Here is a 56,222-nt window from a genome sequence, read left to right as displayed (position 1 = left end):
TTATCGCTTCGAGCATTTCGTGGTGGACAGTCCCGACCAGCAACGCCGCTGGCGGGTGAACCTGGCGATTCCGGCCAAGGCCGGCAAGACGCCATCGCCGGTACTGTATGCGCTGGATGGCAATGCCGTGGCCATGGTGCTGGACCAGTCGTTGCTGGCCGAACTGGCCGCACGCAAGGCGCCACCGGTACTGGTGCTGATCGGCTACGACAACGACCTGCGCATCGATTCCAAGGCGCGCACCCGCGACTACACCGCGTGGATTGATCGCGCCGACGACGAGAGCGGTACGACCCAGGCGGTTGGCGGTGGTGCTGCCGCGTTCCTGGATGTGATCGAACGCCGCATCAAGCCGGAAGTCGAGCGCCGCGCACGCATTGATACGCAGCAGCAAGCACTCTGGGGCCACTCACTGGGTGGGTTGTTCGTGCTCAATGCGCTGTACACCCGTCCCGCCGCCTTCCAGTCCTATCTGGCGGCCAGTCCGTCGCTGTGGTGGAGCCAGGGCGCGGCGCTGGGTGATCCGGAACAGCAGTTCGTGCAGAACGTGCATGGCCAGCCAGCGAAGCTGTGGCTGATGCTGGGCGGTGCCGAGCGTGTCGGTGATCGCGGCAAGCGCGACATGAACAATCCGCGCGTGGTCGCGCACCTGCGCCGCATCGGTGGCGCCACCCCGGATGCGGCGATGCAGCTGTCCGAGCGGTTGGCCAAGGTGCCGGGCATGCGCGTGCAGTACCGCGAGTTCGACGGCCTCGGTCACGGCCCGATGCTGCCTGCGTCGTTCCATGCCGCGCTTCATGAACTGTACGGCGTGACCGACCGCAGTGCCGGTGACGGCGCGCCCAATAGCGGTGACAACGCCGCCGAATGAATCCCTTCGCATGCCAAGGCGTGCGACCCCACTACCCAGGCGAGGCTGCCGATGTGCAGCGGCCCAGGCAACCGATGAATCCCGCGTCACGTGGCGCGGCCTACGTGTGCAAGGAGCCTTCCATGTCGTTCCGTCCGTCTTTCCGTCTCACCTCTCTCGCCGCTGGCCTGTTGCTGGCCGTAACCGCCACCGCACAGCCGGTGTTCGATCAGCCGGCCAACGCCACCTTCAAGGGCGAGGTCGTCTCGCGCGGTGAGAACGTGGTTCCCGGCAGCACTGCCGACGTGGTCGGTCGCGGTTTCGTACCGGGCCAGAAAGTCAGCCTGCTGCGTGGCGACAGCGTGCTCAACACGCAGCCGCTGGTGGTCGATGCCGATGGCAACTTCAAGACCCAGTTGAGCATTCCGACCGACGCGGTGCCGGGCACCCACCCGGTGGTGGTGCGCGCCAGCCAGCCGGCTGCAGCCACCGTGCTGAAGCTGCGCGTCTCGCCGCAGTTGCCGCTGTCCGGCCAGGCGCAGTTCGCCACCCAGTCCAACAAGCTGGTGCCGGGCCTGTACCAGTCCGCCTACAGCGCCGCCAGCAACGCGGTATTCGTGACCTCGGCCGTGGGCCGCCCGCCGGTGACCCAGTCGCAGCTGTTGAAGCTTGACCCGAAGTCGCTGAAGGTGACCAAGGCGATCACCCCGGCGCAGGTGCCGGGCAGCACCAATGGTGCGGTGTACGCGGTCTACGGCGTCGGCGTGGATGACACCAACGGCAACGTGTGGGTCACCAACACCCGCCAGAACTCCATCGCGGTCTACCGCCAGAAGGACCTGTCGCTGGTCCATCAGTTCCCGGTCGATGCCGTGCCGCACGCGCGCGACGTGGTGGTTGATGGCACCCACGGCAAGGTGTTTGCCTCGGCCACGGGTGAGGACCACCTGTCGGTGTTCGACGCCAAGACCCTCAAGGAACTGCCGGCGGTGACGCTGGAGTCCGGCGTGGACGACGGCAAGTTCACCCCGATGAGCCTGGTGCTGGACGAGAAGGGCGGCAAGCTGTTCACCGTCAGCATCGGCACCCCGGAAGCGGCAGTGATCGACGTGGCCAGCGGCAAGGTCGAGAAGGTCATCGACCTGGGCAACTCGATCAGCGCCTCGGGCGTGGCCTTCGACGCAGCGCGCAACCGCCTGTACGTGGCCTCGCAGGGCACCGACAACCTGCTGATCGTCGATGTGGCCGCCGGCAAGGTGCTGCACGATGTGCCGGTCGGCGCCGGTGCGCTGAACGTCGCCTTCGATGATGCCTCCGGCCTGGCCTACGTCAGCAACCGTGGCGCTGGCACGGTCACCGTGGTGAACGGTGACGGCAAGGTGGTCGCCAACCTCGACGGCGGCACGTTGCCGAACCACGTCCGTGCCGATGGCAAGGGCAACGTGTTCGCGGTGAACAAGTCGCGCGGCGCCGAAGACCCGAAGGGTGACCGCATCACCCGCATCACCCCGAAGCAGTAAGTCACACGGCGGGGCGGCGCGCACGTCGCCCCGCCAGCAAGGAGAACGAGCATGAACATCGCGTCCCGTCTGCGCCTGTGTGCGCTTCCGTTGGCTGTCTCGCTGGCACTGGCTGCCTGTGGCGGTTCATCGACGCCCTCGGACACCGGCAAGCCGGTTGAGCCCGCCGCCGCCGCAACCGCGGCTGGCGAAGCCGCGTTGCCTGCAGGCTGGCAGCGCGTGGCCGGCACCGACATGCCGGCCGTGCGCGACCAGAAGGCAGTGCTGCCAGCCAAGGTGCATTCCGATGACGGCGCCGACGTCGAGGTGGCCGATACCAGCCGCATCATCGCCGGTGGTGACGACGTGATCGCGGTGATCGAGGCGCTGGGACTGGACAAGCAGGTGTTCGCCGCGCCGACCAATACCACCACCCAGGCCGGCCTGGCTGCCCCGCACCAGTTCCTGTTCAACCGCACCACGGGCGTGGAGGGCGTGCTGAGCCTGCAGGGCTCGCTGTTCCTCGGCAACAGCCTGCGCCGCCACACCGAACTGGCGAAGAAGCTGCGTGAGGTGGGTGAACCGGCGGTGGTCATCGATGACCTGCAGCCTGCGCCGGACAAGGTGCGCAAGGTCGCCGCCGCACTAGGGCTGGCCGAAGCAGGGCAGGCACTTGCCACGCAGGTGCAGCGCCAGCTCGATGAGGCTGCAGCGATTGGCAAGGGCCTGGGCCATGCGCCACGACTGATCCACGTGTCGGCCACCGGCGCCGGTGGCTCACCCACCGTTGCGGGTGCCGACAGTGCGTCGGCGCAGCTGATCGCACTGGCCGGTGGCGTCAACATCGGCACCGAGGCGGGTGTGAAGAACTACTCGCAGCTGAGCAATGAGGGCGTGGTCGCGGCGGCACCGGAAGTGATCCTGGTGACCGAGCATGACCTGCAGCTGTTCGGCGGTGCCGAGGGCCTGTGGAAGGCGTACCCGACGCTGAAGCAGACCCCGGCCGGGCAGGCCAATCGGGTCTGGGTGATGCCGGATGTGCAGCTGAAGTACACCAGTGTCGGTTCCGGTGCTGGCGCGCTGGCGCTGGCCAAGGCCCTGGCGGCGTTGCCGAAGGCATGAGTCCGGCGGATCGGCGCCGCCGTCGCGGGCGGACGATGTTGCTGGTGGCGTTGCTGGCACTGCTGGGGGCAGTGCTGGCCTCGTTCGCCGTGGGCCCGCTGCGGCTGCCGCCGATGGAGGTGATGCAGGCGTTGGCGGTGAAGCTGGGTCTGCTCGATCCACACGCGGTCAGCAGCCGCGACCTCGCTGTGGTCTGGCAGCTGCGTATTCCGCGTGCCCTGTTGGGCGCGATGGTCGGTGCGTCGCTGGCGATGGCCGGTGCCAGTCTGCAGGGTCTGTTCGGCAATCCGCTGGCCGATCCCGGCATTGTCGGTGTCAGCCAAGGCGCCGCACTGGGTGCAGTTGCCGCCATCGTGCTGGGTGCTGCGGGCGCGGCCGGTTGGCTGGTGCCGGTGGCCGCGTTCGCTGGCGGCGCACTGGCCATCGGCCTGACCTACGCATTGGCCCGGCCCGGCAAGGGTACGGGCAACGCCACGCTGCTGCTGGTCGGCATCGCGATGGCGGCGTTCTGCTCGGCGTTGATCGGTTTCCTTACATATATCGCCAGCGAGAGCGAGCTGCAGTCGCTGGTGTTCTGGCAGATGGGCTCGCTGGCGCGCGCCAACTGGGCCGATGTGGCGGCCGTGGTGCCGCTGTTCGCCATCGGCGTGTTTGCGTTGCAGCGATTGGCTACGCCGCTGGACATGCTGGCGTTGGGCGAACGCCAGGCACAGCACCTCGGGCTGGATGTCACCCGCACGCGTCGCCGCCTGGTGGCGTTCAGTGCGCTGCTGGTGGGCTCGGCGGTGGCCTTTGCCGGTTCGATCAGTTTCGTGGGCCTGGTGGTGCCGCACGTGGCACGCCTGCTGGTCGGCCCCGGGCATCGCTGGCTGCTGCCGTTGTCCGGCCTGCTGGGTGCGCTGCTGATCGTAGTGGCCGACACCGCGGCCCGCACGCTCGATCCGCCGGCGGAGATTCCGCTGGGCTTGTTCTCGGCCGCGCTGGGCGCACCGTTCTTCCTCTGGCTGGTGCTGCAGCAGCGCCGCAAGGCCGCACCATGAGCGTGTTGTTGAAGCTGCACGAGGTGGTGGTCCGTCGTCAGCAGCGCGAGATCCTGCACGGCATCTCGCTGGCGTTCGAACCGGGTACGGTCACCGCACTGGTTGGCCCGAATGGCGCGGGCAAGTCCACGTTGTTGGCGGTCGCCGCCGGTGACCTGCGCGCTGACGCGGGCGAAGTCAGTCTGCTGGGCCGGCCGCTGACCAGCTACAAGGCCGGGCCACTGGCGCGCGAGCGCGCGGTGATGCCGCAGGAGCACGGCGTGCGCTTCGCGTTCAGTGTGGAAGAAGTGGTGGCGATGGGGCGGCTGCCGCATCCGCCGGATCCAGCCGTGGACGACGCCCAGGTGGAAGCGGCAATCGATGCCGCCGAGCTGCAGGCGCTGCGCCTGCGCGAGGTGCAGCAGCTGTCCGGTGGCGAGTCCGCCCGGACGACGTTCGCGCGCGTGCTGACGCAGGACACGCCGCTGCTGCTGCTGGATGAGCCGACCGCAGCGCTGGATCTGCGTCACCAGGAACGCACGCTGCGCAGTGTGCGCGCCTGTGCCGAAGCCGGTGCGTGCGTGATCGTGGTGCTGCACGACCTCAATCTGGCCGCGGGCTATGCCGACCGCATCGTGCTGCTGGAGCAGGGCAGGGTGGCAGCCGATGGCACGCCGCTGCAGGTGCTGACCGAAGACAACCTGCAGCGGGTCTACCAGCAGGATGTGGTGGTGCTGGAGCACCCGCGGCGCGGGGTGCCGCTGGTGGTGGTGACGTAGTCCGGAACTGCCTGCGAAGGTGGAGGGCGCACGTAGTTGCGCCTCTCAATTTTGACGCAAATGGACCGGCGTTAGTGGCTTGCTGCTTTGGCAGCTACATTGCGCCCAACGGGCGATGCTCCGGCGGGCGGCGGTACTCTGCGTGGCAATGGGGCTCTCATTTCCGACTCAAGCGCAGCAGGATGTATCGTCGACCCTGTCCCGCTTGTTGCAGTGCCAGCTGACTCACCAGGAATTGGACAACTTCACTGATCGGATTGCAGCGGGCGACCTGACGGATTTCAGTCAGAGCAAGAAAGGTAATGGCGCGGCACTGATGCTCTGGGAGGCTCGGGCTCCTGTCATGGCGTGGGGAGAATCCTCGACGCTTGTGCATGTTTCGGGTGTTCAGGAGATGCTTCTTGCAATTCCGGTGCCCGTTGGAGAAGAGATGGAGCGGGGGAGATCCATTGCGAACCATATCGGGGGTATGTCATCGCGCTGGGATGCCGAGGCCATGGAAAGAGTGTATGGCTGGAAAGGACTCAATCTGTACAAAACGCTCCCTGGTGATCGACATGTACGGATGATTGTTGATCTTTCGTATTCACCGGGATGGGTGACGGTAGGCTGCACCTACGGGGAAATGAGCTGATCAGGGCCGCACGGGCGCATCGTGCCTTGCTCGACTTATCATGGTGCATCTGAATTTCTCAATGGACTGATGCAATGATCTGTAATGTTTCGCGTGGCGTGCTGCTGGCCGTGATGGCCGCCTCCGCAGGCGCCGCCAATGCGGCATCGACTTCGCCGGTGTCGCTGATGAGCGCGGGCGAGCAGGCCTCGCTGATCGAGAGCCGGTATTCCGCCGGCGGGGGCGCTCCGGTGGTTCCGGTGACGACCCGCTATTTCGCCAGTGATGAAGTGCTCATCAGCTGGGATGACCAGCAGGTGCTGATGCTGTGCAGGGAGGCGGTGTACCTGCAGATTCCTGCCGGCAAGGCAGGTGACGTTGCGCTGGCCGCTGAGCAGCGGCAGATGATTGCCTATCAGGCAATGATGTCCGGCCTGGGTTCGCTTGCGACCGTGGCCGAAGCGGCGGGGGATTCGGTGGTGGTGGCAGACGACGGTAGCGAGACCCGTCGCGCAGGTGAAAGCAGCTGGGCCTACGGGGTGGAACGCCATGACGTCACTACCCAGCGCATGGCCGATGGCGCGCTGCGGATCCGGGCGCGCAAGACCGAGACCGTGAACAAGGCCAAGCCTGCGGAGCCGGACGACATGTTCAGTACCGAAGACGACCAGGCGGCGCGACTGTCGGAGCTGGCGCCGGTCGGCAGCTGGACCGAGGTGGTGGTCCACGGCGGCCCGCGCCAGGCGCAGGTGGATCCGGCGATGTCGTTGAAGGGATGGATCTCGATGGGGGACGACCAGGCTGCGACCGTGGCTGAGGCGCGCAAGCTGCATGAGTGCAAGTGAGCTGAGCTGGGGTCAGAGCCCTTTGCCCGTGGCAAAGGGATCCGACCCCGAGACCCGTCGGCCTCATTGTTCTATTAATGTGTGCAATATTCACTTGCGCGCCAGATTGGCAGGTCTAGAATGCGCCCCATGAACCGGATGCCGCTCCTGAAGTTTTTCACCCTGACCCGCGCAAGCGCGGAACGGGCGTGTCTGCCTGGAGCCCCACGAGGCCGTTGAATCGGCCATCGCTGGACCTTCGACAGAGCGCCCTCCGGGGCGCTCTTTTCGTTTTCGTTTCTTGTGAGTCGACTAACAGTCGACTCTACCCAGTCGACCCTACCCAGTACCCAAGGAGAACGTGCCATGCACCAGATCGCCGAGACCGAACGCTAGCCGCGCACCCTGTCGCCAACCGGGGTGCGCGGCCCCCGAAGTTGGCTTTGCAGGAACCTTTCTCATGAACACCCAAGTCCTTTCCCGCCGTCGCAACCTCGGCATCATTGCCCACATCGACGCCGGCAAGACCACGCTGACCGAACGCCTGCTATGGAAAAGCGGCGAAATCCATCGCGTCGGCGAAGTGCACGACGGCAATGCGACCACCGATTTCTCGGCGATCGAGCGCGAACGTGGCATCACCATCGGCGCCGCCGCCGTGCAGGCGCAGTGGGCGCCGCGCGACCTGCCGCCGCATCGGCTGACCCTGATCGACACTCCCGGCCACATCGACTTCGCCATTGAAGTCGAGCGTTCGCTGCGCGTGCTCGACGGAGCCGTGGCTGTGTTTTCGGCCGTGGATGGCGTGCAGCCGCAGTCGGAAACCGTGTGGCGCCAGGCGCGTCGCCATCGCGTGCCGCTGATCGCGTTCGTCAACAAGATGGATCGCGTCGGCGCCTCGTTCGAGCGCGTGCTGGAGCAGCTGCAGGACAAGCTGAGGGCGCGGCCGTGGGCGCTCGGTGTGCCACTGGGCAGCGAAAGCGACTTCAACGGCTGGGTCGACCTTGTCGATGAGCGCGTGCTGCACTGGCAGGATGGTGCCGTAACCACGGTGACCCCGTGGGACGACGCGGCGCGCACCCTGTGGCAGCCGCAGCGCGACGCAATGGTCGAGGCCGTGGCCGACCACGACGAACTGCTGGCTGATGCCTGGCTGGAGGGTCGCGTGATCGATGCGGAACTGCTGCGCGCGGCGATCCGACGCGCGACGCTGGCCGGTGCAGGCGTGCCGGTGCTGGCCGGTGCCGCGTTCAAGGACAAGGGCATCGAGACGCTGCTGGATGCGGTGGTCGATTACCTGCCGTCGCCGCTGGATCGGCCTGCAGTCACCGCTGAAAGCGAGAGCGGCGAGGTGGTGCTGCCGCCGGATCCAGACGGTCCGCTGGCGGGCCTGCTGTTCAAGATCACTCACCAGCAGCACGGCGCATTGAGCTTCGTGCGGCTGTACTCGGGCACCTTGAAGGTCGGTGATGCCGTGGCCAGTTCGCAGCATCCGCAGGGTCGACGTGTCAGTCGCCTGGTGCGGGTGCAGGCCGACCAGACCCACGACATCGAACAGGCCGTGGCCGGTGACATCGTCGCGGTGCTGGGCTGGAAGGACGCGGTCAGCGGTGAAACGCTGAGTGGCCGTGCGCAGCCGCTGCGCCTGGAGAACATCCAGGCACAGGCGCCAGTGCTGGCCTGGCGGTTGGAGCCGGCGCGTGCGGCCGACCTGATCCGGATGGCGCAGGGCCTGGCCAGTCTGGCCCAGGAAGATCCCTCGTTCCGCGTCGAAACCGATCGCGACACGGCGGAAACCCTGGTCTGGGGCATGGGCGAGCTGCACCTGGAGGTGATGGTCGAGCGCCTGCGCAGCGAGTGGAAGGTCGAGGTGGGCGTAGGTTCGCCGCGCGTGGCCTACCAGGAGACACCGCTGCGAGCGATGACCGGCGTGGTGGGGCGGCTGGTCAAGCAGACCGGTGGTCAAGGCCAGTTCGCGCACGTGGTGCTGGATGTGTCGCCGCGCGAGGATGACCAGGTGGTGTTCAACGACCGCATCGTCGGTGGCGTGGTGCCGCGCAGCTTCATCGCCGCGGTGGAAAAGGGCGTGCGTGCCGCGCTGTCGGAAGGTCCGCAGGGCCATCCGGTGGTCGGTATCGAGGTCAGTCTTGTCGATGGCCAGACCCATGCCAAGGACTCGTCGGAGATGGCGTTCCACCGTGCCGGTGCCGAGGCGGTCAAGGCGGCACTGGCCGAAGGTGGCACGCAACTGCTGGAGCCGGTGATGGCGGTGACGGTGCATTCCCCGTCAGCGTCGGTGGGTGATGTGGTTGGCGACCTCAACCGCCGCCACGGCCGTATTGCCCGCATCGAGGACCAGGACGGTCGCGCCGAGGTCAGCGGCTTTGCGCCGCTGGCGCAGCTGGTGGGTTACACCACGTCGCTGCGGTCTCTCAGCCAGGGGCGGGCCAGCAGTGAGGCGCACCTGCATGGTTACGAGCCGGTACACGCTGCGTAAGGAAAGGCGAGGGGAGCCCGTGAGCGGGCTCCCTTTTTTTGTCGTCGGGAACGCCCATCCACGCATGGCGTGGATCTACCGGGTGATTGGGTTGCAGGCCCTGCAGTAGATCCACGCCATGCGTGGATGAATTCGCATCGACACAGGGATAATGCACTGCATCGCAACAAAACTGCAGAAAAAGCTGGATTAAAGTGATGCCTCACGATAAATTGCGCACCCCCCGTTGCTCGCCGCCGCCCGCACCCCTCTCATGCGTGATGACAAAGACCCCGGAACCCTGGAGCTGACCCTGCCGCGAAAGCGCGGTCGTCCGCCCAAGTTCGGGTACGCAATGAGTGACGCGCAGCGCGCAGCGCGCTACCGCGCGCGCCGGGCGGGGCAGGCCAACCACGCCGATGTGCGCTCCTGCTCGGACATGGTGCTGCTGGACAAGATCCGCGCTGCGGTGAGCGCGCGCGACACCGAGCTGGCCGGGTTCCTGGTCCACGTCCTCTGGCAGCGCTACCCCCTGCAGTTGAAATAGGCCGTCGGTGGGGTGGCCGTTGTCATCGAGCTTGTTGATAATGCGGGATTCAGGTTGTTCCCGCTGGCGCGCCCGGGATGGCAGGCGCGCATGATCGAACGGTTCCCAAGATGACGACCACCAGCGACACCACCACCGAAGCGGCGCCGAGCAGCGCCCCCCTGTTCTACACCCGTCCGGTGCCGCTGCAGGCCGATGTGCATGCCGATCTGCGCATCCTGCCGGGCAGGCTCGAGTTTGCCGCCGGCAACAACGCCATTCCGCTGGTGCTGGGCGAGTTCTCGCTGGCCCTGCACCACTTCCCGATCCTGTTCGCCGGCCCGACCGCCGTGCCGATGGCAGCCGTGGGCGTGTCCGACCAGAACCTGTTCATCAAGGACGGCCTGTGGGAAGACGAGGCCTATATCCCGGCCTACCTGCGTCGCCACCCCTTCATCTTCATCGACACCGGTGCAGACAACGACTTCCTGCTGGGCATCGACGAAGAGAGCGCGCGCGTGGTCAAGGGTGGTGACGAAGGCCAGCCGCTGTTCGTTGATGGCAAGGCCACCGACATGGTGCAGCAGGCGTTGGAGTTCTGCGGCCAGTACACCCGCGAGCACGAACAGACCCAGGCCTTCTCCAAGGCGCTGATCGACAACGGCCTGCTGGTCGAGCGCAACGCCACCGTCCGCACTCCGGATGGCCGCGAGTTCAATCTCAACGGCTTCCTGGTGGTGGACGTCGAGAAGTTCGTAGCGCTGCCGGAAGCGACCGTGGTCGAGTGGCACCGCAGCGGCTGGCTGGCGCTGATCCATCAGCACCTGATGTCGCTGGGTCGCTTCAATGACCTGACCCGTCGCCAGGTCGAGCGCCTGGCGGCCTGATCAGGCCGATGGTGCGGCTTCCGCCTTGCGGGAGCCGTGCCACTGCTGCAATCCCCGCAGCAGTCGCCGCGCCTCGACCCAGTCAGGCGCGGCCTCATGCCCCAGTTCCCACAGGTCGGCCGCCGTGCCGGCCTGATCCGTTGCCCGGCACATCTGCAGCGTTCCCTGCAGCCGGTGTGCATGATGGCGCAGTGTCGAGGTATTGGCGTCCTGCACGGCCTGTTCAATCCTGGCCAGTTCATGGGCAATGTCCGCAGCGTAATCCGGCGCGGCGCCAGGGGTGTCATCGGGCGCAGTGCCGTGCGCCGAGGGCGGCAGGTCCAGCGCCTGCAGCAGGCTCGCAACCTGCAGCGGCTTGATCAGGATGGCGTCGAAGCCGGCCCTTCGGCAGCGTGCCGCGTGCCGGCGCCCCATGCGGGCGGACAGGGCAATCACTCGCAGAGGTGCCTGTGCCTGCGCGCGCAGCTGCTGCGCCAGTGCATAGCCATCCGAGCCGCGAAGCCCGATATCCAGTACGACCGTGCCGCGCGGTCGTAGCGCATGCTCGGCCAATGCGGCGTCGGCATCGGCAACCGCGCGTACGTCGGCGCCCAGCCGACGCAGTTGCTCTGCAACGACATGCCGGCTGAGTGCATGATCTTCGACAAGGAGCAGGTCGATGCCGGTCAGTGGCGTCTGCTGCAGCGGCTCGATGGGCGGCTGATCGCCGTGAACGGCGCGGACCGGCAATCGCAGGGTGAAGCGGCTGCCGCGCCCATGCACGCTGTGTGCGGTCAGGTTGCCGCCCATGGCAACGGCCAGTTCGTGCGCAATCGTCAGACCCAGTCCGCTGCCGCCACGTCTCGGGCCCTCCTCGTTCTGCTGGAATGGTCGGAACAGAAGCGCCAGTTGAGCGGGTGCGATGCCGATGCCGCTGTCGATCACATCCAGCAACAGCTCCCGGGGAGACAGGGCGGGTTGTAGTTGCAGGCGCACCTCGATACCGCCGACATCGGTGAATTTCAATGCATTGCCCAGCAGGTTGTCGATAATCTGGCGCAGTCCATCAGCATCGAGCACAACCACCGGCGCTGGATCGGGCGCGCGATCCAACTGGAGTGACAGCCCTCTCCGCAGTGCCTCCGGCCGGATTGCTTCCAGTGCGCGGGCACAGAGTTGGCCGACGTCGCAGGGCGTGGGATGCGGCCTGAAGCTGCCGCTGGCAAGGCGCGAGAACGCCAGCGAGCGATCGAGCAGCCTGCGCAGCGAGTGGCCGGCGGCAAGGGCAGCCGCGAGCAGTTCACGCTGCCCCTTGGGCAGGTGTGACTGGCTCAGCAGGTCGATCGAAGCCAGTACTGTCTGCGCGGAATTGCGCACTTCATGGCTGATCATTCCCACCGCGCGCCCGAGGCGTTGTTCCGCGCGGCCGATTCGCCAGCGTAATGCCTGCCAGAGCACGGGCAGGCCGATGAGTGCCGCGGCCAGACACAGCAACCAGAGCAGGAGCGGGGAACGCACCCGATCCAGCGCGCTCTCGATGGATGTGGGCAGCATCTGCTGCGCCCACAACTCCAGCAGGCCTGCGTGCTCTTCGAGGGTGATGGCGCGCAGCGCCTGATCGATGCGCGCCAGCAGCTGCTGGTCCTCCCGGCGGACAAGCAGGTGCAGATCGGTGGAGAATCCGCTGTCGAACGGGTGCAATTGCAGGCTTCCCGTGAAGTGCTGCCGGATCATCGAGTGCAGCGTTGCTTCCAGGCCGATCGCAGCATCGGCGTTGCCGCTTTCAACAGCGGCCAGGGCCGCATGGCGGTCCGGGAGATGCAGGAGGCGGATCCGGGGGTGGTGGATCGTCAGCCAGTCGGCATAGGGGCCGCCGTCAACCACGGCCAGCAGCTGCGCCCTCACGCCGGTAATGTTACGGGGCGGGTGCTCGCCTTTACGCACAGCCAATACCGTCTTGCCGCCATGGAAGGCGCCGGAGGCCCTCAGGTCGGGACAGGGAAGCGGGTGATGCGAGGGGCTGCCCATGACCAGCACCAGGTCGGCCTCGTCCCGGCAGACGGCAGCGACCGCTGCGCTCGTGCTAGGGTAGTTGAGATCGCGGAAGCGCAGGCCGGAATGCCGAGCCACAAGCCTGGCATAGCCATGGGCGAGGGTGGGCAGTGCGCTTGAATCCGCCAGCGTTGGGGGGAGCGGTCGCAATGATGGCGCGGTGGCAACCCGCACTTCGCGGCCGGCGGACCATCTCCGCAACTGTGCATCCTCGGCCGATGCAGCCGGCAGCAGGATCAGGGCCAGCAACAACGTGCACGACGTGCGCAGACGGAGGCGAACGCGCCGCCTCATTGGAGCTCCAGCTGCTGCCGCAGTGCATAGATCTCCACGTCATTGCGCAACCCGAGCTTGCGCAGGGCGGCGACCTTCTGGGTGCTGACCGTCTTGACGCTGCGGTGGCGGCGCAGCGCGATCTCCGAGACAGTCAGGCCGGCCAGGAGCAGGTCCAGCACTTCGCGTTCATTGCGGCTGAGTTCCTCGCGGCACGCCGGGAACAGGCAATCAGCAGGGAGGCGGCACAGCCCCTGCGAGATGCGCACGATGGCATCAGACAGCATCTCCAGGGGCTCGGACTTGCTGACTACGCCGGAGATGCCGCTCGCCAGCAGGTGGTCGATGCGGGTGGTTGGCGTCAGCGTGGCGAAGGCGAGCAGGGGGATATGTGGAAAACACTTGCGCAGCAGGGGAACCAGCTCATCACTGCTGCGGTCGCCAGGCGCCAGGGTGAGATCGATGATGGCGACATCCACTGCCAACTGGCGCAGGCTGCCGATGAGCTCATCGCTGCGGGTGTGGCTGGCGACAATGCTGAAGCGGACGTCGCGGGACAGGTGCAGGGCGGTGCCGCGGCGGACGATTTCGTGATCGTCGAGGAGTGCCAGCCGCAGTCGGCGCGGTGCAGGATATCCATTCATGCGCAGGGAGGTGATCGGCGCCCGCAGGGCGTGGCGATCATTCTGGCGCCGCTGTCGCGTCGAGCATCGAACTTGTTGGAATTTTGCGATTATTCCTAAGAATCGATGCGTAAAGCCCATCAATTCAATGCCGCCGATTGATGAGGTGGATCGTCAGTACCCAATCAAGCGCTTCGGGGTACTTCGCTCGCGCTGCGCAGGTCGCGGGCCATTTCGCTGGTCGCAGCCCATCCGAGATCCGCATACAGTGGTTTCCCTTGGGTGGTAGCGTGCAGCACCGCGTAGGCCACCGCTCGTCCGGCGAATGCATGGTCGGCCAGTTTCATCAGTTGGCGGGCGATGCCGCGACGCCGATAGCCGGGCTCCACGTAGACATTGAGTACGTAGCCGCGCGTGTCCTGCTCTGGATGGGCGGGGTGGGGCGGCCAGTCGATCAGCATCAGGCCAATGCCTGCGATGGGTTGTCCATTGTCGGAAAGGACATGGCCGAAGTAGTCGCCTGACACCAGGCGCGGTTCGAGCCAGGTACGGAACGGGGCCGCCATCTGCTGAAGGATCTCTTCGCTCCGGCCGCTTTCACGGAACATCGCTTCTCGGTGAGCGCAGATGAGGTCGAGGTCGCACGGAAGGATCTGCCGGACTTCGAATCCATTCCAGGAGGTTGTGATGGCATCGTCCGCGGGGCTGTTCATCGATCGTGTATCCGTTCCGGCCTTGCTGGCCTGCCCAGCATCGTATCTGCAGGGCGCGTCGCGAGTGCACCACGTTGCAATGATTGATGATCGACTGATGCTCCAGGATGATCGACCCGGGCAGAAGGTGCCGCGTCATCGCACCGATTGCGGCACCCGCCTCAGCTTGCGGGTGTCGTAACCCATGGCCGCAATCCGCTCGACCGCCTGCTGGTAGTCACTGTCCGACACCTGCGGGGTGCGGGCCATGTACCAGACGTAATCGCGCTTGCTTCGTGCCACGATGGTCTGGCGGTAGCTTTCATCGAGCCAGGCGATCACGTACTCAGCCTGGATCGGCCAGATGAACTGCATGCCCCAGACCGCGCCGTTGCCTTCCTTCTCGACACGGCCGATGGGGTGCATGGACTTCTGTGGCGCTTCGAAGCTGCCTTTGCGGTACGTGAAGGTGGTCTGGATGCGTCCATCGGGGCGCAGGGCATAGCTCTCCACGGCGTCGAAGGCCTCGCGCTCAGGGCGCGACGGGATATGCGCGATTACGTACCAGTCGCCCATGAAGCGCGGTACATCCACCGACGGCGGACGCGGCAACGGGCGGGTGTCGCTGGAGTTGCAGCCGGAACCGAACAGGCCCACCGCGATCAGGGGGAGCAGCGGAAACATGCGCATCGGGCACCTCAGCGGGGTCGGAACAGATAGTGGGCCACCAGCCACTGCTGGCCGTCGTCGTAGCCGAACAGCTCGGCGCATGCCATCCAGAACATCCGCCAGCGCTGCCACCAGACCTTCGCTGCAGCCTGGCCATAGGTGGCGATCAATACCGGCATCACCCGCTCGCGGGCTGCATCCTGGTTGGCCAGCCAGTGGTCGGCCGTGCGCTGGTAATGGGTGCCGTCCAGCAACCACCGTTGCTCCAGGCGCAGGTCGCGCTGGAAATGCAGCAGTGTGTCGGCCGCCGGCATCAGTCCGCCGGTAAAGAAGTGGCGACCCATCCAGTTGTCGCCGCCGTCTGTCTCGAACGGATACATCAGTGTGCGATGGGCGAAGATGTGCACGAACAGTGCACCGTCCGGTTTCAGCCACCGTGCGATGCCTGCCAGCAGGCGCTGGTAGTTGCGTACGTGCTCGAACATCTCCACCGAGACACAGCGGTCGAACCGGGCCGTCGGCAGGTCAAGCTGGTTGACGTCGCGGGTCATCACCTCGACGTTGCCCAGGCCGCGCGTCTGGCACTGCGCCATGATGTACTGGCGTTGGCTGTGCGAGTTGGAGACGGCGGTGATATGCGCCTGCGGGTAACGTTCGGCCATCCACAGGGTCAATGAGCCCCAGCCGCAGCCCAGCTCAAGTATCTGCTGGCCATCGGCCAGTCCGGCGCGCTGGCCGTACAGTTCCAACATGGCGTCCTCGGCCTGGTCCAGCGTTTCGCGCCCGGTGGCGTAGTAGCAGCTGCTGTACTTCAGCCGCTCGCCCAGGCAGGCCTGGAAGAATGCCGCGGGAACTTCGTAGTGCTGGCGGTTGGCCGCTTCGGTATGCAGCGCGAGTGGGCTGTCGGCCAGCTCGGCGATGCGCCGGCTGAAGCGTGCCGATTGGCCTTCGATGCCGCCTTCGCTTTCCTCATGCAGGCGTTGCGCGCACAAGCGGCGGATGCCCGCACGCAGCGCCGCATCGGGCACCAGCCCGCGTTCGGCCCAGGCGATCAGCCCGGTTTCCGCATCTTCGGCCGGATTCAGTGAAGGGATCGCGCTCATGCGGAATGCTCCTTGGAAGAACGGGGGAACCAGGGAAAGAACATCGATGTGGTGCGCTGGTAGGCGCGGTAGTCGTTGCCTCGGCTGCGCAGCGCTTGCTTTTCAGTGAAGGGAATGCCTCTGAGATAGCGCAGGAACACGTACATCAGCAGCGGGCCGGCCCAGGCCAGCCACCACAGTGGCGAGCCGACCGCGAGCAGGACATAGCTGAACCAGTGCAGCCACTCGAAGAAGTAGTTGGGGTGGCGGGAGTAGCGCCACAGCCCCTCGCGGCAGGTGCGACCCTTGTTCGCTGGATTCGCGCGGAACCGGGCCAGTTGATGGTCGGCCAGGCTCTCGCCGCCGACGCTCAGCAGCCAGACGAGTGCGGCGGCCACGATCCACAACGTCGTGCTTGTCTGCGGATTGTCAGCCACCGCGACGAAGGGCAGGGCGAACAGCACGACCAGCAGCGCCTGGGCCATGAAGAAGCCGAAGATCTTGCCTTGATGCCCTTGCCAGTGCTCGCGCAGATAGCGGTAGCGGCCGTCTTCCTGTTCGTGGCGGACCCGGTGCCACAGGTGCAAGGCGAGTCGACTGCCCCACAGGCCACCGAGCACGCCGAGCGCCATCCGTGGCGCCGCCGCACCATCGCCGAGCCATGCCAGCAACAGGGCTGATGCGCCCACGCCCTTGGCCCAGAGCACATCGACCACGCCGATGTTGTGATGGCGGCGCTGCCAGGCCCAGCCCCAGCTCATCACAAGTACGGCATACAGCAGAACCCACAACAGATTGATCATGACGGTGCTCCTGCCAAGGGCGGCGGGAGGGTGCGGGAGCCGCGACGAGCGGCCATGCACAGCAGCGAAAGCGCGATGCTCCAGCCCACACCCAGCACCAGCAGGCCCTGCCACAGCGGCGCAGTGAAACGGACCGCCTCGAAACCGCGCGCTGCGGAGAGATACGCCAGCGGGGCCAGCAACAGGCCAAACAGGGCTGGCAGGGCAGGGTGGCGCAGCAGGAAGCGCATCGAATTGGTCAGCGTCATCGCAAACGCGGCCCACAACGCCATGATCCAAAGGGGCGGAGTCCAGCCCAGCGGGGCAGCAGCGTAGCGCACGGCGCCGCTGGCGGCGGCACTGGCGTCGACCAGCCACGCGCAGGCCAGCGCCAGCAGCATCAGCCGAAGGTCCAGCCGAGGGTGCGGTGAAGTCAGCAGCTGGCTGCCGATATAGATCGTTGCGGCCAGCAGCGCCGGCCACTGCCAGCCTCGCCCGGCGCCGGCCACGGCGCACAGCCAGACCAGCTGGTTGCCAAGCAGATTGGTCCAGAACCGGCGCATGTCAGCGGCTGTCGCCTGCAGCGAGGACGGGCCGGTGGTCCGGACGGGCCAGCAGCAGATGCGAGACGCCGATCGAACGTTCCAGGAAGCCGCCCTCGCAATAGGCCAGATAGAACTCCCACAACCGGCAGAAGTGCGCATCAAAGCCCTGCGCCTGCACCGCAGGCAGCTGGGCCAGGAAGCGCTGGCGCCAGGCGCGCAGGGTCAGTGCGTAGGAGTGGCCGAAGTCCTGCTGGGCGATCAGCTGCAGGTCGCTGGATCGGGTCTTGGCGGCCATGATCGCGTTGATCGATGGGATGAAGCTGCCCGGAAATACATAGCGCTTGATGTAGTCGACGCTGCGCCGGGCCTGTTCGTAGCGATGGTCCTCGATGGTGATGGCCTGCAGCAGGGCAACGCCATCCGGCTTGAGCAGGCGTTGCAGTGTAGCCATGTAGGTGTCCAGGTACTCGGCGCCGATCGCTTCGATCATCTCGATCGATACCAGCTTGTCGAACTGGCCCTGCAGGTCGCGGTAGTCCTGCATCAGCAGCGTGATCTGATCCTGCAGGCCCGCCGCCTCTACGCGCTGGGCGGCCAGCGCATGCTGTTCCGCGGAGATGGTGGTGGTGGTCACATGGCAGCCATAGTGCTGGGCGGCGTGTACCGCGAAACCGCCCCAGCCGGTGCCGATCTCCACCACGCGGTCGCCTGGCTTGAGTTGCAGCTGCTGGCAGATGCGGTCCAGCTTGCGCCGCGAGGCGGATTCCAATGGCTCGGATTCGCTGGCGAACATCGCCGACGAGTACATCAGGTCCGGCGACAGGAACAGGGCAAAGAAGTCGTTGCCCAGGTCATAGTGCGCGGCGATATTGCGGCGACTGCCTTCGCGGCTGTTGCGGCGCAGGCGGTTCCAGACCCGCAGCATCCCCCCACCCAAGCGGGCCGGGCCACGCTCCATGCCGTCGAGCAGATCGCGATTGCGCACCAGCAGCCGGATCAGTGCCACCAGATCATCGCAGTGCCACTCGCCCTGGATGTAGCTTTCACCTGCGCCCACGCTGCCTTGCGCAGCAACCTTGCGATAGAACGCCGGGTCTTCGATGGTGACGGTGACATGCAGTTCGCCGCGGGCATCGCCCAGCCAGACCTCGCCCAGTGCGTCGCGCACGCACAGGCGGCCGTCGCGCATCGGGGCCAGCTGGGCCAGCAGGCGGCGGCGCAGGAAGGCATCCAATGCGCCGGGGCGCGGCAGCGCGACCGAAGGAGTCATCGAGTTCATCGCGGTTTCTCGGCAAGGGTGGGGTGGTCGTGCAGGGGATTGCGTTTCAGCCACAGCCGCAACGCGTGCCAGTGGATGGCGGCCACCACCTGGGTGGTCATCAGTGGATAGCAGGCCAGGACGCGGGCCAACCCGCGGCCATCCAGGGTGTGCCGTTGCATGACCTGGGTGGCATCAAACTGGCGCGCGCCGTCGCGCCAGACCTGCATGTGCACGCGCAGATCCTCATCAGGGCGGTTGAACCGCCAGTCGTAATGGCAATCCATCGGCATGAACGGCGAGACATGGAAGCACTTGTCGAACCGCCAGCGCAGTGAGCTGCCTTCGTGCGTGGCGGTAGCGACCGGCAGCACATAGGCGTGCCGTTCCTTCCAGGGCGTGTTGGTGATCTCGGCGACAATGCAGTCCAGCGTGCTGCCGTCGGCCTGGTAGCAGTAGTAGAAACTGACCGGGTTGAACACGTGCCCGGCAAAGCGAAGATGGGTGAGCAGGCGCACCGGGCCGGTCGGCCGGTAGCCAAGCGTGTGGGCAGCGTGATCGCGGATGGCATCGGCCAGTGGCCGTGCGGGATCGCCGAAGTAGTCGCTGCGGCGGAACTCGGCCAGGTTGCGGCGATTGACCGACCACAACCAGCGCCCGGCGAACACCGTATCGAGTTCGTCCAGATCGAGCAGCAGCTGGGCGATGGGGTAACGGAAGGCATGCGGGCGCGGATGATGCCGGCGATGCATCACCTGCCCGATGTAGAGCGCGCTGGCACTCATGCCGCCACCTCATCCGAGGCGGATGCCAGCCGATGTGGAGCGCAGGCCTGCAGGGCATCGACCACGCGGCGGGCGCTGCGGATGCCATCCTCATGGAAGCCCCAGCCCCAATAGGCGCCTGCGAACCACGTATGGCGACGGCCCTGCAGTTCCGCCCAGCGCTGCTGTGCCCGCACCGCGGCGTGGTCGTGCACCGGGTGGGCATAGCGCAGCGTACGCAGTACTTTGGCTGGGTCGATTGCCTCGCTGCGGTTGAGGGTAACCACCAGGGGCGTATCGCCGGGCAGGCCCTGCAGCAGGTTCATGCAGTAGCTGACCGTGCAGGGCGCGGCGCGATCCTCTGGCACGTGCGCGTTCCATGCCGCCCATGCCTTGCGGTTGCGCGGCAGCAATGACGCATCGGTGTGAAGCACCGCTTCATTGGTTTGATAGCGGATGGCGCCGAGCACGCCGCGCTCGATGGGGTCGGCGTCGAGTAGCAGCGCCAGCGCCTGGTCGCTGTGGCAGGCCAGGATGACCTCATCGAAGCCTTCCACGCCGGCCGCGCTGTGCACGCGCGCGCCCCAGGGCATGCGCTCGACCGACTGCACCGGGCACTCCAGCCGCTCATGCACCCGCCAGCGGGCGCGCAGGGCATCGACATAGCGTGCCGATCCGCCGCTCACCACCCGCCAAGGCGCGCGCCCGCTCATCTGCAGCATCTGGTGGTTGGCCATGAACTGGGCCAGGTAGCGCGCCGGGAAGTCCTGCACGGTGGCGGTCGGTGAGGACCACAGTGCCGAGGCCATCGGCAGCAGGTGCTCGTCGATGAAGGCCTCGCCATAGCGCTGGCTGCGCAGGTACTCGCCGAGCGTGGGGCCGTCTTCCTCGGCCAGCAGCAACGGCGCATCCCGATAGAACCGGCGCAGGTCGGCCAGCATGCCCCAGAATCGAGGTGACACCAGGTTGCGGCGCTGGCAGAACAGGCCATCCAGCGAGGTGGCGTTGTACTCCACGCCGCTGCGCTCGCTGTGCATCGAGAAGCTCATCGTGGTCGGCTGCGAAGCCACACCCAGCTCGTCGAAGAGCGCGGTCAGCAGCGGATAGTGCTGGGGATTGAACACGATGAACCCGGTATCCACCGCCATGCGTGTCCCATCCACCTGCACGTCGTGCGTGTGGGTATGACCACCGAGGTAGTCGTTGGCCTCGAACAGCGTGACGTCGTGCTGGCCATCGAGCCACCAGGCACTGGCCAGCCCCGCGATACCCGAGCCGATGACGGCGATGCGCATGTCAGTACCTCGCCTTGGCCAGGACCCACTCGGGGATGGGCTTGAGACCTTTGACCAGGCCCAGGGCGGCCATCGCGCGCAGTCCGTACCAGGTCAAATCCACTTCCCACCAGCGGAAGCCCTGGCGGACAGTGCCGGGGAAGAAGTGGTGGTTGTTGTGCCAGCCTTCGCCGAAGGTGAGCAGCGCCAGCCAGAGGTTGTTGCGGCTGTCATCGCGTGTGTCGAAGCGGCGGCGGCCGAATCGATGCGCCAGCGAATTGATGGTGACCGTGGCATGGAACAGCACGATGGTGGAGATGAAGAAGCCCCACACAAGCAGCTGTGGGCCGGAGGTGTGCAGGCCCGGTGCCCAGCGCTCCAGCCCGGCGCCCAATGCATACAGCGCTGCGGCCAGCAGTACCGGTACGGCCGTATCGAAACGGTCCAGCCAGCGCAGTTCGGGGAAGCGCGCCAGGTCCGGTACCCGTGACAGATCGGTGGCGAACGCCTCGCGGGTCAGGAACCAACCCATGTGGCTGCGCCAGAAGCCGCCCTCGCGTGGCGAGTGCGGATCCAGCGGCTGGTCGGCATGCCGATGGTGATGGCGATGATGGGCGGCCCACCAAAGCGGCCCACGCTGCACGCTGGAGGCGCCGATGACAGCGAACACGAACTGCACCGGCCGCGATGCCTGGAAGGTCCGGTGCGAGAAATAGCGGTGATAGAACGCCGTGATGGCGAACATGCGCACCGCATAGAGCACTGCGGCGACGATCACCGCTGTCCATGAGATTCCGACCCAGAGCACAGCGATGCAGGCCAGGTGCATCAGTGCAAATGGCACGGCGCGCAACCAGTCGATGCGGCCGGGCTGTTCGCCGGTGGTCTCTGCGACGTTGCCGGTGTCGATCCAGCGCTGCAGCGTACGCAGCAGGCGCGAGCGTCGACGGGGGAGGGGCGCTACAGAGGCCATTGGGGGATCTCGGCGGGTGTCGTGTCTACCTGTACGCAGCAGCGCGTGCAATGGATGCGCTGCGACGCGAAGAATCTCGACTTCACCTGGGCGTCACGGCGCAGCGGTCGACCAGAGGACGCGTCCAGGCCTGCTGCCATTCCGCGGCAGTTTGCTCGGCAGCTGGCGAGCTGAAGCGCACCGTCACCTGCGGGTAGCTGCCGCGGGCATCGCGCAGGTTGCTGGTGCCGCGGAATTCCAGCAGGCGGCGGTCGGTGCTGGCATAGACCAGTGACAGACGCGGGGCGATGCCGCCGTACCAGGTGTCCAGACTGACGTCGATCGACTGCCCATCGATACCCTGCCACCGTACCGGACCGATGCGCCGCACCTGCACCGGGAAGTAGCGCTGCCGCCCCGGCACCAGAAAGGGCAGACTGATGCGTTCGCCGCGCAGCAGCGCCGGCCAGTGCAGGCGCACTGCGGCGTCGAACCCTGCATCGATCACCGCGTCCGGTGGCAGTTCAAGCCGGCGCTGACGCGGCTGGCTGGCGGCATCCTCCTTCCAGGCAATCGACACCGAGTCGCCAGTCGCGTCGACTTCGGCGGTCTGGCCGCTGCGGCGGTCCTGCAGCGAATAGCTCCGTGCCTGCGGGCGGGCGCTGGCGGGCAGATGCTTGCGGGCGAAGGGCCGGCCATCCGGGCACTGGTACAGCACCCAGCGTTCGGCACCCTCCGTTGCCTCGCGCCGCCAGTGCACTTCACGGTAGAGGATGTCGCCCTGCGCGGAGGTGGCCACACCCTCACTTCGCAGCCAGGGTGCCGCCAGCGCGGCATGGGGCAGGCACAGCAGCAGCCAGGCAGTGCGCATGGTGTTCATCCGGAAGGGTAGGTCTCTCAGGTCATACGGCGGGGGCGCCCGGTTGGATGCGCAGTGCCGACTGCATCCAATGGCTGCCCCTGCACGTACAGAGGACAGACCTTCACCCGCCCGCCGCGAACGCAGATGTACCCTGACGCCGCCAGCACACTCCTCAACTTCGATACCGCACGTACCGTGTCCAGTTCCCAGCAGCCGAGCAGCGAGCCGACGAACTGGGCCGGTGACATGGACGGCGTGGCGCGGCTGCGCGACCGCGAGTGTTTCATGCGGATCTACGACTACTTCATGCCGCGGCTGTGCGTGTACCTGCGCGGCCTGGGCGCACCCGATGCCGTAGCCGAGGAGCTGGCGCAGGAATGCCTGTTGCGCCTATGGCTGCGGGCCGCCGATTTCGATCCGGCACAGGGGGCGCTGAGTACGTGGCTGTATCGCATCGCCCGCAACCTGCATATCGATCGAGTGCGCCGCGAGCGCAGCTGGATGCAGGTGCAGGCAGCGGTGGAGGACGCGGCGACGCTGGATGTGATCGAGCGCAGCAGTGCCGAACAGTTCGCCGACCAGGCGCGTCTGCGCCAGCGCATCAACGAGCTGCCTGCGGTGCAGGCGCGGCTGGTGCGGATGTCCTATTTCGAGGCCAAGAGCCACAGCGAGATCGCCGAAGCGCTGCGCATGCCGCTGGGGACGGTCAAATCGCACCTGCGCCGTGCCTTCCTGCAACTGCAGGCGAAAGTGGGAGGTGTGCTGTGAATCCGCACCACCACCTGCACGAATCCACGCTGATGAGCTATGCCGCGGGTGCGCTGCCGGCGCCGTTGAGCATCGTGGCCGGTGCCCATCTGGAGCAGTGCTCGCATTGCCGTCAGCGCCTGCGCGATGCTGAGGCGATCGGTTCGGTGCTGCTGGAGCAGACCCAGCCGCCTGCAACCGACACGCGGCGCGAACAGTTGCGCGAGGCCATGCTGATGCAGCTGGCCACGGAAACGCCGATGGCCATGGCGGAATCCATGCGCCCTATGCCGAAGGAGCGGCCCGAGGCCGATCCCGATCATCTGCCGGCGTCACTGCATCCCTACTTTGGCACCTCGCTGGGTGACCTGCGCTGGCGCTGGATGGCGCCGGGGGTGCACTGCATCCGGGCCGAACAGATGCCCTCGCTGATCATGCTGAAGATCGCCCCCGGCAAGTGCCTGCCCATGCACAGCCATGGCCGCAGCGAGCTGACTCAGATCCTGCGCGGTTCCTACAACGACGCGCTGGGGCTGTTCGCGCCGGGTGACGTTGCGGATCTGGACGAGGAGGTGGAGCACCAGCCGGTGACCGCGCCGGGTGTGCCGTGCATCTGCGTGTCTGCGTTGGATGCGCCGTTGGTGTTCAGCGGTTGGCTGGCGCGGAAGATCCAGCGTTTCGTGAAACTGTGAGGCGGGTGCGCTGATGGTCGGGACGGGTGCATTGCGGATTCTGTTGACCGGTGCCGCAGGCCTGGTCGGGCAGGGCGTGGTGCTGGCCTGCCAGCGCTCACCGCAGGTCTCCCGCCTGACCGCGCTGGTCCGCCACCCGGGTAGTCTGCGCGGCACCGGCAGCGAACTGATTGTCCCGGACTTTCTGCGTATCCAGGAGCGGGTGGAGGAGCTTGCCGGGTTCGATGCATGCCTCTACTGCGCCGGTGCGCCACCGGTCGGCACCGCCGAGGCCGAGTACCGACGCGTTACCGTGGACACCACGCTGGCGGTGGCCCGTGCCTGGGCGGTCGCGAATCCCGAGGGATGCTTTCTGTATGTATCCGGTGCGGGTGCAGACCCTCAAAGCCGGCTGATGCCGCTGAGGGTCAAGGGCGAGACCGAAGTTGCTTTGCAGGCCCTGCCGGTGCGCTCGGTGATGCTGCGCCCGGGTGGCGTCAGGCCGGTCGCGGGAACCGGCACCCGTCATGCCCTGTTGAAGCCCTTGTACTGGGGCGGCGCGCCGTTGATGAAGCTGGCCGGTGCGATTGCGCCTTCGTTGATGACCAGCAATCTGGCCCTGGGCCAGGCGATGATTGCACTGGCCGCCAGGGAGCATCCGCCGGCCACGGTGGAGTGCGCGGACATCAACCGGATCGCCGCTGGCATGCGCGATCCGGCGTCCTGACCTCAGTGCGGCGTCGCCTCCAGCGCGGTGCGTACCGCCGCTGCAAGATCACTGCGGGTAAACGGCTTTGGCAGCAATGAAACGGCGCGTCCCTGGCTGCCCACCTGGTCGTGGTCGCGTGGATAGCCCGACGTGAACAGGACGGCGACTTCCGGCCAGCGTTCACGTACTTCGTGCACCAGTTCCCAGCCCGACATGCCGGGCATCACCACGTCCGAGAACAGCAGATCCACCTTGGTATCTGGGCGTTCCAGCAGCCGCAGTGCGGAGGGGCCGTCGTGGGCTTCCAGCACGCGGTAGCCGAGCAGCCGCAGTGCATCCACCGTGTGGGCGCGGACATCGTCATTGTCCTCGGCCACCAGAATGGTTTCCTCGCGCGGTGAGTAACCCGCCAGGCCGGTCTGTGGGGTGCGTGCTTCGCAGGGCAGGGACAGCGGAGAGCGCGGGAACATCATGGTGATGCTGGTACCGCCGCCTTCCACTGAGTCGATCAGCACGTGGCCACCGGACTGCTTGACGAAGCCATGCACCATCGACAGGCCAAGCCCGGTGCCGCGGCCAACCTGCTTGGTGGTGAAGAACGGCTCGAACACGCGCGCCAGGGTCGCCGCGTCCATGCCGTGGCCATTGTCGCGCACCCGCAACATCACGTACTCGCCCGGCGTTGCATCGGGAAACAGGGCGGCGTAGTCGTGGTCGAGGTGGCTGTTGTCGACTTCGATCACCAGCCGGCCGCCATGCGGCATCGCATCGCGGGCATTGACCGCCAGGTTCAGTACGGAGGCCTCCAGCTGGCTGATGTCGATCTCCACGCACCAGATGTCCTCGGCGTTGCGGATCTCCAGCTGCACCAGCTCACCCAGTGCGCGCTGCAGCATGTCGTGCATGTCCAGCAGGCGTTCGTTGAGGTTGGCGGCCTGGCTGTGCAGCGGCTGGCGACGGGCAAACGCCAGCAGGCGCTGGGTCAGGCTGGCGGCACGGCCGACGCCTTTCAGTGCATTGTCCAGTGCACGGCTGACCATTGCCCCGGGTTCTCCGGCGCGTTCATTGAGCAGCATGGCGTGCTCGACGTTGCCGGAGATGACCGTCAGGATGTTGTTGAAATCATGGGCGATGCCGCCGGTGAGCTGGCCGACCGCCTCGATCTTCTGCGACTGGCGCAGTGCGTGTTCTGCCTGAAGCCGCGCGGTGGTTTCGACCGCCTCGGAAACCACGGCGGTGACCACGCCTTCGGTATCCAGCAGCGGGCGGAACGAGAAGTCGAAGCTGCGCCGCCCGGTCGGGAGTTCCAGTTCCAGTGCATGCAGCGAACTGCGGCCCTGTACGGCTGCGGCGACGGCCTGGTCGATCAGCGCACTGATGCCATCGGTTGTGGCAAACCAGAGCGATTCGCCGAAGCGCGCGCCAACGGTGTCCTTCTTGTCCGCAAGCACCGCGGCCAGTGACGCGTCATTGGCATCAACCACGCGTCCGGACAGATCCAGCAGCACCTGATGCTGGAAGCTGGATTCGAAGATCGCCTGCAGGCGCCGCTTGCTGGCCCTCAACTCGGTGGTGCGTGCCTGCACCTGTCTCTCGAGAACCTGGTTGTCCTCGCGCAGCGCCAGTTCGGCCTGCTTCAACAGTGAAACATCGCTGCCCATGCAGATGTAGCCGACCACGCTGCCATCGGCCGCATGCTCCGGTACGCAGTCCATCTGCACGAATCGTGACTCGCCGCTGCGGTGGACCAGTTCGACCTGGAAACTGGTGCGCTCGCCCTGCAGTACCCGCTCCAGGCTGGGCAGGGCGTGCTCGAAGGCGGAAATGCCGCTGACATCCCGTGCCGCGCGACCCAGCAGTTCGGCCAGGGTGACGCCGTGCCAGTCCAGGAACGCCTTGTTCGCGAAGCGGTAGCGATGCGCCGTGTCGAGCTGGGCGATCAGCGCAGGGACGGCATTGGTTACCTGCTGCAACTGCGCCTGGCTGTCGTTCAGTGCGGCCTGCGCCTGCACAAGCTGGGTGCGTTCATGGGCCTCCTGCCGCGCACGACGGATCGCATCCGGCAGGCGTTGCAGGCGCTGCTTGACTACGTAATCGCGTGCGCCGCGGGTCAGTGCCTGCACCGCCAGTTCTTCGGTCAGCGTGCCGGAGACGAAGATGAAAGGGGTCTGCGGAATCCGCTCGCGTGCCAGTGCAAGGGCCGTATCGCCGTCGAATCCGGGCAGCACATGATCGGCCAGGATCACATCGAAGGCGCGATTCTCAATTGCCTCGATGAAGGCATTGCGGGTCCACAGGCGCTCGGCCTCGAAATCGAGGCCGGCACGCTGCAGCTGTGCGCTGATCAGCTCCGCATCAAGCGCGCTGTCCTCCAGCATGAGGATGCGCAGGCGCTCGCTGCGGCGCGATCCATCACGCATTGTGCTGCCCCGAGCCGTTGGGCCGATGCGGCGGGGGCTGGTTGGTGATGCCCCAGAACATGCCCAGCCCTTGGATGGCGTCGAAGAACTCCTTGAAGTCCACTGGCTTGACCACGAATGCGTTCACGCCCAGTTCGTAACTGCGCACGAGATCCTGTTCTTCGCGCGAAGAGGTCAGCATCACCACCGGGGTGCTGCTCAGCTGTGGGTCACCACGCACCTGTTCCAGCACTTCCAGGCCGTTCACCTTGGGCAGCTTCAGGTCCAGCAGCACCACCACCGGGCCGCCGTGCATGGCGCCGGCGAACTTGCCTTCGCAGCGCAGGTAATCCAGCGCCTCGGCACCATCGCGTACATGGATGACATCGTTCAGCAACTGGCAGCGCGACAACGCGGCCAGCGTCAGCTCGGCATCCTTGGGGCTGTCCTCCACCAGGAGGATCGGCCGCAGGTCCCTCATGGGTGATCTCCTGTGGAACGGGGTAGGGTGAAATGAATCGTGGCGCCCTTGCCGGGCTCGCCCTCGGCCCAGGTACGGCCGCCATGGCGGCCGATGATGCGGCGTACATTGGCCAGACCGATGCCGGTGCCTTCGAATTCTTCGACGTGATGCAGGCGCTGGAACACACCGAACAGCTTGTCCACGTAGCGCATATCGAAGCCGCAGCCGTTGTCCCGCACGAAAAAGTGGTCTTCGTCGACGTTGCGCTCGTGACCGACCTCGATAACGGCCTGCTCGCGCTCGCGGGTGAACTTGATCGCGTTGGCCAGCAGGTTCTGCCAGACCAGACGCAACATCGTCGGATCGGCCTCCACCTCCGGCAGCGGCGCCAGCGTCCATTGCACATCGCGTCCGGCGTAGTCCAAAGCCAGGCTCCGGTGCACATCTTCGGCCAGCGCCGCCATATCCAGCCGTACCCGGCCGAGCGTGGAACGGCCCATCTGCGAGAAGCTCAGCAGATCGTCCACCAGTGTCCCAGCGGATTTGGCCGACTCCACGATCGTATCCAGGAAGCGGCGCTCGGTATCGTTGAGGCGTTCGCCGGCCGAGCTGCCCAGCAGCTCCGAGTAACCGACGATGTGGCGGAACGGCGCGCGCAGGTCGTGGCTGACCGAATAGGAAAACGCTTCGAGTTCCTTGTTGCTGCGGACCAGCTGCTCGTTGAGCTCGGCCATTTCCTCGGCCTTGCGCAGCACGATATCGACGATGGCCGTGCGCATTTCGTGTGCGGCATCGCAGTCGGCGTCGGTCCACGGCAGGCTGCGTTGCTGTACGGTCTCTTTCCAGGCTTCGAATGAACTGCGCGGGGACAGTGCCACGCCGGGTGCCGCCGCTTTGCGTGGGTCGCCACCCCAACGCACGGTGCGCACCACTTCCGGGCGGAACCACATCAGATAGCTGTCGTGCAGCTGCGAAATGGACACCGCCAGTACGCCGCTGGCCACGTCGGACAGGCGCGCGCCGGGCGCCCAGTCGGCTGCCAGATGGTCACTGCAGTACGTTTCCTGCCCGGTCTGCTGGGTAGCCAGCCAATCAGCTAGGGCCAGCACGTCGCTGGCGGGTGGGCACTCACCCACGCGCATGCAGTCGCCCTTGTGCACGATGGCCGCACCGGCAGCGCCGGTCAGCGACAGCAGGCTGGCTTCATCGTGGCGCAGCGCAGCCATGAAATCCTCGTCGCCGGCCATGCGTGCCAGCAGCTTGACCAGCACCGAACGGCGCGCCACGCGCTCTTCGATGGCGCGTGCACGCTCCTTCAGGGCGATCTGCAGTGACAGGATCTGGCCCATGAACTCGCAGGCAGTGCGCACGTGGTAGGGCAGGCGGCGTGGCTGCACCGTGTGGCAGGACACCAGACCCCACAGCTGGCCCTCGTGCACCAGTGACACCGACATCGACGCGCCAGTGCCCATGTTGCGCATGTACTGCAGGTGCACGGGCGAAACGCTGCGCAGCACGGCCAGGCTCAGGTCGGTAGCCGGCGCGTCGCGATGGTCCTCGGCCCGCATCAGCGGGGTAGGGGTATAGCTGTTGTCCGCGATCAGGCGCACCCGATTGCGGCGGTACAGCTCGCGGGCCTGCGCAGGAATGTCCGACTCGGGGAAGCGCAGGTCCAGGTAGGACGGCAACAGGCCGTTGCCATCCTCGGCGACCACGATGCCGTTCCAGCCGGGATCGAACTGGTAGACCAGGGTGCGATCGAAGCCGGTCAGCCGGCGCATGTGCGCGGCCGCCAGTTGGCACAGATCTTCCACGGTGGTGGCCGATTCGATGCCGTTCATCAGTTCGCGGATCGACGGATACAATTCTTCCAGCGAACCCGGCTGGCCGGGAACCGGTGCCTCCAGCTCGATCAGTAGATCGGTGGCGGAGCGATGCACCAACAATTGATGGCGGCCGTGGCCATCCAGGTGCACGGCGCCGACATGCGCGCTGCTGCCCACCGTGGCCTGCTGGAACAGCGCCTGGAAGGGCGCCAGCACGCCGCCCAGTACCTCGCTGACATGCTGCATCAACGGTTCGCCGAACTGCTGCAGCAGCCCGGGATGACTGACGGCGCGCTCGCGCACCCGCAGGGACTGCGGTTCAACGACCAGAAGCACGCCGTAGGGCTGGATCGCACCGGGCGTATGAATCGGTTCGCGCGCACAACGGGACTGGGCAGTGTCGTGCGTGGACTCGGCAGAAGGCATCAAAGGCGGGACTCAAGATTCGTGGATGGCTGGAATGGCCCAGCGTTGCATCCGGCATGCACGGATGGTGACGCAAAATCGTGCATTCGCATACCAGCACGTGCGTGTGAAGAACGTTTCATTCAAACCTGAATTCTTCATCTGAGCATTCCAACAGCACTTGCATGTTTCGCGAAAGGTACATGTGCGCTGCACGCGCGCTCGACACCCACTTGCCTAGGGTGAACGCACATTCCTGAGTGACTACGCCCCGTGAACCTGCAGACCTTGCTTTCAACGCCATACCGCATGCTTGCCGACAGCTGCCAGTTTGAGCTGCTGGATGTGGATGCCCTGCAGGATCCGGCCAGCGGGCGCCTGCTCCACCTGTACTCGCTGGTTGCGCGGTGCATGAGCTGCGACACGGTGTTCAAGGCGGAGGAAGGGCAGGGGTTGGTCAGCCACACCGCCGCGCGGGTGGTGCGATGCCCAACGGGCTGTGGCCAGCAGGCGTTCAAGCCGGCGTTGCTGCGTGCATGGCAGCCGCAGCGCGTCGCGCAGGCCTGAGAGCACTGATACGGGGTCACAGCACCCCGGGATTGGCGCGCCACACCGCGAAGTTCAGCGCCGAGGCGAACGATATCCAGGCCAGGTAAGGCAGCAGCATCACCGCCGCACCGCGATGGAGGCGGGCGAATGCAACGATCGTTGCGCACACCAGCGCGATCAGTATCAGGATGTCGACGAAGGCCAGCGCGCCCAGCTTCCAGCCGAAGAACAGCCAGCTCCAGAGGGCATTGACGGCCAGCTGCACCAGATAGAGCACCAGGGCCGGTTGCGCGTTGCGCCAGCCGCGTTCGCGCCAGACCAGCCACGCCGCAATGGCCATCATGGCGTAGAGCAGGCTCCATACCGGGCCAAACACGCTGGCAGGCGGTGCCCAGGCGGGCAGGTTGAGGGTGGCGTAGAAGCTGGCGGCGGAGGCCGATGCCCATGCGCCGACTGCGGCCGCCGCAAAGGTGACCACGCCCCATCCCAGAAGACCCAGAGCCTGTGAACGCCGCTTCATTCCGTACCGCTCCATCCTGCGTTTACCGCTCATACGAACGGAAGCGGCAAATGGATGCAACCCGGGGCGATCAGTCTGAAGAACCCGCGGCGCTTTCACCTTCGGCAGCCGGCAACAGCGAAGGGCGCTGATCGAACCATTCACGCGCCTTGGCCAGATGCCACTGGCGCTGTTCGCCATCAAGCTCGATGCCCGCGCCCAGCAGCCCCCAGCGGAGGTAGAGATCGCCACGCTTGCGCCGCTCCAGCAGATCCAGCCGCGCACGAACCGACAGGCGATCATTCTCGGCCTGCAGTCCGTCGATCAGCAGATGACCCGGGCGCCAGCGCAACGTGGCCTGTGCATCGACCTGGCCGGAATCCAGCAGGGACAGCGTCCAGCGCGGGTAGTCGGTGCGCTTGGCGAACACGGCCAGCAAGGGGCGTGCATCGCTCAGGGTCAGATCGGTGGTAGCGTCCACCTGGAACGGGGACTGCGCGTCGATGCGGCCTCGTTTGAAGGCGGCGCGGCCCTTCCACGCCGTGGTGCGCTCGCTGCCGGCCACCTGCACATTGCGCAGCTCCACGGTGGTGCCGGACAGATCGAAATGACGCTGGTTGAAGTCACCGCGGCGAAGCGTCGCGTTCACGTCGACATCGCCGCCCATGTCCAGGCCCGCCACCTTGGCGCTGGCATTGCGACCCAGCAGCCGCGCGGTGCCGTGACCGACGCGGCCATCGGTGTCGAGCGTGGCGTCGCCGCTGAGGCGGCCGGTGCCACGCAGCAGTCGCACCTGTTGGGAACCAAGGTAGCGGTTGTAGGCGGCCAGGTCCGGGATGGTCGCTTGGCTGAAGCGCAACCGCGCACGAACGCCCTTGCGCAGTTCCTGCAGGCGGCCATCGCCGGTGAGGTCCACGGCCAGGTCGCGACCGTCGAACAGGCGTACATCCTTCGCATCGCTTGGGCGAGCGGTGAAGCGGGGCAGCCGGATCGCCAACTGTGCCTGAGTGGGGCTGCCGGCCTTCAGCTCGCCATGCGCACTGGCCGTGCCGGCCAGCCGCACGCCAGCGACCTCGGCCACGGCGGCAGCCGAAGGGATGTCCACGGTACTGCCTTCGATCAGTTCGCCATTGCGCAGGCGCAGATCTGCTTTCAGGGTGCCGCCGCCATCCAGCTGCAGCCACGGCTTGCGCACGAACAGGGCAGGGATCCAGTTGAGCGAGGTGAAGGCCCATTCGCCACGCACAGTGCCGGAGCTGCGCTCCAGCAGCTGGGCAGGGTGCTGGAAGGGAATCTCGCGCCCGGTGATGTGCAGGTCGGCATCGATGCCGGCGGCCGAATCCGGACGTGGCGGCAGGCGGGCCTGCAGGCGCAGGTCGTTGGCCACATTGAGCCGCAGGGCCAGCACGCCGCGATTGGGCGCGCCATCGCCGAGGAAGAGCGGCACCTGCCAGAGCGCGCGGTCACCGGGTTGCAGTTGGCCGTCGATCATGTGAACTGCCAGTTGCAGGCGGCCGGGCACCGGCGAGCTGGAGATGCGCGGCGTCTGCGCGTCCGTATCCATGCGCAGGCCCTGGCTGCGCGCGTCCACCTCAAGTTGCGCATGCAGCAGTTTCAACTTGGCCAGGCCGGGCGCCTGGTCGCGATAGTGGCGCGGATAGCTGAAGCGCGCGGTCAGATCCATGTCGCCCAGCAGCTGCACGCCGTCATAGCTGGTGTCTGCCTTGCTGAACGAGACCTCGGAATCGAACAGTTCGGACGGGCCGCCGCGCAGCTGCTTGAGGAACCCGACCGTGCCCTGGCCCTTGCCGATGATCAGCAGCTTGCCGAGCCGGGCACTGCGAATGCTGTCGCTGTGGATGGCGTCGAAGCGCAGGGTCCAGCCCTGGTCGCTACGCGGCGGTGACGGAATGGCGTCCTCGACGCGACTGATCTCGGCCGACACGCCAGTGGCCTGCAATCGCGGAACCCGCACTTCTCGGCGGAACAGGGGCAGGACCGCCAAGCGAGCGCTGGCATGCTCGGCGTGCAGTACGTAGACGGTATGGTTGACGTGCCCGCGCATGTGCACGTTCCAGGCAATGACGTGGCCCGGCAGCAGCGTGATGGCCGGGCCGGTCGTCATCACGAACTTGTGCGGCTTGCGGTTGGTGACCTGGTCGAACAGCGGGGTGTTGAGGAAGATGTTGCCGGCGAGCAGGTAGGCAGCGTACACGACAAGCAGAATGCGCACCGTGAGGCGCGCATGGCGAGGCCATTGAGGGTAGCGAACGGAAATCAGCGGCTTCAACCTTCATCACATGGGTAGCCAGCGCACTATTGCGAAGTGTTGGGTTGCACCGTGTGAATGCGGGTGTGGAGGCGGCCTGAAGCCGGCTACCTGGAGCAATTAGGTGGCACTTGGAATAAGTGCAATGCTTTTTTCCGGGATTATCAACCCAATGGCGGCGGCCTACGCTTTGCCTGCCGAATCCAATCCCCTGGAGAACTGAAATGAGCACCCAACAGACCGTCAGTTTCAAGAACCGTAGCTGGGATGTCGCCGCCACCCTGCGCTTTCCGGAAGGCTTCGACCCTGCCAGCAAGTACGCTGCCATCGTCTGCGCGCACCCGATCAGCAGCTGCAAGGAGCAGACGTCGGGCGCCATCTACGGTGAGGCACTGACCGCCGCTGGTTTCATCACTCTCGCTTTTGACGCCTCCACCCAGGGCGCCAGCGGCGGTGAGCCCCGCTTCATGGAAGATCCCGCTACCCGAGTAGAGGACTTCCGCTGTGCCATGGATTACCTGATGACGCTGCCGTACATCGATGAAGACCGTGTTGGCGTGCTGGGCGTCTGCGGCGGCGGTGGCTATGCGGTGAGCGCGGCCACTACCGACCACCGTTTCAAGGCAGTCGGCACGGTGGTGGCTGCCAACTATGGCCGGCTGATGCGTGAAGGTGACATGTCGCCGGATGCTGCGTTGAAGACGTTGGAAGCGCTGGGCAAGCAGCGCACTGCCGAGGCACGGGGTGCTGAGCCGTTGATCGTGGGCTACATTCCCGGCTCTGAAGCGGAGCGCGAAGCCGCTGGAATCAACGACATCGACATCGTCGAGGCGGTGCGGTACTACTGCACGCCGCGTGGCCAGCAGCCGGGCTCGCCGAACAAGCTGCGCTTCACCAGCACCGGCGCCGCCCTGAGCTGGGATGCCTTTGCGTTCACCGAGCATCTGCTGACTCAGCCGCTGCACATCGTCATCGGCGGTGTGCCCGGTGGCTTCGGTTCGTATCGGGACGGCCTGGAGCTGTATGCAAGGGCGCGTTCGGCGCAGAAGAGCATCCAGATCGTGGCCGGCGCCAGCCACTACGAGCTGTATGACCAGCAAGCAGCCACCACCCAGGCGCTGCAGCAGCTGATTCCGTTCTACCGGACGCATCTTGGCGCTTGATGCAACAAGGCCAACCAGAGCAGCCTACGTCCCGCCGGCCCATTTCAGGCCGGCGGGACGTTTGCTTTACAGCTGGATCGGCACTGTAGCGGCGCCCTCGAACGCGGTATCGATACCGCGCTCACGCCACCTGGCCAGATCGGCCTGGCGGTTGGCCAGGGTGGTCTCCCAGATCGAATAGGCATCCGCACCCAGCATCAGCCGCACCGGCGGGTCATTGCTGGCTACAACGTCCAGCATGCGCTGTGCGGCCTTTGCCGGGTCACCCATCTGCTGCCCGGAGGATGATTCCAGGTAGGTTTCGAATGGCTCCACAACCGGCCGATAAGCATCGATGCGGTGTGCTGGCCGCATGTTGGCATCACCGGCGAACTCGGTGCGGAATGCGCCCGGTTCCACCAGAGTCACCCGGATGCCGAGCGGCTTTGCTTCGATCGCCAGTGCTTCGGTCCAGCCTTCGATGGCGAACTTCGCTGCACAGTAGGGGCCGGCCGCGTTCATTGCCACCAGCCCGGCAATGCTGCTGACAGTGAGAATGTGGCCAGCGCCCTGCTTCCGCATCTGCGGCAACACGGCGCGACTCATTTCGGCAGCAGCGAAGAAGTTCAGTTCCATCTGCTCGCGCAGCTGTTCCAGGCTGAATTCCTCGCAGGCGCCCACCACACCGCGGCCAGCCACATTGGCCAGCACATCGATGCGCCCGAAGCGTTCGATGGCCTCGGCCACGGCACGTGCACGGCCATCGGCATCGTTCACGTCAAGCGCCAGCGGCAGGACGTGGTCCTCATGGCCTGCGGCGATCGCGCGAAGGCGGCCCAGCCGCCGCGCGGTAAGGATGGCGCGGTCACCCCGGGCAATGACCGCTTCGGAAAGGGCCTTGCCCAGGCCGGATGACGCACCGGTGATGAACCAGACACGTGGTTGTTGTGTATTCATTGGAGAATCCTGCGGAATGTTGTGCAACACGCGATCAGATGATGGTCAATCCACCGTCGACCACCAGTTCGGCACCGATGACGTAGGACGCGTCATCGCTGGCAAGGAACAGCGCGGCCTTGGCGATTTCCTCCGAAGTGCCGACGCGGCCGATCGGAATGCCCTTGAGCAGGCTTTCCAGGAGTTGCGGATCCCCGGTGAAATGGGTGGCCATCGGCGTGTCGATCAGCCCCGGGTAGATGCCGTTGACGCGGATGCCGCGGCGGGCGAAATCGACGGCGGCGGCCTTGGTCAGATGACGGCTGCCGCCCTTGGAGGCGCTGTAGCCCGGCGGCACGTCGGGGAAGACGATGATGCCGGAGGCAGACGAGATGTTGATGATCGCGCCACTGTGCTGCAGTTCCATCTGCGGCGTGACCGCCTTGATGCCATGGAACTGGCTGGTCAGATTGACGTCGATGACGTGGCTGAAGTCCTCGGCCGTGGCGTTGTCCCAGCGGCCGTCGCGCGGCCCCGGCGTGCCGGCGTTGTTGACCAGGATATCGATGCGGCCATGGCGCTCGATTGTGGTGGCGGCCACCTCGGCCCATTGTTCGGGCCGGGTCACATCCAGGAACGCCGATGTTGCACGATGGCCCTGGGCGGTGAGGTCCTGCACCAGTGCGTCAAGGTTCTGTTTGCGGTCGGGGGTGCCGGTAGCAACAACGACGGCGCCTTCGCTGGCGAAGACCCGGGCGATGACCGCACCCATGCCGGTGCCGCTGCCGGCGCCGGTGATGATGGCGACTTTGTCCTGCAGGCGTTTCATGGGCAATTCCTGTGTCTGATCGGGAGCGGGGCGGTGATGTGCCGCCATGGAATGCACGATAGGCCCGGGGTTCTGTACGATCCATGCCGTGGCGTTCGCCTGACTTCTTCGAGCGTACGGAAATGAGCGCTGATCCGCTGTCCGATGTGTTGTCACTGCTGCAGCCAAGCAGCCAGTTCTTTGCCGGATTCGATGCCGCCGGCGACTGGGCATTCGATTTCCCGGCGCACGAAGGCATCAAGTTCACGGCAGTCATGGGGGGCGGCTGCTGGGGCCGCGTCGAGGGTGAGCCCGCACTGTTCCACTTCGAAGCCGGCGACTGCTTCCTGCTCAACAGCCGCTGCCGGTTCGTGCTCGCTTCGGATCCTGCAGTGGCCATCGCCAGCGGCGAGCCCATCATCGAAGCGGCGGCGCGGCAGGGCGTTGTCACTCACAACGGGGGAGGAGAGACCTTCCTCATCAGCGGCCGATTCGCGTTTCCCGGGCGGCATGCCGCCGTGCTGTTCGATGCGCTGCCACCCCTGATCCATGTGCCACGTGCTTCGGGACAAGCAGGCGTGCTGCGCTGGGCGCTGGATCAATGGGCCAATGAACTGCACGCGCCGCAGCCGGGCGCAGGGTTGATGTCCACCCATCTGGCCCATCTCATGCTGGTACAGGTGCTGCGCCTGCACCTGGCTACCCCGGGCCGGGTGCCGAAGGGCTGGTTCCTGGCCCTGACCGACAGCCACATCAGCCTGGCCCTCGGGGCGATGCACGCAGCTCCGGCCCAGTCTTGGACGCTGGAGTCACTGGCGCGTATCGCAGGGGTTTCGCGCACGGTGTTCGCGCAGCGCTTCAAGGCACTGGTCGGGCACACGGCAATGGACTATCTGTCACGTTGGCGGATGCTGCTTGCGGCGGACCGGCTGTCCCATGGCGCCGATGCCGTGTCCAGTATTGCCTTTGCCGTGGGCTACGAATCGGAGAGTGCGTTCAGTACTGCGTTCAAGCGCATCATGGGGCAGGCGCCCGCGCAGTATCGCAGGCAGGCCACCTCGCCCAGGTAAGCGGTGTCAGGTCGTGCGCCGGCGAGGCCTGGCCGGTGCACGCTGGGTGGCGGCACGTGTCGCACTCGTTGCGCTGCGCTTCCTGCTGTCTTCCAGGTTGTCACGCAACGCTTGCAGCAACAGTGTGAACACCGGCGAAGCCAAGCGCCGGTTCGGGTAGTAGAGGTGATACCCCTCGTAAGTCTTGCGCCACTCGGTCAGCGCCTCGACCAGCTCTCCTGACGCCAGCCAGTCCTGCACGTAATGCAGTGGCAGATAGGTAAGGCCGACGCCCTGCAAAGCTGCATCGCGCATGGCCGAAATACTGTTGACCACCACCTGGCCTTCGGACTTCACCCGGTGGTCGCGGCCGGCGCGAGTGAATGTCCAGGCATAGATCTCGCCATGGGTGGGCAGGCGCAGGTTCACGCACTGGTGCTCCACCAGCTGCTGCGGCTGTTGGGGTGCCGGGTGGCGGGCGAAGTAGGCCGGTGATGCCACCACCACCATCGGTATCGGCAGGCTGATCGGCACTGCGATCATGTCCTTGGCAACCAGGCCGCCGCGGCGCACGCCGGCATCGAAGCGGCCGCTGACGATGTCGGTCAACCCGTAGTCGGTGGTGATTTCCACACGGATGTCGGGGTAGTCCGGTACCAGCCGGGCGATGGCGGGCATCAGTACAGCGTGCACGGCATATTCGTCTGCGGTCAGGCGCAGGGTGCCGGCGGGCTTGTCGCGCAGTTCACCGATGCGGGCCAGCCCGGCTTCCAGTTCGTTCATGGCCGGGCCGATGAGTCCGAGCAGGCGCTCGCCGGCCTCGGTCAGGGCCACGCTGCGGGTGGTGCGAGCGAACAGGCGCAGCCCCAGGCGGGTTTCCAGCCCGCGGATGATCTGGCTGAGCGAAGACTGGGTGATGCCCAGCCGGATTGCGGCGCGGGTGAAGCTTGCCTCTTCGGCAACCATCAGAAAGGCCGAGAGATCCTTGAGGTGACTGCCTGCCATTGGGTGATCCTGCTTATAAGTCCATTACGATTTTTGCGGATTATCACCGCGCCATGCCAGCCCTATCGTAGCTGTCATTCCACACAACGTGGACAGCAACCTGTGAGGACGGCAATGAAAGCAGTGCAATTCCCCAATGGCAACATCACCATGGCCGGCCAGCTGCATGTGCCGGAGCACGCCGCACTGTCGGCCCGTCATCCGGCCATCGTGGTCGTTCACCCGGCCGGTGGCGTGAAGGAGCAGACCGCAACGGTGCATGCGGCCAGCCTGGTCAAGCAGGGCTTCGTGGTGTTGACCTTCGATGCCTCCTGCCAGGGCAACAGCACCGGCGCACCGCGCGGCAATGAGAACCCGTATGCGCGTGTGGCCGATATCAGCGCGGCGATTGACCTGCTGGTCACGCTGCCGATCGTCGACGCCGATCGGATCGGTGTGCTCGGTATCTGTGCCGGTGGCGGCTATGCGGCACACGCCACGATGAACGATCGCCGCATCCGCGCGGTGGGCACCATCAGTGCCGTCAATTACGGCCAGATGTTCCGCCAGGGTTGGGATGGCGATGCCGATCCCCGGAATTCAGTCGCGCTGCTTGACGCCGCAGCGCAGGCCCGCAGCCGTCAGGCCGAGGGCGGACAGCTCCAGTACCAGGATGCGCTGCCAGCCAACCGCGAAGCGGCCACACACCCGGACTTTGCCGAAGCCTTCGACTACTACCGCACACCGCGTGGCCAGCATCCGAACGCCACTGGGCTGTTCCCGCTGCAGAACCTGGCCGAACTGGTGGGCTACGACGCCTTCAACAACGCGGAACTGTTCCTCACCCAACCGTTGCTGGCGATCGCCGGCAGCGAGGCCGGCACCCGCTGGATGAGCGAAGAGCTGCACCAGCGCGCGGCCAGCACCGACAAGCACCTGCTGATCCTGGCCGGTGGTACCCACGTGGCGCTGTACGACCAGCCCGAATTCGTGGCGCGTACGGGCGCGGCACTGGGCGAGTTCTACCACCAGGCGCTGGTTGCGCGCTGAGCACGCCAGTACGGCGTTTCGTTGAATTACTCAAGGATCTGCAGATGAAAACCCAGGCCTACGCTGCGCTGTCGGCAACTACGCCAATGGTGCCGCACACCATCGAACGTCGTGAACTGCGTGACGACGATGTCGCTATCGAAATTCTCTACAGCGGCGTCTGCCATTCGGATCTGCACATGGTCCGCAACGACTGGGGCAGGGCGATCTACCCGGTCGTGCCTGGCCACGAGATCATCGGTCGTGTGGTGGCCACCGGCGCGTCCGCGCATCGCTTCAAGGCAGGTGATGCGGTGGCTGTCGGCACCTTCGTCGACAGCTGCGAGCACTGCGACCAGTGCCACAAGGGCGAAGAGCACATGTGCCGCGAGGTGCTGACCGAGACCTACAATGGCCTGGACCGCGTCACCGGCCAGCCGACCCTGGGGGGCTATGCGCGGCACATTGTGGTGAAGGAGGCCTTCGTGCTGCGCGTGCCCGAAGGATTGGACCTGTCTCGGGCCGCACCGCTGCTGTGTGCCGGCATCACCACGTATTCGCCGCTGCGCACCTGGAACGTTGGTCCCGGCAGCCGGGTGGCCGTGGTTGGCCTGGGCGGGCTGGGCCACATGGCGGTCAAGCTGGCGATCGGACTGGGCGCACACGTCACCGTCATCAGCCGCTCCCGCGCCAAGCAGGCCGACGCGCTTGCTCTGGGTGCAGAGGCACTCCTGCCGACCGACGATGCGCAGGCATTGGCGGCTGCGGCTTCCAGCTTCGACCTGATCGTCGATACCGTACCGACCAAGCACGACATCAACCCGTACATTCCGCTGCTGGATATCGACGGCACGCTGGTGGTCGTCGGGCAACTGGGCGATCTGCAGGAGCCGTTCACCGTGCCCATGATCATGGGCCGCCGCCGCGTAGCAGGCTCGATGATCGGCGGAATCCGCGAGACCCAGGAAATGCTGGATTTCTGTGCGCGACAACAGATCCTGCCGGACTGCGAGCTGATCCGCATGGACCAGATCAACGAGGCCTTTGATCGGCTTGAGCGTGCCGACGTGCGTTATCGCTTCGTCATCGACATGTCCACGTTGGCCTGAGGGCCCACGGTAGAGCGGACGAGGAGCACAGCATGCGCACGGCATTGATCATTGGTGGTTCGCTGGCGGGATTGTCAGCGGCCCTGGCATTGGCCAACGTCGGCGTGGCCTCCACCGTGCTCGAACGAACACCGGCGCGCGGGCGCGCCGGTGTGGCCATCCGCGCCGGCGGCACTGCCTTGCGGATGGCATTCACTGTACCGGCGAGCCAGCAGGTGGTGGATGCATTGGGCGGCGATGCCATCGAACAGGCCGTGCTGCCGCATGCGTGGTGGGACGTCTACAGTGCGCTCCGCCAGGCGGCCAGCGTCGAGCCCGGCATCACGCTGGTGGATGGCGAGGCGGTGGTTGCCGTTGGTGAGCGGGTTGACGCGGCATGGGCGCGTAGCACAGAAGGGCGGGAGTGGACGGCCGACCTGCTGATCGGGGCCGATGGGCATCGGAGCGTGGTTCGACGGTGCGTCGCCCCGGAGCAGCCCGAGGCCTCCTACGCAGGCTATCTGGCGTGGCTGGGGCAACTGGACGTGCCACCCCGGAACGCGCGTGCGCTGAGCGGTGTCGAGTTTCATTCGGCCGGCCACGATGTGCTGGCCATCTACCCGTTGCTGGAGGCTGCACACGCCATCCCGCGACGCGTGGGTTGGGCGTGGTTCGAAGCGCGCAGCACCCGGCTGTTGCAGACCCTCGGGGCGGTCTGCGAGGACCGGGTGCGGTTCACGCCGACGGCGGACGCAGTGCCCGCAGACGCGCGCATTGCGTTGGCCAATCGTGCGCGGGTGCAGTGGCCTGCACCGTGGGGCAAGGCACTTTCGCGGGCGATCCGGCAGGCGGGCGCGCTGCCGATGCCCATCTCCGAATACGTCCCCACGCAGGTCGCGCGCGGGCGCCTGGCCCTGGTGGGGGACGCTGCGCATGCGCAATCGCCGATGACCGGCGCGGGATTCGCTGAGTCCATGCTCGATGCCCTGCACGTGTCACGGGCGTTACGCCTGGAACCCGACGTGGTGGACGCCCTGGCGCTCTACCAGCAACGGCGCCTGCTCCACATGCGCGAGCAGGTGCTGCAGGGCCAGGTCTTCGGGCGCTCCTTCCGCGACGCCACTTCGCCGGGTGCGGCGCGCCAGCGCTGGGCCTGACTTCATTCCGAACCGAGACAGAAACATGTTCAGTCACGTAACCCTTGGCAGCAACGACCTTGTGCGGTCCCGTCGCTTCTACGACGCCGTAATGGGGGTACTGGGCGCCCGCCCGGCACTCAGCCTCAACTTCAATTCCGAGCGCATCCTCTACCAGCACGCAGGTAGCCTGCTGGTGCTGGCCACGCCGCTGAACGGCGAAGCTGCCTCGGCGGCCAATGGCGGCACCATCGGCCTGCTCATGGCCAGCCCGGCACAGGTGGATGCCTTCCATGCTGCGGCGCTGGCCAACGGTGGAACCTCGTGCGAGGAACCGCCCGGTGTGCGCGAGACTCCGGCGGGCTCGCTGTATCTGGCCTACCTGCGTGACCCGGACGGCAACAAGCTGTGCGCGTTCCATACGCTGGCCGATTCCGCTCCCACGCTTGACACTGCGGGGGCGTCGTCGTGATGAGCCCTCAGCGCCCCCTGAACTCCGGCTTCGACCGGACGAGTTCCGCAGCCGATGTGGTGCAGGGTATCGATCTGCGCGGCAAGCTGGCTATCATCACTGGCGGCCACGGTGGCCTCGGCCTGGAAACCACCCGGGCCCTGGCCAGCGCCGGCGCAGACGTGCTGGTACTTGCGCGCAACCCGACGGCGGCCCGGGCCACGCTGGCCGATGTTCCCGGGGTGGAGGTGGACATGCTTGATCTTGCAGACCAGGCCAGCGTGCGTGCCTGTGCCGAGCGCTTCGTCGCCAGCGGACGCAGGGCGGATATCGTGATCTGCAATGCCGCGGTCATGGCCAACGATGAATCGCGCGTGTGCAACGGTTGGGAATCGCAGTTCGGCACCAACCACCTGGGTCATTTTGCATTGGTCAATCTGCTGTGGCCGGCCATTGCGCGAGGTGCCCGCATCGTTTCGCTGTCCTCGATGGGACATCACTATTCGCCCATGCGCTGGACGGACCTGCAGTTCGAAACGGGGTACGACAAGTGGCTGGCCTATGGGCAGTCCAAGACCGCCATCGCGCTGTTCGCGCTGCACCTGGATGTGCTCGGTTGCACCGCTGGCGTGCGTTCCTACTCGGTCCATCCGGGCAAGATCCACACGGCGCTGCAGCGCCACATGGCACTGGAAGAAATGCAGGCATTGGGCTGGCTTGATGCAGAGGGCCGGTTGATCGACCCCAGTTTCAAGACGTCCGCTCAAGGTGCGGCGACCACGGTGTGGGCGGCCACATCGTCGCTGCTGGATGGCATCGGTGGGGTGTACTGCGAGGACTGCGACGTCGCATGGGAGGAAGACCTTCCCGTCCCGAGCGAAGGGGGTGTTCGCCCGTATGCGGTGGACGCCGCGCAGGCAGAACGCCTGTGGCGGCTGTCGGCCGAGCTGACCGGTATCAATGCTTTTGCTGGCGTGACGTCAGGCGCGGAGTGATGTCGCAGGCACGCGCTCCCTTGGCCGAACGGCTGCGCCCGGTATCGCTTGCCGGCGTTGTCGGGCAGTCCCATCTGCTGGCGGATGGACAGCCGCTGCAGCGGGCACTGGAAGCAGGCCTGCCACGTTCGATCATCCTGTGGGGGCCGCCGGGGTGTGGCAAGACCAGTATCGCGCAACTGCTACTGGGGGCATCGGGGCATCGCCACACATCGCTGCCTGCAGCGGTGATGACGCCCTCCGAACTGGGCCGGGCGCTGGCCGTGGCCAGCCACCAGGCAGGCCGCGGCCACCTGCTGTTCGTCGACGAGGTTCATCGTCTGGACCGTGCCACGCAGGATGTGCTGGTACGTCATCTGCAGGGCAACGACGCTCGCTTGCTTGCTGCCACCACCGAGAATCCGTCGTTCCAGTTGCGACCGTCACTGCTTCAGCGCTGCGACGTTCATGTACTGCAGCCGCTGCAGCCGATCCACATCATCGGACAACTGCGGCGTGCGCTGGTGGATGGGATGCAGGGGCTGGCCCACTGCGATCTGAAGATCGACGACGACGTTCTGGGCGCCATCGCCGTTCGCGCTGATGGAGATCTGCGCAGGGCGCTGAATGCTCTGGAGATCCTGGCGGATCTGGCGCCCGCGGATGGTCGGATCCCACATTCGTTGCTCGATGACGCGCTGCCCCGCCAGGTGCGCCGCTTCGACAAGCAGGGTGAATTGTTCTACGACCAGATATCCGCGGCGTTCAAGTCGGTGCGCAGCACGAATCCCGACGCGGCCCTGTACTGGATCTGCCGGATGCTGGATGGAGGCTGTGATCCGCGGTACCTGGCACGCAACCTGAGCAAGATGGCCATCGAGGACATCGGCCTGTCCGACCCGAGAGCGCAGACCAGGGCCTTGGAGGCCTGGAAGGTACTGGAGCGATTCGGCGACGAACTGGGCGCGGTCGCACTGGCCAACACGGCCCTGTACCTGGGGGCCACCCACAAATCCAACGCCACGGTGATGGCATGGCTGAACGCGCGCTCGCGCAGCGGGTCACCTGCGGACGCTGGCTGAGTGATCGCGGTCAGACACGCATGGCCTGAGCGTTGCTCGCGGCGCTTAATGACCTGAACACGACGCTTGCGGCCATGGCATGGAATCCAACGCCAGCCGCAGCTGTTTCAACCCGCGCACGATGTGCGCCTCAACAAGGTGAATGTGAGATGCAACTTGGTATCCAGAACAAGGTCGCCGTGGTTACCGGTGCGACCCAGGGCATCGGTTATGCCATCGCCAGCACGTTGCTGGCGGAGGGCGCTACGGTGGTTGTGAATGGCCGCAGGAGCGACCAGGTGGACCAGGCTGTTGCGCGGCTGAAGGCCGAGCACGGCGACGCAGCACCGGTGCAGGGCGTGGTTGCGGACCTGGCCAGCGCGGCAGGTTGCAACGTGCTGCTGGCACAGGTGCCGGCGTGCGACATCCTGGTCAACAATGCCGCTGTCTTCGAAACCGCAGACTTCTTCGAGATTGCCGATGACACGTGGGACACCTACTGGGCGGTGAACATCATGGCTGGCATGCGCCTTGCGCGTTCGTACCTGCCGGCCATGGCAGGCAAGGCCTGGGGCAGGGTGGTCTTCATCGGCTCGGAGTGCGGCATCAGCACGCCTCCCGACATGTTGCACTACGCAACCACCAAGACCGCACTGCTGGGTCTCTCGCGTGGCATGGCCAAGCGCATGGCCGGTACTGGCGTGACCGTCAACGCGGTGCTGCCGGGGCCGACCCTGAGCGAAGGTGTGGAGGCGATGTTGCAGGATGAGATCCGCCGGACCGGCAAGAGCATCGAGGAGCAGGGCGCGACGCTGGTGAAGGCCATGCGGCCTTCGTCGATCACCGAGCGCTTCCAGACTGCGCAGGAAGTGGCCAACCTGGTGGCCTACACATGCTCAAGCCTCGCATCCGGCACTACCGGCGCCGCGCTGCGTGCGGATGGTGGCGTGGCTGACACGCCATTCTGATGCACCTGGCTGCCGCCGTCAGTCCGCATCGATACTGGTGCGGACCTGGCGGCGATAGCGGCCAGGTGCGACGTCCATCACCCGGGTAAAGGCTGCGATGAAGGAGAACTCGGAGCTGTAGCCCACGTCTGCCGCGATGCGTGCCAGCGTCTGCTGGGTGCTGCGCAGGCGGGAGGCGGCCAACAGCATGCGCCAGTTGGTCAGGTACTCGATGGGCGAAACACCCATCAGCTGCTTGAAGCGGCCGGCGTAGACCGTGCGTGACATGGCCGCGATGCTGGCAAGATCGTCCAGACGCCAGGAACGGGCCGGCTCGCCGTGCATGGCGCGGATGCTGTCGGCGATACGTGGGTCGGTCATGGCCTGCATCCAGCCGGGCGGCAGGGCAGGGTGCTCGGAGGACAGGAACAGGCGGAGCATCTCCACCAGCATCAGATGGGCAAGGTGCTCGACCACCAGCGCAGCCCCCGGGCGTGGCTGTACCAGTTCTTCGGCAAGGCGGGCCAGCGCACGGCGCAGCAGGATGGCCTCGCTGTCGCCATGTGACACCTGCACGATACCGGGCAAGGGGTCGAGGACGCGCACCGCATCGGTATCGGCGAAGCGGAAGCTGCCGCTGACGATCAGGTGGTCGCCGCCACCGTGCAGCGTCCTGCGGCCAGTGGCTTCGAGGTCGAGCACCGAGGCGGCATCAACAGGGGCGAGTTGAGGGTCGCTGCACAGGACATACGAGCCGGCTTTGCTGAGCAGGAAGCAGTCACCTTCCTGCAGGCGCTGCGGCTGTTGGCCGCCATCTGCGGAGATCCAGCATTTCCCGCGCTCGACGGCACAGAACTTGATGCCCTGCCGGTTGGGAAAACGCAGTGACCATGGGCCCGCCACATCCAGCGCTGCGGTACGCGTATGGGTGGGGCGGAGCAGGGTTAGTACTTCAGACAGAGGATCCATGCACCAGAACGGCAACAGAAGGGCCGCACATAGCGTACCGCGCCAACCCCGTCTCCGGCGCGAAGCGGGCGGACGAATGCACATCAACCACGAACGGTGGCGAATGGTACAGCCCGTGTTCCGTTCCTAGAATTTCCGGCTGGACGTGCCGGTCGCCGGCCTGCGTCCCGGTCCATCTTTCCACCTCGGCGGCATGGTGCTTGCCGCCCTGCGCCTTCCGGGCCCTTCCTCGTGAACCCACTTCCAGAATCGCGGTGGCCGGCATGAATGCGGCGGCCACCCTGTTGTTCGCATTGAAGCTCTATGTGGCCTGCATGTTGGCGTTCGTCGCCTCCGTGCACCTCGGGCTGGAGCAGAATTACTGGGCCAGCGTGACCTGCGTCGCGTTGGCCAATCCAATCTCGGCCAATGTCCGCTCCAAAGCGCTGTACCGTCTACTGGGCACCCTCGGTGCCGGCGTGACTGCGCTGGCCATCGGCGGCCTGTTCGGCATTCTTTCCTTCCCAGTGGTGCTGGCCAGTGGTGTGGTTGCCACGCTGGGCTTCACCGTGGCGGCGGCCAACCGCACCCCACGGGCATATGCGCTGCAGTTGTTTGCCGTCACGTTGTGCCTGATCGCCGTGGGCAACGTGGAACACCCGGGGCGCCTGTTCGACATCGCGCTGCTGCGCGTCACCGAGATCTGCATCGGCATCGCCGCGATCACCCTGGTGGACGGCCTGGCGCCAACCGCGTTGGGCCCTTCGGTGAGAACCCGACTGCGCCGCTGGTTGCCAGAGGTCGGGCAGTGGCTGGATGACGCGGTCGCTGGCAACGTGGCCACGGACGTGGCTGCGCAGCATCGGCTCAAGGCCGTGGCCGACCTTTCGGCGCTCTCGTTGGTGGCCGAGCAGCTGCGTTTCGACAGCACGGTAAGCAATCGCCAGCACCGGCTGCTGTTTGCGCTGCAGCGGCGGCTGGCGCGTCTTGTGCCCTTGATCGGAGCGTTGGAAGCGACGACCGCGGGCAGCTCGCGCCTGCATGACCCGGCCTGGCGCGCGCGCATCGTGGCAACCCGCCAGCGCGACCTGGCGCGTGCACGGCAGGCATGGACCGATATCGAGGTGCTGGATGATGCCCTGGAGAAGGGTGACCCGCTGCCGCCGCATCTGGAGCGCAGCCTGGCCACGAGCCAGCCACTGCCGCTCGCGCCGGATCATCATCACGCACTCCGCATCGGCGGTGGCTGCGCCCTCGCGTATGCGCTGATCTGCCTGCTGTGGTGGGCCACCGGCTGGGCACAGGGGCCGAACATGCTGATCATGGGTACCGTGACGCTGGCCTTCTTCGGCATCTTCGATGGTGCCAACCTGGCCGCGATGAAGTTCGGTCGCTTCGCCGCGTTGTCGGTCGCGTTGTCGGTGGTACTGGGATACCTGCTTCTACCCATGGCCCAGAGCTTCTCTGGATTCGCACTTGCCTGTGCACTGGTGATCCTGCCATTGGCGGTGTGGAGCATCGAGGAGCCGCTGGCGATCCTGCTGCTGGCGCTGACACTCAGTAATGCAGGTCTGGCCAGTCACTACCAGCCCCAGGACTTCGGCACCTTCCTGGACATGGCCGCGGGAACCCTGATCGGCATCTTTATCGGCTTCTTCTGCCTGCTGCTGGTCAAGCGCATGGGCGCCGAAGCGGCCTCGAAGCGATTGCAGGAGGACGGGCGGCAGGACCTGGCGACGCTGGGCCGGACCGCGGGTCGCGACGTGGAGGACGCCTTCCTTGAGCGCGATCTCGATCGCATCGGGCAGCTTGGCGCCCGTGCCACAGGCGCGAATGCGGTGGCGGCAGCGCACCTGTTTCGGCAGCTTCGCCTGGGACACAGCCTGGTGCACCTGCAACGTGCCACCCACTATGTGGCAGGGATCGAACGCGACTTGCTGGATGCGCTGATGCGTCGACTCCACCGTGAACTGGCGGGCGCAGCGTCGCCCGGAATGCTGGGCGATCACCTCGACCGGGTGCTGCGACGCGACATCCTGCTGGGCAGCCCTGAAGGCGACGCACTGACCGATGCACTGGTTCACCTGCGCCTGGCCCTGGAGCCGGTGCCGGCGCAGAACGGAGAGGCAGCATGATCGGAGAGCTCGACCTGGCTGGACTGTTTGTCTCGCCGTTGCTGCCGTGCCTGCTGATCGGATTCGTGCTGCGCATTGCGTTGTCGCGCGTGCTGGATCGGATTGGCGCCTATCGGCTGCTCGGCAATCGCCCTCTGTTCGACCTGTCGCTGCTGGTGATGCTCGTCGGCGCGCTCATGGTTCTCTTTCCGCTTGTCTGGCGCACATCGTCATGAAGAATCTGCAACCCCTGCTGCTTGCCGTTGCCCGGCAGGCCCTTACCCTCATGTTCAGTGCCATTGCTGCGTTCGTGGCCTGGCACATCTACAGCTACTACATCAGTGCGCCACAGACCCGTGACGGCAAGATCCGCGCTGACGTGGTGGCATTGGCCACCGAGGTCTCCGGCCGCGTCTCTGAAGTACATGTGAGAGACAACCAGCAGGTGCAGCGTGGGCAGGTCCTGTTCGTGCTGGACCGTGACCGCCTGGCCAATGCCCTGGAACGGGCGGACGCCGCGGTGGCACTGGCTGCGGAGCGATCCCGCTCTGCGCGCCGTGAGGCGTCGCGCTACGGTGGATTGGTCGGCGTAGCATCCGACCAGGACATCGCTGCCCGCCGCACGCAGGCTGAAGAGGCGGCGGCCAGTCATCGCCAGGCCATCGCTGAGCGGGACCTGGCGCGCTTGAATCTTGAAAGCGCTACCGTGCGTTCGCCGGTGAACGGCACCATCAGCAATTTCTCGTTGCGCCCCGGCACCTACGCCAGTGCAGGCCAGCCGTTGGTGAGCATCGTCGACAGCGAGAGCTATCACGTCGCAGGCTACTTCGAGGAAACCAAATTGCCACGCATCCATCCAGGTGCACCGGTCCAGGTTCATGTGATGGGTGAGGCCGCCACGCTTCGTGGCCACGTGGTCGGCCTGGCACCGGGCATCGATGACCGTGAGCGTGTGACTGCAAATGGCACCCTGCTGGCGAACGTCAATCCGACGTTCACCTGGATCCGGCTGGCCCAACGCATTCCAGTGCGGGTCGAACTGGATGAAATCCCTGAAGGGATGGCGATGATCGCGGGGCGCACCGCCACGGTGACCCTGATCGAAGATGATTCGCAGGGGAGGGGCCCATGATGCGCGCCGTTCCCTGTGGGCATGTCGCCCGGTGGGTACTGCCGGTGTGCATCGTGCTGGCCATCAGCGCGTGCCGTACCGCAGGGCCGGACTACCGGCCTCCGAGACCGCCGGCTGCAGGCCTTGGGTTTGCATCGATCGAACCCGTACAGGGAGCGTCGGCGGCCGTCAGCAATGCTCCGTTACCAGAACGATGGTGGCGGCTGTACGACGACCCCGCGCTCGATGCCCTTGTGCAGCACGCCCTTGCCGCCAACACCGATCTGCGGATCTCACAGGCGCGGCTGGAGCAGGCCCGGGCTCAGGCGCGGGAGGTCCGCGCCGCAGCGGGTGTGGGTACTGCTGTCAGTGCCGGGGCAGGTGCCGGCCAGGCTTCCAGCCTCGGAATTGGACCCAGCGCAGGCGTGCATGCCAGTTTCGATGCTGGCATCAGCATCGACTACGATCTTGATCTGGCCGGGCGGGTAAAGCGGCTCCTCGAGGCGCAGGACGCGCAGACCGAGGCCGTCGCTGCGGCGCGGGACCTGGCCACCATCGGTATTGTCAGCGACGTGGTGCGTGCGTACACCGACAGTTGCGCCGCCGGCGCGAGCCAGCAGGTGGCGGCACGTTCCATCCAGCTGCAGGCCTCGGAGCTGGCATTGATCGAGCGTGCATGGAAGGCCGGGCAGCAGCCAGCCATCAATGTGACCCGCGCCAGGGGCTTGCTTGGGCAGCTGCAGGCGCAGATGCCGCCACTACAGGCCGGCCAGCAATCCGCACTGTCACGACTGGCGCTGTTGCTGGGACAGGCACCCTCGCAACTGGATGCGCAGTACCAGCACTGCACCTCGATTCCGACCATGGCCGGTGTGGTGCCAGCGGGCGAGGGCGCCGACCTGATCCGACGACGCCCGGACGTACGTGCGGCCGAGCGTCGACTGGCAGCGGCCACGGCACGGATTGGTGTGGAGACGGCGGGCCTGTATCCCAGTGTGCATCTTGGCTTGAGTGCGGGTGCCACATCGCGTCGACTGGACCATCTGTTCGACGATTCCGCACTGCGCTATTCGGTAGGCCCGCTGGTGTCATGGAGCTTTCCGAACCGCTCCGTGGCACGGGCGAGGATAGACGCTGCCGACGCGGCGTCACGGGCTGAACTGGCCGCCTTCGACGGTACGGTTCTCAAGGCGTTGTCGGAAACAGAGACTGCCGCGGCAGCCTATGCCAAGGCATTGGAAGAGAACGCCGTACTGGTGGATGTGCGCGCGGCGGCCCGACGGGCGCATGCGCAACAGCAGCAGATGCTGAAGGCAGGAACAGTATCGGCATTGGAAGCGCTGGATGTGGCGCGTAGCCTTGCGGCCGCCGAGCAGGCCGTCGCCACCTCCGATGCGACGGTCGCTCGAAGCCGCATCGCCCTGTTCCTGGCGCTGGGAGGAGGGTGGGAGTCGTAAGGAAGGGCCGCAATGCAATCGGGGCCACGGCTGGCCCCGATGCACCGTCTTCTCCTCAGGCAAGACGAACGCGCGGTTGAACGCAGCCGTTCAAGCGTTCGGCCATCCACAGCAGGGTCGCCTTGCGGAAGCCGTGCAGCGCATGCTGGTGGCGGCGATAGAGCAGCGCATGGCTGAGATGTGCGAATCGCCCCTTGATTGACGCGCCACGGAAGAATCCGAAGTCTCCCAGCGTGCCAAAGGCGTTGTAGTCGCTGATCGAAACGAGTGCACCGAAGTCACGGAACACGAATTCGGGAAGCGGCCGGCCCTCCAGCCAGGCCGGAAGGTGACGGGCCAGATGCTGTGCTTGCTGGGTGGCCACCTGCGCCGTGGGTGGCAGGGCGCAGGTGGCACCAGCCAAGGTCAGGCTTGCGGCATCCCCGAGCACGAAGACCGTGTCGTCCATTGTGGATTGCAGGTTGGGGCGCACCCGTACCTGATTTGCGTGATTGAGCTCCAGTCCATCCAGTCCCTCTGCAAACGTGATGCCTTTCACCCCAGCCGCCCAGACCATGAGGTCGGCTGGAACCAGGTTGCCATCGGCCTGACGGAAGCCTTCGGCCTCGGCGGCGATCACGGATGCCCCGGTCAGGACCTGGAAACCGATGTGGCGCAACTGGTGTGTGGCCGACGATGAGATCGCTGGGGTAAATGCCTGCAGGATGCGCGGGCCTCCCTCAAGCAGGGTCAGATCCAGGCGATCACGCAGGGTAGGGTCTGCATAGCTGGAAGCGAGTTCCAGCAACCGACTCAGTTCCGCAGCCAGCTCCACACCGGTGGCACCGCCCCCGACGATGGCCACACGTAGGCGCTCGTCCTGGGCCATGGCACGCATCACCCGGGTTCGAAGTGCATCGTTGAAGACTTCGGCCTGGGCCAGGCTGTCGATGAAGTGGCAGTGCTCGCGGACGCCGGGTGTGCCGAAATCATTTGCATGGCTGCCCATGGCGAGGATGAGCACGTCGTAGGGGATTCGATGCGCAGGTACCCGCAACTCTCCGTCGGGTGAGCGCAGGTCGCCGATAAGGACTTCCCGCGATTCCCGGTCCAGGCCGCGCATTTCCGCCGGCTGGTAAGTGAAGCCGTGCTCGCTGGCATGCGCAAGCAATACCACCTGTTGCTGCTGCAGGCTGCGCGTGCCCGCTGCCAGCGTGTGCAGCATGGGCTTCCAGATATGGGTTGGGCTCTTGTCCACCACAGTGATGGCAGCACGACCGCTGCGACCCAGCTGTTGGCCGAGCTGGGTCGCAAGCAGCAAGCCGCCGATGCCACCGCCGACGATGACGATTCTCTTCTGATCTGACATGGGGTGTGCCTGATGGCGCGAGGGCGAGGCCGTCCCGCGCCGGATGGGCTCAGACAATGACGTAGCCGCCATCGACAACGATCTCGGCACCGGTGACATAGGACGCTTCGTCACTGGCCAGGAACAGCACCACATTGGCAACTTCCTCTGCACGTCCGAAGCGACCGAGCGGGATGCGTGAGCGCATGCCATGGTTGGCGCCATCGTTGGCGATCAGGTCCTTGTTCTGTGGCGTATCGATGATGCCCGGGTGCACGGAGTTGACGCGGATATTGAAGCTGGCGAACTCGGCAGCAGCCCCCTTGGCAAGCAGGCGGTTGGCGCCCTTGGACGGGCAATAGCCAGGATGGATGCCGGTGATGGCCACGAGTCCACAGATGGACGACATGTTCACGATCGAGCCCTTGCCCGCGCGCTTCATGTGCGGACTGACCGCCTTCATGCCGAGGAAATGGCTGTTGAGGTTGAGCTGGATGATGGCGTTGAAGCCTTCCAGCGTGGCGTTGTCCCAGGTATCAAAAGGACCGGGAAGCCCTGCATTGTTGACCAGGACGTCGATGCGGCCGTGCGTTGCGATGACCTGGTCGACCACGTCGTTCCACTGGTCTTCGCGGGTGACATCCAGGGACAGGGCCGTGGCCGACAGGCCTTCAGCACTGAGCTCCGCTGCAATGGCCTGTGCCGCGTCGGCGCGGATGTCAGTGATGAAGACGTGGGCGCCCTCGCGCGCGAACAGGCGGGCATCGGCTGCCCCCATGCCGGCCCCTGCGCCGGTGATGATTGCTACTTTGTCCTTCAAACGTGCCATGTGAACGCCTCTGTGCTGTGGATCATGGGTTGAGAGGCCCATGCGCTACGGCTCACTGGCCGGCGCCGGGTTCTGCATCCATTGGGCGCTCTGGCAGCTCTCAATCCCATGTGCAGGCGTCCGCATTACCTGCGGGATTGTTCGTGCCTGGATTCTGCTAGTGTCCGCCTTGTCCATCACGCCACTCCGCGAGGAATCGCATGGAAATCCGGCCCGCCAGCGCGGACGACATCGACGCCATGTGGGCGATCTTCAAGGCCGCCATTGCGGCGGAGGATGCGCTTCCGTTCGCCGGCACCTTCGAGGCCGGGACCTTTCGGAGCCATTGGTTTGGAGTGCAGCCGGCCTTTGTGGCCGTTCTGGAAGGGCGCGTGGCCGGAATGTACAAGATGGGCGCCAACTATCCAGACCTGGGAGCGCACGTGGCCAGCGCTACCTATGTGGTCGATCCTCGGGTACAAGGTCGCGGCATTGGCCGGACGCTGGTGGAGCACAGTCTTGATCGAGCCAGATCGGAAGGCTTCCTGGCCATGCAGTTCAATTACGTGGTCAGTACCAATGCGCCAGCGGTTGAGCTGTACCGGAAGCTGGGCTTTGCCGTGGTCGGGACGCTACCGGCGGCGTTTCGGCATCGAACGCTGGGGTTGGTTGATGTATATGTGATGCACCGCTTTCTATAGGGCGACGTGGAGGAGGGGGCTCACAGTAAGCGGCCGCCGCTGGTGCCGCGCACGAAGGCGGCAGCCAATCGCAGTGCATCGTCGCTGCCACGATCGCCACGCAGGGCATTCGCCAGTCGGCCGGGCGTGACTCCTGTCCAGCGGACAAGGTCGCGCGTGGCATGGGCCTGGTCGCTGTAGCCATGGCGTGCGGCTGCAGCGGCAATGCTCGTGGCTTCCTCATCAAGTGTGTGCAGAATTGCCTGCAGACGGCACACACGGGCGTACTCCTTCGGAGTCATGCCCACCGCAGCCAGAAAGCGGGATTGCAGGCCGCGCAGGGACATGCCAAGCCGCCGCGCCAGTTCGGCGATGCGCAGGTCACCCTCCATCGCATCCAGATCTGCTACGGCCTGTTCAACACGCTCGTCCAGGATGAAGCTGGCGCAACGATCCCGCAGGGCCTGCCAGAGAGGCTCGGGCGTGTTGATGACCGCACTGGCGCGTGCGGCGGCACTGAAGGTCTCGGCAAAGGAGGCATCCAGCGTGTACAGGTCAGGGGCCTGGTCACGAAGGCCGGGTAAGCGGGCACCGGCGATCAAGGCGCTCGCGGCCGGCTGCAGGCGCACACCGATGCAGAACACCGCACCAGCGGCTTGCAGCCGGATAGGCCCGCACTGCTGTGCAGCGAAACAGAACGGTAGATCGGAACGGATACGGCCATCTGCGCCATGCAGCTGCAGCGGCACGCCCAGTTCGGCCAGCAGCTCGCACCGGCCATCGGGATAGATGACCTGCACGTCATTCCCGGGTGCATCGTCGCGCAGCCACCAGATGCACTGGACGTGATGGCGGAGATCGTCGGGGGCAGGGTGCTCGCAGTAGTCCATGCGGCATCGGACGCCATCCTGGCTGACCATGGTGCGAACTGGGTCGTGTTCGAGAACCCGCAGAATGACTTCCCGAAGCGAATCGAGTACCGGCGTGATGGCACTGCGCTGAAGGCGAGCATCACCGGTCCGGTAGATGATGGCAAGATCCTGCGGATTCCGTTTGACTATCGACGCTGTGGGGATTGAGTGGGAACGCTGGCCAAGAGTGAGGTCAGGGATCTGTGTTGCACGCTTGGAGTTTATCAATCCTATCTTGTTGATTCGTAAGGGCGGGGTCCTCGAGATGCACTAAGATGGCGCATGGATCACTGCTAGCAAGTTGGACATTGAGCAATGCTCTGCAATGAATTTGGTGCATTGCCAATGCAGTGCGCCAAATTTGAAGCAATGCCAATGTAACGCGACGCTATTCCTGGGCCGGAGCGGGCTCCTGCCCTCTGACGTAGTACACGGATGTCCAGCCAGTTCTGAGCTCTGCCTGCGGTTCAGGTTGGACATTGGTGCGAGCGCGTCGCTATGGTGTGGATGCGTGGCTTCGCACATTCTCAATTGAGATCGAGAGCCTTAAAGAGAGATGCTCGATCCACGTCGTTAGCTACTCGAGAGCGTCGCTACCTCGAATCGCCTCTCGGGGGAACGCCCCTCTGGCCTCGATCGCTTCCCTTGTGACTTCAACATCTGAAGCGAAGACAACCACCGCTAGGTCTTTCGTTGCGCGCTAGCAGCAGAAGTGGAGCAGTCTGCGGGTTCGATCAAGGACTGGTTCGCTCCCAGCAGCGATGTTCTCATCGTCAGTTCGCGACAACTGCGTGTATCCGAGATACTTCTCGTAAGAGTGCTGCAGACAGTTGGCTTCCTCGTCGTCAATCACAACCAGCACGCGCTCGAACTGAGCGCCTTTATCGCCATGATGAGTAAGAAAGGGAGACTCTTCCGCCAGGTATCGTCGGTAGTTCCACAGATTCTGTACTCGGCAGAATATGAGCGCCCGGACGTTCCGGTATCCGCCGCTTTCATCGCCCCCGCCTCATCGCCGAGATGGACATCGAGGCGATCCTCAAGTTAAATCAACTCACTGTCTCGTATGTGCCTTAGCGCCGGGAGAATCGTTGCCTGCGAACCTTCGGCAAGCAATTTCACGAGCGTTTGAACTGCAAGTTGCAATTCTCCAAGGACTTCGAAAGCGTTCTGCCCGCTCAAAGCGCGACCGTGGTCGCGCCGACATCGCCCCTTGCTGAGGTCGCAGAAGCCGCACTTAGCTCGCGCGCTCCGACAAGCTCGCCAGATAGACTCTGCGCTCCTGACCGAAGGCCCGGAGCTCGTTCTCCTTCACCTCGCGTGCGACACCGTCCAGGTCCGGGAAGACGAAGGACGGGGTGATCCCGAGGATGTGTAGTTCTTGGCGAATTCTGATCGCCGCATCATTAGGGATTAGGATCTTGGTGATTAGAGGCCGCGTGACTGTGTAGTAATCGAGTGGCTCCAAATTTGAACCGTGTAGTGAAAATAGGCCGGCCTGCGCGCGAATTCGTGGCGAGATTTGCGGCGCTAGAATGCAGAGTGGGGCGTACGTGCTCATCTCGCTTGCGCTACTCATAGGCCTCGTGTACGGATGCCAAGTTTCGTAATCCTGCGCCACATCCACAGGCGTGGTCACGTCCACATGCAGTTCTGCATTGATCCTTTCCGGGTTCATCAGAAACACGGCCGCAGAGTTTCTGTCAAATTCTTGGACGGAGTCATCTGGATCGCTCGAGACGGATTGACTTGGCGCTGCGCTCCGAACTCCATCGACTGCAAAATAGAGCGCAACCAGAGCGTTCGTGGTCCAGTCGAGTAGGCGGGTAGGGACCCCATGGTGCTGCATAAGGAACAGCCATTCGAAGTCATTGCGCGGTACGCTTGTTATAAATGGGAGCGCTCTCCGCTTAAAATCTTCAAGCATCCGCTCAGGATTTGGCCCGGTGTCTATGACGCCACTGGCTTGGAAGGTCTCGTTGCCTACCAGTGCCTGTCCTCGCGGTCCAATCAGGGGAATAGTTTCCCGCAAGACAGACGGCAATAGCCTGTGGGCTGCCTGAGACTGTCCTCGCATCCAGACGGGACCATCTTCGTTCTGAACTATAGCCCGCACCTGCTCGACGTAGGCAGATACGCTCTCAACCTTGATCAGAGTCGGGCCTTTTGCGACGCCTGAATTCCCTTCTTTCATACTATCTCCATTGTAAAAATAATTTGCCCCCATTGGCTTGAGGGCCTTTAGCCCACGGCCGCCGTACTCAACAGCCCTTGGACATTCAGCTTGATTCTATGCCCCTCCCGCAGCCCCATCAATCAGAA

53 protein-coding genes (1 of these 53 running past the window's edge) are annotated in these 56,222 nt (G+C 65.6%); 28 read left to right on the top strand and 25 right to left on the bottom strand.

The genetic code is table 11. From position 1 onward, the window contains the following. The 10 genes from QRO95_RS10640 to QRO95_RS10595 all read left to right on the top strand — a co-directional run. Positions 1-871 carry the 3' portion of an alpha/beta hydrolase gene (locus QRO95_RS10640; RefSeq protein WP_285302515.1) on the top strand. It extends 158 nt beyond the left edge of the window, so only the last 871 of its 1,029 coding nucleotides appear in the window; its start codon lies off the left edge, out of view; the stop codon is at positions 869-871. A gap of 122 nt (positions 872-993) precedes the next feature. Further along, positions 994-2,370, top strand: coding sequence for a YncE family protein (locus QRO95_RS10635; RefSeq protein WP_285302514.1), 1,377 nt, complete (start codon positions 994-996; stop codon positions 2,368-2,370). A 51-nt stretch (positions 2,371-2,421) separates the two neighbouring features. Further along, positions 2,422-3,471 (top strand): hemin ABC transporter substrate-binding protein, encoded by a 1,050-nt coding sequence (locus QRO95_RS10630; protein ID WP_285302513.1) that lies wholly within the window; start codon positions 2,422-2,424, stop codon positions 3,469-3,471. Beyond that, the gene (locus QRO95_RS10625; protein WP_285302512.1) at positions 3,468-4,511 is read left to right on the top strand and encodes an iron ABC transporter permease; all 1,044 of its coding nucleotides are present in this window, start codon (positions 3,468-3,470) and stop codon (positions 4,509-4,511) included. The genes QRO95_RS10630 and QRO95_RS10625 overlap by 4 nt, the downstream gene beginning before the upstream one ends. Continuing rightward, positions 4,508-5,269, top strand: a complete 762-nt coding sequence (locus QRO95_RS10620; protein WP_049463341.1) for a heme ABC transporter ATP-binding protein — start codon at positions 4,508-4,510, stop codon at positions 5,267-5,269. Before QRO95_RS10625 ends, QRO95_RS10620 begins: the two co-directional genes overlap by 4 nt. Before the next feature lie 148 nt (positions 5,270-5,417). Next, positions 5,418-5,903: a hypothetical protein gene (locus QRO95_RS10615; RefSeq protein ID WP_285302519.1), complete on the top strand. Its 486-nt coding sequence runs from the start codon at positions 5,418-5,420 to the stop codon at positions 5,901-5,903. Between the two features lie 74 nt (positions 5,904-5,977). Next, complete coding sequence (locus QRO95_RS10610) at positions 5,978-6,727, top strand: hypothetical protein (protein ID WP_164079842.1); 750 nt, start codon at positions 5,978-5,980, stop codon at positions 6,725-6,727. Between the two features lie 439 nt (positions 6,728-7,166). Beyond that, on the top strand, positions 7,167-9,203 hold the full coding sequence (gene fusA / locus QRO95_RS10605; RefSeq protein WP_285302511.1) for an elongation factor G: 2,037 nt from the start codon (positions 7,167-7,169) through the stop codon (positions 9,201-9,203). A 253-nt stretch (positions 9,204-9,456) separates the two neighbouring features. After that, positions 9,457-9,729 carry a hypothetical protein gene (locus QRO95_RS10600; protein ID WP_005409616.1) on the top strand — a complete coding sequence of 91 codons (273 nt, stop codon included), beginning with the start codon at positions 9,457-9,459 and terminating at the stop codon, positions 9,727-9,729. Between the two features lie 110 nt (positions 9,730-9,839). Continuing rightward, complete coding sequence (locus QRO95_RS10595; protein ID WP_032127340.1) at positions 9,840-10,595, top strand: SapC family protein; 756 nt, start codon at positions 9,840-9,842, stop codon at positions 10,593-10,595. On the opposite strand, the gene QRO95_RS10590 is transcribed toward QRO95_RS10595, so the two are convergent. The 12 genes from QRO95_RS10590 to QRO95_RS10535 all read right to left on the bottom strand — a co-directional run bounded on the left by QRO95_RS10590 (position 10,596) and on the right by QRO95_RS10535 (position 22,411). Next, positions 10,596-12,920 carry an ATP-binding protein gene (locus QRO95_RS10590; protein ID WP_285302510.1) on the bottom strand — a complete coding sequence of 775 codons (2,325 nt, stop codon included), beginning with the start codon at positions 12,918-12,920 and terminating at the stop codon, positions 10,596-10,598. Beyond that, positions 12,917-13,663, bottom strand: a complete 747-nt coding sequence (locus QRO95_RS10585; protein WP_235202836.1) for a response regulator transcription factor — start codon at positions 13,661-13,663, stop codon at positions 12,917-12,919. The genes QRO95_RS10590 and QRO95_RS10585 overlap by 4 nt, the downstream gene beginning before the upstream one ends. Positions 13,664-13,707: 44 nt before the next feature. After that, complete coding sequence (locus tag QRO95_RS10580; RefSeq protein ID WP_032127338.1) at positions 13,708-14,235, bottom strand: GNAT family N-acetyltransferase; 528 nt, start codon at positions 14,233-14,235, stop codon at positions 13,708-13,710. Positions 14,236-14,370: 135 nt separating this feature from the next. Then, entirely contained in the window at positions 14,371-14,904 is a 534-nt protein-coding gene (locus tag QRO95_RS10575) for a lipocalin family protein (protein WP_032127337.1), read from the bottom strand. Positions 14,905-14,912: 8 nt separating this feature from the next. Further along, positions 14,913-15,986: a cyclopropane-fatty-acyl-phospholipid synthase family protein gene (locus QRO95_RS10570; RefSeq protein WP_285302509.1), complete on the bottom strand. Its 1,074-nt coding sequence runs from the start codon at positions 15,984-15,986 to the stop codon at positions 14,913-14,915. Next, positions 15,983-16,768, bottom strand: coding sequence for a DUF1295 domain-containing protein (locus QRO95_RS10565; protein WP_285302508.1), 786 nt, complete (start codon positions 16,766-16,768; stop codon positions 15,983-15,985). The genes QRO95_RS10570 and QRO95_RS10565 overlap by 4 nt, the downstream gene beginning before the upstream one ends. After that, positions 16,765-17,310, bottom strand: coding sequence for a DUF2878 domain-containing protein (locus QRO95_RS10560; protein WP_049399330.1), 546 nt, complete (start codon positions 17,308-17,310; stop codon positions 16,765-16,767). The genes QRO95_RS10565 and QRO95_RS10560 overlap by 4 nt, the downstream gene beginning before the upstream one ends. A 1-nt stretch (position 17,311) precedes the next feature. After that, entirely contained in the window at positions 17,312-18,571 is a 1,260-nt protein-coding gene (locus QRO95_RS10555) for a cyclopropane-fatty-acyl-phospholipid synthase family protein (protein ID WP_285302507.1), read from the bottom strand. Continuing rightward, a complete protein-coding gene (locus tag QRO95_RS10550) occupies positions 18,568-19,335 on the bottom strand; it encodes a DUF1365 domain-containing protein (protein ID WP_285302506.1) in 768 nt (255 codons plus the stop codon). Before QRO95_RS10550 ends, QRO95_RS10555 begins: the two co-directional genes overlap by 4 nt. After that, on the bottom strand, positions 19,332-20,609 hold the full coding sequence (locus tag QRO95_RS10545) for an NAD(P)/FAD-dependent oxidoreductase (protein WP_285302505.1): 1,278 nt from the start codon (positions 20,607-20,609) through the stop codon (positions 19,332-19,334). The genes QRO95_RS10550 and QRO95_RS10545 overlap by 4 nt, the downstream gene beginning before the upstream one ends. A gap of 1 nt (position 20,610) precedes the next feature. After that, a complete protein-coding gene (locus tag QRO95_RS10540; protein WP_032127330.1) occupies positions 20,611-21,561 on the bottom strand; it encodes an acyl-CoA desaturase in 951 nt (316 codons plus the stop codon). An 82-nt stretch (positions 21,562-21,643) separates the two neighbouring features. After that, a complete protein-coding gene (locus QRO95_RS10535; protein WP_285302504.1) occupies positions 21,644-22,411 on the bottom strand; it encodes a hypothetical protein in 768 nt (255 codons plus the stop codon). Between the two features lie 135 nt (positions 22,412-22,546). Between QRO95_RS10535 and QRO95_RS10530 the strand changes: the two genes are divergently transcribed. Genes QRO95_RS10530 through QRO95_RS10520 form a run of 3 tightly spaced genes read left to right on the top strand, consistent with a single transcriptional unit; the run spans position 22,547 to position 24,547 of the window. Then, positions 22,547-23,170 (top strand): sigma-70 family RNA polymerase sigma factor, encoded by a 624-nt coding sequence (locus tag QRO95_RS10530; protein WP_285302503.1) that lies wholly within the window; start codon positions 22,547-22,549, stop codon positions 23,168-23,170. Beyond that, positions 23,167-23,841 carry a ChrR family anti-sigma-E factor gene (locus QRO95_RS10525; RefSeq protein WP_285302502.1) on the top strand — a complete coding sequence of 225 codons (675 nt, stop codon included), beginning with the start codon at positions 23,167-23,169 and terminating at the stop codon, positions 23,839-23,841. The genes QRO95_RS10530 and QRO95_RS10525 overlap by 4 nt, the downstream gene beginning before the upstream one ends. 13 nt (positions 23,842-23,854) lie before the next feature. Next, complete coding sequence (locus tag QRO95_RS10520; RefSeq protein WP_285302501.1) at positions 23,855-24,547, top strand: oxidoreductase; 693 nt, start codon at positions 23,855-23,857, stop codon at positions 24,545-24,547. 2 nt (positions 24,548-24,549) lie between these two features. Here the strand turns inward: QRO95_RS10520 and QRO95_RS10515 are convergent, their stop codons facing one another. The 3 genes from QRO95_RS10515 to QRO95_RS10505 are packed head-to-tail and all read right to left on the bottom strand — an operon-like array spanning position 24,550 to position 29,643. Beyond that, entirely contained in the window at positions 24,550-26,949 is a 2,400-nt protein-coding gene (locus QRO95_RS10515; protein WP_285302500.1) for a response regulator, read from the bottom strand. Next, on the bottom strand, positions 26,942-27,409 hold the full coding sequence (locus QRO95_RS10510; RefSeq protein WP_032127326.1) for a response regulator: 468 nt from the start codon (positions 27,407-27,409) through the stop codon (positions 26,942-26,944). The genes QRO95_RS10515 and QRO95_RS10510 overlap by 8 nt, the downstream gene beginning before the upstream one ends. Next, a complete protein-coding gene (locus QRO95_RS10505; RefSeq protein ID WP_197615499.1) occupies positions 27,406-29,643 on the bottom strand; it encodes an ATP-binding protein in 2,238 nt (745 codons plus the stop codon). Before QRO95_RS10505 ends, QRO95_RS10510 begins: the two co-directional genes overlap by 4 nt. Before the next feature lie 252 nt (positions 29,644-29,895). Here QRO95_RS10505 and QRO95_RS10500 point away from each other — a divergent pair, with 252 nt between their 5' ends. Continuing rightward, positions 29,896-30,189 carry a hypothetical protein gene (locus QRO95_RS10500; RefSeq protein WP_121503249.1) on the top strand — a complete coding sequence of 98 codons (294 nt, stop codon included), beginning with the start codon at positions 29,896-29,898 and terminating at the stop codon, positions 30,187-30,189. Between the two features lie 16 nt (positions 30,190-30,205). Here the strand turns inward: QRO95_RS10500 and QRO95_RS10495 are convergent, their stop codons facing one another. Together QRO95_RS10495 and QRO95_RS10490 are read right to left on the bottom strand one after the other, a co-directional pair. Then, positions 30,206-30,691, bottom strand: coding sequence for a TspO/MBR family protein (locus QRO95_RS10495; RefSeq protein WP_182267802.1), 486 nt, complete (start codon positions 30,689-30,691; stop codon positions 30,206-30,208). Between the two features lie 70 nt (positions 30,692-30,761). After that, positions 30,762-32,903 (bottom strand): hypothetical protein, encoded by a 2,142-nt coding sequence (locus QRO95_RS10490; protein ID WP_285302499.1) that lies wholly within the window; start codon positions 32,901-32,903, stop codon positions 30,762-30,764. A 260-nt stretch (positions 32,904-33,163) separates the two neighbouring features. On the opposite strand from QRO95_RS10490, the gene QRO95_RS10485 reads away from it, so the two are divergent. Beyond that, entirely contained in the window at positions 33,164-34,102 is a 939-nt protein-coding gene (locus tag QRO95_RS10485) for an alpha/beta hydrolase (protein ID WP_285302498.1), read from the top strand. Between the two features lie 66 nt (positions 34,103-34,168). Here the strand turns inward: QRO95_RS10485 and QRO95_RS10480 are convergent, their stop codons facing one another. Both QRO95_RS10480 and QRO95_RS10475 read right to left on the bottom strand, forming a co-directional pair. Next, positions 34,169-35,038, bottom strand: coding sequence for an oxidoreductase (locus tag QRO95_RS10480; protein ID WP_285302497.1), 870 nt, complete (start codon positions 35,036-35,038; stop codon positions 34,169-34,171). A 34-nt stretch (positions 35,039-35,072) separates the two neighbouring features. Beyond that, complete coding sequence (locus tag QRO95_RS10475; protein WP_285302496.1) at positions 35,073-35,846, bottom strand: SDR family NAD(P)-dependent oxidoreductase; 774 nt, start codon at positions 35,844-35,846, stop codon at positions 35,073-35,075. 122 nt (positions 35,847-35,968) lie between these two features. Here QRO95_RS10475 and QRO95_RS10470 point away from each other — a divergent pair, with 122 nt between their 5' ends. Then, positions 35,969-36,895, top strand: a complete 927-nt coding sequence (locus tag QRO95_RS10470; protein ID WP_164079825.1) for an AraC family transcriptional regulator — start codon at positions 35,969-35,971, stop codon at positions 36,893-36,895. Positions 36,896-36,901: 6 nt separating this feature from the next. Here QRO95_RS10470 and QRO95_RS10465 read toward each other — a convergent pair whose 3' ends face one another. Beyond that, on the bottom strand, positions 36,902-37,879 hold the full coding sequence (locus tag QRO95_RS10465; protein WP_285302495.1) for a LysR family transcriptional regulator: 978 nt from the start codon (positions 37,877-37,879) through the stop codon (positions 36,902-36,904). Here QRO95_RS10465 and QRO95_RS10460 point away from each other — a divergent pair. The 7 genes from QRO95_RS10460 (at position 37,865) to QRO95_RS10430 (ending at position 44,565) form a co-directional block, all read left to right on the top strand. Further along, positions 37,865-38,908, top strand: coding sequence for an alpha/beta hydrolase (locus QRO95_RS10460; RefSeq protein WP_343237327.1), 1,044 nt, complete (start codon positions 37,865-37,867; stop codon positions 38,906-38,908). The two genes, QRO95_RS10465 and QRO95_RS10460, sit on opposite strands and share 15 nt — an antisense overlap. Positions 38,909-38,952: 44 nt before the next feature. Next, complete coding sequence (locus QRO95_RS10455; protein ID WP_071227395.1) at positions 38,953-39,996, top strand: NAD(P)-dependent alcohol dehydrogenase; 1,044 nt, start codon at positions 38,953-38,955, stop codon at positions 39,994-39,996. 32 nt (positions 39,997-40,028) lie between these two features. Beyond that, positions 40,029-41,132, top strand: a complete 1,104-nt coding sequence (locus tag QRO95_RS10450) for an FAD-dependent monooxygenase (RefSeq protein ID WP_285302494.1) — start codon at positions 40,029-40,031, stop codon at positions 41,130-41,132. Positions 41,133-41,157: 25 nt separating this feature from the next. Next, positions 41,158-41,583, top strand: a complete 426-nt coding sequence (locus tag QRO95_RS10445) for a VOC family protein (RefSeq protein ID WP_049399299.1) — start codon at positions 41,158-41,160, stop codon at positions 41,581-41,583. After that, positions 41,583-42,557 (top strand): SDR family NAD(P)-dependent oxidoreductase, encoded by a 975-nt coding sequence (locus QRO95_RS10440; protein ID WP_285302493.1) that lies wholly within the window; start codon positions 41,583-41,585, stop codon positions 42,555-42,557. Before QRO95_RS10445 ends, QRO95_RS10440 begins: the two co-directional genes overlap by 1 nt. Next, positions 42,491-43,618 carry an AAA family ATPase gene (locus QRO95_RS10435; RefSeq protein WP_285302492.1) on the top strand — a complete coding sequence of 376 codons (1,128 nt, stop codon included), beginning with the start codon at positions 42,491-42,493 and terminating at the stop codon, positions 43,616-43,618. The genes QRO95_RS10440 and QRO95_RS10435 overlap by 67 nt, the downstream gene beginning before the upstream one ends. Positions 43,619-43,767: 149 nt before the next feature. Continuing rightward, the gene (locus QRO95_RS10430; protein ID WP_285302491.1) at positions 43,768-44,565 is read left to right on the top strand and encodes an SDR family NAD(P)-dependent oxidoreductase; all 798 of its coding nucleotides are present in this window, start codon (positions 43,768-43,770) and stop codon (positions 44,563-44,565) included. A gap of 18 nt (positions 44,566-44,583) precedes the next feature. Here QRO95_RS10430 and QRO95_RS10425 read toward each other — a convergent pair whose 3' ends face one another. Next, positions 44,584-45,513 carry an AraC family transcriptional regulator gene (locus QRO95_RS10425; protein ID WP_285302490.1) on the bottom strand — a complete coding sequence of 310 codons (930 nt, stop codon included), beginning with the start codon at positions 45,511-45,513 and terminating at the stop codon, positions 44,584-44,586. A 263-nt stretch (positions 45,514-45,776) separates the two neighbouring features. Between QRO95_RS10425 and QRO95_RS10420 the strand changes: the two genes are divergently transcribed. From QRO95_RS10420 to QRO95_RS10405, 4 genes are read left to right on the top strand one after another with little or no spacing between them, the layout of a single operon-like run. Further along, a complete protein-coding gene (locus QRO95_RS10420) occupies positions 45,777-47,627 on the top strand; it encodes an FUSC family protein (protein WP_285302489.1) in 1,851 nt (616 codons plus the stop codon). After that, entirely contained in the window at positions 47,624-47,842 is a 219-nt protein-coding gene (locus tag QRO95_RS10415; RefSeq protein WP_097049098.1) for a DUF1656 domain-containing protein, read from the top strand. Before QRO95_RS10420 ends, QRO95_RS10415 begins: the two co-directional genes overlap by 4 nt. Then, complete coding sequence (locus QRO95_RS10410; RefSeq protein WP_285302488.1) at positions 47,839-48,738, top strand: HlyD family secretion protein; 900 nt, start codon at positions 47,839-47,841, stop codon at positions 48,736-48,738. The genes QRO95_RS10415 and QRO95_RS10410 overlap by 4 nt, the downstream gene beginning before the upstream one ends. Next, positions 48,735-50,174 carry an efflux transporter outer membrane subunit gene (locus QRO95_RS10405; protein ID WP_343237326.1) on the top strand — a complete coding sequence of 480 codons (1,440 nt, stop codon included), beginning with the start codon at positions 48,735-48,737 and terminating at the stop codon, positions 50,172-50,174. The genes QRO95_RS10410 and QRO95_RS10405 overlap by 4 nt, the downstream gene beginning before the upstream one ends. A gap of 55 nt (positions 50,175-50,229) precedes the next feature. On the opposite strand, the gene QRO95_RS10400 is transcribed toward QRO95_RS10405, so the two are convergent. Both QRO95_RS10400 and QRO95_RS10395 read right to left on the bottom strand, forming a co-directional pair. After that, positions 50,230-51,579, bottom strand: coding sequence for an NAD(P)/FAD-dependent oxidoreductase (locus QRO95_RS10400; protein ID WP_285302487.1), 1,350 nt, complete (start codon positions 51,577-51,579; stop codon positions 50,230-50,232). Further along, complete coding sequence (locus tag QRO95_RS10395; RefSeq protein ID WP_164079818.1) at positions 51,572-52,330, bottom strand: SDR family NAD(P)-dependent oxidoreductase; 759 nt, start codon at positions 52,328-52,330, stop codon at positions 51,572-51,574. The genes QRO95_RS10400 and QRO95_RS10395 overlap by 8 nt, the downstream gene beginning before the upstream one ends. A gap of 200 nt (positions 52,331-52,530) precedes the next feature. On the opposite strand from QRO95_RS10395, the gene QRO95_RS10390 reads away from it, so the two are divergent. Beyond that, complete coding sequence (locus QRO95_RS10390) at positions 52,531-53,010, top strand: GNAT family N-acetyltransferase (protein ID WP_285302486.1); 480 nt, start codon at positions 52,531-52,533, stop codon at positions 53,008-53,010. A gap of 20 nt (positions 53,011-53,030) precedes the next feature. Here the strand turns inward: QRO95_RS10390 and QRO95_RS10385 are convergent, their stop codons facing one another. Further along, complete coding sequence (locus QRO95_RS10385) at positions 53,031-54,128, bottom strand: AraC family transcriptional regulator (RefSeq protein WP_285302485.1); 1,098 nt, start codon at positions 54,126-54,128, stop codon at positions 53,031-53,033. Positions 54,129-55,137: 1,009 nt separating this feature from the next. Continuing rightward, complete coding sequence (locus tag QRO95_RS10380) at positions 55,138-56,094, bottom strand: FRG domain-containing protein (RefSeq protein ID WP_164171444.1); 957 nt, start codon at positions 56,092-56,094, stop codon at positions 55,138-55,140. Positions 56,095-56,222 lie beyond the last annotated feature (128 nt).

Origin of the sequence: Stenotrophomonas maltophilia group sp. Smal13 (assembly GCF_030236855.1) — a bacterium.
GTDB classification, from domain to species: Bacteria; Pseudomonadota; Gammaproteobacteria; order Xanthomonadales; family Xanthomonadaceae; genus Stenotrophomonas; species Stenotrophomonas maltophilia_A.
This window is presented reverse-complemented; position numbering and strand designations above follow the sequence as displayed.

Excerpts from the sequence above, each read along its gene's own strand:
- QRO95_RS10390 (WP_285302486.1), top strand. The coding sequence starts at position 52,531 with ATGGAAATCCGGCCCGCCAGCGCGGACGACATCGACGCCATGTGGGCG.
- QRO95_RS10425 (WP_285302490.1), bottom strand. The coding sequence starts at position 45,513 with ATGGATCCTCTGTCTGAAGTACTAACCCTGCTCCGCCCCACCCATACG.
- QRO95_RS10470 (WP_164079825.1), top strand. The coding sequence starts at position 35,969 with ATGAGCGCTGATCCGCTGTCCGATGTGTTGTCACTGCTGCAGCCAAGC.
- QRO95_RS10405 (WP_343237326.1), top strand. The coding sequence starts at position 48,735 with ATGATGCGCGCCGTTCCCTGTGGGCATGTCGCCCGGTGGGTACTGCCG.
- QRO95_RS10610 (WP_164079842.1), top strand. The coding sequence starts at position 5,978 with ATGATCTGTAATGTTTCGCGTGGCGTGCTGCTGGCCGTGATGGCCGCC.
- fusA (WP_285302511.1), top strand. The coding sequence starts at position 7,167 with ATGAACACCCAAGTCCTTTCCCGCCGTCGCAACCTCGGCATCATTGCC.
- QRO95_RS10565 (WP_285302508.1), bottom strand. The coding sequence starts at position 16,768 with ATGATCAATCTGTTGTGGGTTCTGCTGTATGCCGTACTTGTGATGAGC.
- QRO95_RS10465 (WP_285302495.1), bottom strand. The coding sequence starts at position 37,879 with ATGGCAGGCAGTCACCTCAAGGATCTCTCGGCCTTTCTGATGGTTGCC.
- QRO95_RS10575 (WP_032127337.1), bottom strand. The coding sequence starts at position 14,904 with ATGCGCATGTTTCCGCTGCTCCCCCTGATCGCGGTGGGCCTGTTCGGT.
- QRO95_RS10620 (WP_049463341.1), top strand. The coding sequence starts at position 4,508 with ATGAGCGTGTTGTTGAAGCTGCACGAGGTGGTGGTCCGTCGTCAGCAG.
- QRO95_RS10600 (WP_005409616.1), top strand. The coding sequence starts at position 9,457 with ATGCGTGATGACAAAGACCCCGGAACCCTGGAGCTGACCCTGCCGCGA.
- QRO95_RS10625 (WP_285302512.1), top strand. The coding sequence starts at position 3,468 with ATGAGTCCGGCGGATCGGCGCCGCCGTCGCGGGCGGACGATGTTGCTG.
- QRO95_RS10510 (WP_032127326.1), bottom strand. The coding sequence starts at position 27,409 with ATGAGGGACCTGCGGCCGATCCTCCTGGTGGAGGACAGCCCCAAGGAT.
- QRO95_RS10580 (WP_032127338.1), bottom strand. The coding sequence starts at position 14,235 with ATGAACAGCCCCGCGGACGATGCCATCACAACCTCCTGGAATGGATTC.
- QRO95_RS10635 (WP_285302514.1), top strand. The coding sequence starts at position 994 with ATGTCGTTCCGTCCGTCTTTCCGTCTCACCTCTCTCGCCGCTGGCCTG.
- QRO95_RS10450 (WP_285302494.1), top strand. The coding sequence starts at position 40,029 with ATGCGCACGGCATTGATCATTGGTGGTTCGCTGGCGGGATTGTCAGCG.
- QRO95_RS10455 (WP_071227395.1), top strand. The coding sequence starts at position 38,953 with ATGAAAACCCAGGCCTACGCTGCGCTGTCGGCAACTACGCCAATGGTG.
- QRO95_RS10415 (WP_097049098.1), top strand. The coding sequence starts at position 47,624 with ATGATCGGAGAGCTCGACCTGGCTGGACTGTTTGTCTCGCCGTTGCTG.
- QRO95_RS10560 (WP_049399330.1), bottom strand. The coding sequence starts at position 17,310 with ATGCGCCGGTTCTGGACCAATCTGCTTGGCAACCAGCTGGTCTGGCTG.
- QRO95_RS10505 (WP_197615499.1), bottom strand. The coding sequence starts at position 29,643 with ATGCCTTCTGCCGAGTCCACGCACGACACTGCCCAGTCCCGTTGTGCG.
- QRO95_RS10515 (WP_285302500.1), bottom strand. The coding sequence starts at position 26,949 with ATGCGTGATGGATCGCGCCGCAGCGAGCGCCTGCGCATCCTCATGCTG.
- QRO95_RS10530 (WP_285302503.1), top strand. The coding sequence starts at position 22,547 with ATGTACCCTGACGCCGCCAGCACACTCCTCAACTTCGATACCGCACGT.
- QRO95_RS10630 (WP_285302513.1), top strand. The coding sequence starts at position 2,422 with ATGAACATCGCGTCCCGTCTGCGCCTGTGTGCGCTTCCGTTGGCTGTC.
- QRO95_RS10570 (WP_285302509.1), bottom strand. The coding sequence starts at position 15,986 with ATGAGCGCGATCCCTTCACTGAATCCGGCCGAAGATGCGGAAACCGGG.
- QRO95_RS10595 (WP_032127340.1), top strand. The coding sequence starts at position 9,840 with ATGACGACCACCAGCGACACCACCACCGAAGCGGCGCCGAGCAGCGCC.
- QRO95_RS10480 (WP_285302497.1), bottom strand. The coding sequence starts at position 35,038 with ATGAATACACAACAACCACGTGTCTGGTTCATCACCGGTGCGTCATCC.
- QRO95_RS10380 (WP_164171444.1), bottom strand. The coding sequence starts at position 56,094 with ATGAAAGAAGGGAATTCAGGCGTCGCAAAAGGCCCGACTCTGATCAAG.
- QRO95_RS10535 (WP_285302504.1), bottom strand. The coding sequence starts at position 22,411 with ATGCGCACTGCCTGGCTGCTGCTGTGCCTGCCCCATGCCGCGCTGGCG.
- QRO95_RS10485 (WP_285302498.1), top strand. The coding sequence starts at position 33,164 with ATGAGCACCCAACAGACCGTCAGTTTCAAGAACCGTAGCTGGGATGTC.
- QRO95_RS10615 (WP_285302519.1), top strand. The coding sequence starts at position 5,418 with ATGGGGCTCTCATTTCCGACTCAAGCGCAGCAGGATGTATCGTCGACC.
- QRO95_RS10495 (WP_182267802.1), bottom strand. The coding sequence starts at position 30,691 with ATGAAGCGGCGTTCACAGGCTCTGGGTCTTCTGGGATGGGGCGTGGTC.
- QRO95_RS10410 (WP_285302488.1), top strand. The coding sequence starts at position 47,839 with ATGAAGAATCTGCAACCCCTGCTGCTTGCCGTTGCCCGGCAGGCCCTT.
- QRO95_RS10555 (WP_285302507.1), bottom strand. The coding sequence starts at position 18,571 with ATGAACTCGATGACTCCTTCGGTCGCGCTGCCGCGCCCCGGCGCATTG.
- QRO95_RS10475 (WP_285302496.1), bottom strand. The coding sequence starts at position 35,846 with ATGAAACGCCTGCAGGACAAAGTCGCCATCATCACCGGCGCCGGCAGC.
- QRO95_RS10520 (WP_285302501.1), top strand. The coding sequence starts at position 23,855 with ATGGTCGGGACGGGTGCATTGCGGATTCTGTTGACCGGTGCCGCAGGC.
- QRO95_RS10550 (WP_285302506.1), bottom strand. The coding sequence starts at position 19,335 with ATGAGTGCCAGCGCGCTCTACATCGGGCAGGTGATGCATCGCCGGCAT.
- QRO95_RS10395 (WP_164079818.1), bottom strand. The coding sequence starts at position 52,330 with ATGGCACGTTTGAAGGACAAAGTAGCAATCATCACCGGCGCAGGGGCC.
- QRO95_RS10420 (WP_285302489.1), top strand. The coding sequence starts at position 45,777 with ATGAATGCGGCGGCCACCCTGTTGTTCGCATTGAAGCTCTATGTGGCC.
- QRO95_RS10430 (WP_285302491.1), top strand. The coding sequence starts at position 43,768 with ATGCAACTTGGTATCCAGAACAAGGTCGCCGTGGTTACCGGTGCGACC.
- QRO95_RS10545 (WP_285302505.1), bottom strand. The coding sequence starts at position 20,609 with ATGCGCATCGCCGTCATCGGCTCGGGTATCGCGGGGCTGGCCAGTGCC.
- QRO95_RS10440 (WP_285302493.1), top strand. The coding sequence starts at position 41,583 with ATGAGCCCTCAGCGCCCCCTGAACTCCGGCTTCGACCGGACGAGTTCC.
- QRO95_RS10590 (WP_285302510.1), bottom strand. The coding sequence starts at position 12,920 with ATGAGGCGGCGCGTTCGCCTCCGTCTGCGCACGTCGTGCACGTTGTTG.
- QRO95_RS10445 (WP_049399299.1), top strand. The coding sequence starts at position 41,158 with ATGTTCAGTCACGTAACCCTTGGCAGCAACGACCTTGTGCGGTCCCGT.
- QRO95_RS10585 (WP_235202836.1), bottom strand. The coding sequence starts at position 13,663 with ATGGGCTTTACGCATCGATTCTTAGGAATAATCGCAAAATTCCAACAA.
- QRO95_RS10540 (WP_032127330.1), bottom strand. The coding sequence starts at position 21,561 with ATGGCCTCTGTAGCGCCCCTCCCCCGTCGACGCTCGCGCCTGCTGCGT.